General features: G+C 69.6%; 49 protein-coding genes and 5 tRNA genes (2 of these 54 running past the window's edge). 34 read left to right on the top strand and 20 right to left on the bottom strand.

The features are described from left to right. The 4 genes from ACI2LP_RS09190 to ACI2LP_RS09175 form a co-directional block, all read right to left on the bottom strand. Positions 1-8 carry the start of an SRPBCC family protein gene (locus ACI2LP_RS09190; RefSeq protein ID WP_404723889.1) on the bottom strand. Its footprint begins 448 nt before the window's first position, so the window shows 8 of its 456 coding nt (coding positions 1-8); it begins with the start codon at positions 6-8; its stop codon lies off the left edge, out of view. Positions 9-175: 167 nt separating this feature from the next. Next, the gene (locus ACI2LP_RS09185) at positions 176-364 is read right to left on the bottom strand and encodes a CstA-like transporter-associated (seleno)protein (RefSeq protein WP_404723888.1); all 189 of its coding nucleotides are present in this window, start codon (positions 362-364) and stop codon (positions 176-178) included. Next, the gene (locus ACI2LP_RS09180) at positions 361-2,481 is read right to left on the bottom strand and encodes a carbon starvation CstA family protein (RefSeq protein ID WP_404723887.1); all 2,121 of its coding nucleotides are present in this window, start codon (positions 2,479-2,481) and stop codon (positions 361-363) included. Before ACI2LP_RS09180 ends, ACI2LP_RS09185 begins: the two co-directional genes overlap by 4 nt. A 64-nt stretch (positions 2,482-2,545) precedes the next feature. Further along, positions 2,546-2,764: a DUF3311 domain-containing protein gene (locus ACI2LP_RS09175; RefSeq protein WP_404723886.1), complete on the bottom strand. Its 219-nt coding sequence runs from the start codon at positions 2,762-2,764 to the stop codon at positions 2,546-2,548. A 171-nt stretch (positions 2,765-2,935) separates the two neighbouring features. Between ACI2LP_RS09175 and ACI2LP_RS09170 the strand changes: the two genes are divergently transcribed. Genes ACI2LP_RS09170 through ACI2LP_RS09155 form a run of 4 tightly spaced genes read left to right on the top strand, consistent with a single transcriptional unit; the run spans position 2,936 to position 5,236 of the window. After that, on the top strand, positions 2,936-3,721 hold the full coding sequence (locus ACI2LP_RS09170; protein WP_404723885.1) for a hypothetical protein: 786 nt from the start codon (positions 2,936-2,938) through the stop codon (positions 3,719-3,721). Further along, positions 3,718-4,353: an RNA polymerase sigma factor gene (locus ACI2LP_RS09165; RefSeq protein WP_404723884.1), complete on the top strand. Its 636-nt coding sequence runs from the start codon at positions 3,718-3,720 to the stop codon at positions 4,351-4,353. Before ACI2LP_RS09170 ends, ACI2LP_RS09165 begins: the two co-directional genes overlap by 4 nt. After that, a complete protein-coding gene (locus ACI2LP_RS09160; protein ID WP_404723883.1) occupies positions 4,350-4,643 on the top strand; it encodes a hypothetical protein in 294 nt (97 codons plus the stop codon). The genes ACI2LP_RS09165 and ACI2LP_RS09160 overlap by 4 nt, the downstream gene beginning before the upstream one ends. Positions 4,644-4,693: 50 nt before the next feature. Beyond that, a complete protein-coding gene (locus tag ACI2LP_RS09155; protein WP_404723882.1) occupies positions 4,694-5,236 on the top strand; it encodes a GNAT family N-acetyltransferase in 543 nt (180 codons plus the stop codon). Between the two features lie 123 nt (positions 5,237-5,359). Here ACI2LP_RS09155 and ACI2LP_RS09150 read toward each other — a convergent pair whose 3' ends face one another. Continuing rightward, complete coding sequence (locus tag ACI2LP_RS09150; RefSeq protein WP_404723881.1) at positions 5,360-7,402, bottom strand: phosphocholine-specific phospholipase C; 2,043 nt, start codon at positions 7,400-7,402, stop codon at positions 5,360-5,362. A 266-nt stretch (positions 7,403-7,668) separates the two neighbouring features. Here ACI2LP_RS09150 and ACI2LP_RS09145 point away from each other — a divergent pair, with 266 nt between their 5' ends. From ACI2LP_RS09145 to ACI2LP_RS09130, 4 genes are all read left to right on the top strand, one after another. Beyond that, complete coding sequence (locus ACI2LP_RS09145; protein ID WP_404723880.1) at positions 7,669-8,766, top strand: calcium-binding protein; 1,098 nt, start codon at positions 7,669-7,671, stop codon at positions 8,764-8,766. A 315-nt stretch (positions 8,767-9,081) separates the two neighbouring features. Then, a complete protein-coding gene (locus ACI2LP_RS09140) occupies positions 9,082-9,210 on the top strand; it encodes a hypothetical protein (RefSeq protein ID WP_326652808.1) in 129 nt (42 codons plus the stop codon). Between the two features lie 164 nt (positions 9,211-9,374). Continuing rightward, on the top strand, positions 9,375-10,418 hold the full coding sequence (locus tag ACI2LP_RS09135) for a 3-isopropylmalate dehydrogenase (protein WP_404723879.1): 1,044 nt from the start codon (positions 9,375-9,377) through the stop codon (positions 10,416-10,418). Between the two features lie 231 nt (positions 10,419-10,649). Further along, complete coding sequence (locus tag ACI2LP_RS09130; RefSeq protein WP_404723878.1) at positions 10,650-11,738, top strand: branched-chain amino acid aminotransferase; 1,089 nt, start codon at positions 10,650-10,652, stop codon at positions 11,736-11,738. A gap of 66 nt (positions 11,739-11,804) precedes the next feature. Here the strand turns inward: ACI2LP_RS09130 and ACI2LP_RS09125 are convergent, their stop codons facing one another. Further along, entirely contained in the window at positions 11,805-13,226 is a 1,422-nt protein-coding gene (locus tag ACI2LP_RS09125; protein WP_404723877.1) for a cytosine permease, read from the bottom strand. Between the two features lie 126 nt (positions 13,227-13,352). On the opposite strand from ACI2LP_RS09125, the gene ureA reads away from it, so the two are divergent. The 8 genes from ureA to ACI2LP_RS09085 all read left to right on the top strand — a co-directional run bounded on the left by ureA (position 13,353) and on the right by ACI2LP_RS09085 (position 22,974). After that, on the top strand, positions 13,353-14,036 hold the full coding sequence (gene ureA / locus ACI2LP_RS09120) for an urease subunit gamma (RefSeq protein WP_404723876.1): 684 nt from the start codon (positions 13,353-13,355) through the stop codon (positions 14,034-14,036). Continuing rightward, positions 14,033-14,416: a hypothetical protein gene (locus ACI2LP_RS09115; protein WP_404723875.1), complete on the top strand. Its 384-nt coding sequence runs from the start codon at positions 14,033-14,035 to the stop codon at positions 14,414-14,416. Before ureA ends, ACI2LP_RS09115 begins: the two co-directional genes overlap by 4 nt. Next, positions 14,413-16,104 carry an urease subunit alpha gene (locus ACI2LP_RS09110; RefSeq protein ID WP_404723874.1) on the top strand — a complete coding sequence of 564 codons (1,692 nt, stop codon included), beginning with the start codon at positions 14,413-14,415 and terminating at the stop codon, positions 16,102-16,104. The genes ACI2LP_RS09115 and ACI2LP_RS09110 overlap by 4 nt, the downstream gene beginning before the upstream one ends. A gap of 10 nt (positions 16,105-16,114) precedes the next feature. Then, positions 16,115-17,134 carry an agmatine/peptidylarginine deiminase gene (locus ACI2LP_RS09105; protein ID WP_404723873.1) on the top strand — a complete coding sequence of 340 codons (1,020 nt, stop codon included), beginning with the start codon at positions 16,115-16,117 and terminating at the stop codon, positions 17,132-17,134. Between the two features lie 102 nt (positions 17,135-17,236). Continuing rightward, entirely contained in the window at positions 17,237-17,839 is a 603-nt protein-coding gene (locus ACI2LP_RS09100) for a TetR/AcrR family transcriptional regulator (RefSeq protein WP_404723872.1), read from the top strand. Positions 17,840-17,919: 80 nt separating this feature from the next. Continuing rightward, complete coding sequence (locus ACI2LP_RS09095; RefSeq protein WP_404723871.1) at positions 17,920-19,242, top strand: MFS transporter; 1,323 nt, start codon at positions 17,920-17,922, stop codon at positions 19,240-19,242. A 531-nt stretch (positions 19,243-19,773) separates the two neighbouring features. After that, complete coding sequence (gene cimA / locus ACI2LP_RS09090; protein WP_404723870.1) at positions 19,774-21,372, top strand: citramalate synthase; 1,599 nt, start codon at positions 19,774-19,776, stop codon at positions 21,370-21,372. A gap of 267 nt (positions 21,373-21,639) precedes the next feature. After that, positions 21,640-22,974 carry a hypothetical protein gene (locus ACI2LP_RS09085; RefSeq protein ID WP_404723869.1) on the top strand — a complete coding sequence of 445 codons (1,335 nt, stop codon included), beginning with the start codon at positions 21,640-21,642 and terminating at the stop codon, positions 22,972-22,974. Between the two features lie 511 nt (positions 22,975-23,485). Here the strand turns inward: ACI2LP_RS09085 and ACI2LP_RS09080 are convergent. Next, entirely contained in the window at positions 23,486-24,445 is a 960-nt protein-coding gene (locus ACI2LP_RS09080; protein WP_404723868.1) for an alpha/beta hydrolase family protein, read from the bottom strand. A 167-nt stretch (positions 24,446-24,612) separates the two neighbouring features. On the opposite strand from ACI2LP_RS09080, the gene ACI2LP_RS09075 reads away from it, so the two are divergent. Beyond that, positions 24,613-25,209 carry a TetR/AcrR family transcriptional regulator gene (locus tag ACI2LP_RS09075; RefSeq protein ID WP_404724431.1) on the top strand — a complete coding sequence of 199 codons (597 nt, stop codon included), beginning with the start codon at positions 24,613-24,615 and terminating at the stop codon, positions 25,207-25,209. A 292-nt stretch (positions 25,210-25,501) separates the two neighbouring features. Here the strand turns inward: ACI2LP_RS09075 and ACI2LP_RS09070 are convergent, their stop codons facing one another. From ACI2LP_RS09070 to ACI2LP_RS09060, 3 genes are all read right to left on the bottom strand, one after another. Next, positions 25,502-25,723, bottom strand: a complete 222-nt coding sequence (locus ACI2LP_RS09070) for a DUF397 domain-containing protein (protein ID WP_404723867.1) — start codon at positions 25,721-25,723, stop codon at positions 25,502-25,504. Beyond that, the gene (locus tag ACI2LP_RS09065) at positions 25,720-26,541 is read right to left on the bottom strand and encodes a Scr1 family TA system antitoxin-like transcriptional regulator (protein WP_404723866.1); all 822 of its coding nucleotides are present in this window, start codon (positions 26,539-26,541) and stop codon (positions 25,720-25,722) included. Before ACI2LP_RS09065 ends, ACI2LP_RS09070 begins: the two co-directional genes overlap by 4 nt. A gap of 144 nt (positions 26,542-26,685) precedes the next feature. Next, positions 26,686-27,309, bottom strand: coding sequence for a YceI family protein (locus tag ACI2LP_RS09060; protein ID WP_404723865.1), 624 nt, complete (start codon positions 27,307-27,309; stop codon positions 26,686-26,688). A 235-nt stretch (positions 27,310-27,544) separates the two neighbouring features. Here ACI2LP_RS09060 and ACI2LP_RS09055 point away from each other — a divergent pair, with 235 nt between their 5' ends. Beyond that, the gene (locus tag ACI2LP_RS09055) at positions 27,545-28,057 is read left to right on the top strand and encodes a hypothetical protein (RefSeq protein ID WP_404723864.1); all 513 of its coding nucleotides are present in this window, start codon (positions 27,545-27,547) and stop codon (positions 28,055-28,057) included. A gap of 172 nt (positions 28,058-28,229) precedes the next feature. Beyond that, positions 28,230-29,867 (top strand): FAD-dependent monooxygenase, encoded by a 1,638-nt coding sequence (locus tag ACI2LP_RS09050; protein ID WP_404723863.1) that lies wholly within the window; start codon positions 28,230-28,232, stop codon positions 29,865-29,867. Between the two features lie 101 nt (positions 29,868-29,968). Here the strand turns inward: ACI2LP_RS09050 and ACI2LP_RS09045 are convergent, their stop codons facing one another. Then, entirely contained in the window at positions 29,969-31,180 is a 1,212-nt protein-coding gene (locus tag ACI2LP_RS09045) for a glycoside hydrolase family 64 protein (protein ID WP_404724430.1), read from the bottom strand. A gap of 233 nt (positions 31,181-31,413) precedes the next feature. Here ACI2LP_RS09045 and ACI2LP_RS09040 point away from each other — a divergent pair, with 233 nt between their 5' ends. The 4 genes from ACI2LP_RS09040 to ACI2LP_RS09025 all read left to right on the top strand — a co-directional run bounded on the left by ACI2LP_RS09040 (position 31,414) and on the right by ACI2LP_RS09025 (position 39,816). Beyond that, positions 31,414-35,265, top strand: a complete 3,852-nt coding sequence (locus ACI2LP_RS09040) for an endo-alpha-N-acetylgalactosaminidase family protein (RefSeq protein WP_404723862.1) — start codon at positions 31,414-31,416, stop codon at positions 35,263-35,265. A 197-nt stretch (positions 35,266-35,462) separates the two neighbouring features. Further along, positions 35,463-37,793: a polysaccharide lyase 8 family protein gene (locus ACI2LP_RS09035; protein WP_404724429.1), complete on the top strand. Its 2,331-nt coding sequence runs from the start codon at positions 35,463-35,465 to the stop codon at positions 37,791-37,793. 154 nt (positions 37,794-37,947) lie between these two features. Beyond that, a complete protein-coding gene (locus ACI2LP_RS09030) occupies positions 37,948-39,579 on the top strand; it encodes an acyl-CoA carboxylase subunit beta (protein WP_404723861.1) in 1,632 nt (543 codons plus the stop codon). Positions 39,580-39,606: 27 nt separating this feature from the next. Then, positions 39,607-39,816, top strand: coding sequence for an acyl-CoA carboxylase subunit epsilon (locus ACI2LP_RS09025; protein WP_404723860.1), 210 nt, complete (start codon positions 39,607-39,609; stop codon positions 39,814-39,816). A gap of 276 nt (positions 39,817-40,092) precedes the next feature. On the opposite strand, the gene ACI2LP_RS09020 is transcribed toward ACI2LP_RS09025, so the two are convergent. The 8 genes from ACI2LP_RS09020 to ACI2LP_RS08985 form a co-directional block, all read right to left on the bottom strand. Then, the gene (locus ACI2LP_RS09020) at positions 40,093-40,674 is read right to left on the bottom strand and encodes an ATP/GTP-binding protein (protein WP_050791473.1); all 582 of its coding nucleotides are present in this window, start codon (positions 40,672-40,674) and stop codon (positions 40,093-40,095) included. Continuing rightward, complete coding sequence (locus ACI2LP_RS09015) at positions 40,655-41,212, bottom strand: DUF742 domain-containing protein (protein ID WP_404723859.1); 558 nt, start codon at positions 41,210-41,212, stop codon at positions 40,655-40,657. The genes ACI2LP_RS09020 and ACI2LP_RS09015 overlap by 20 nt, the downstream gene beginning before the upstream one ends. Positions 41,213-41,308: 96 nt before the next feature. Further along, positions 41,309-41,722 (bottom strand): roadblock/LC7 domain-containing protein, encoded by a 414-nt coding sequence (locus tag ACI2LP_RS09010; RefSeq protein ID WP_005311461.1) that lies wholly within the window; start codon positions 41,720-41,722, stop codon positions 41,309-41,311. Between the two features lie 10 nt (positions 41,723-41,732). Further along, entirely contained in the window at positions 41,733-44,972 is a 3,240-nt protein-coding gene (locus ACI2LP_RS09005; protein ID WP_404723858.1) for a nitrate- and nitrite sensing domain-containing protein, read from the bottom strand. A 336-nt stretch (positions 44,973-45,308) separates the two neighbouring features. Further along, a complete protein-coding gene (locus tag ACI2LP_RS09000) occupies positions 45,309-45,890 on the bottom strand; it encodes a GTP-binding protein (protein WP_404723857.1) in 582 nt (193 codons plus the stop codon). Continuing rightward, on the bottom strand, positions 45,871-46,278 hold the full coding sequence (locus ACI2LP_RS08995; protein ID WP_327326297.1) for a DUF742 domain-containing protein: 408 nt from the start codon (positions 46,276-46,278) through the stop codon (positions 45,871-45,873). The genes ACI2LP_RS09000 and ACI2LP_RS08995 overlap by 20 nt, the downstream gene beginning before the upstream one ends. 127 nt (positions 46,279-46,405) lie before the next feature. Beyond that, entirely contained in the window at positions 46,406-46,819 is a 414-nt protein-coding gene (locus tag ACI2LP_RS08990) for a roadblock/LC7 domain-containing protein (RefSeq protein ID WP_030496942.1), read from the bottom strand. 9 nt (positions 46,820-46,828) lie between these two features. Beyond that, on the bottom strand, positions 46,829-50,392 hold the full coding sequence (locus ACI2LP_RS08985) for a nitrate- and nitrite sensing domain-containing protein (RefSeq protein WP_404723856.1): 3,564 nt from the start codon (positions 50,390-50,392) through the stop codon (positions 46,829-46,831). A 580-nt stretch (positions 50,393-50,972) separates the two neighbouring features. Between ACI2LP_RS08985 and ACI2LP_RS08980 the strand changes: the two genes are divergently transcribed. From ACI2LP_RS08980 to ACI2LP_RS08930, 11 genes are all read left to right on the top strand, one after another. After that, a complete protein-coding gene (locus ACI2LP_RS08980; protein ID WP_404723855.1) occupies positions 50,973-51,143 on the top strand; it encodes a hypothetical protein in 171 nt (56 codons plus the stop codon). A gap of 86 nt (positions 51,144-51,229) precedes the next feature. After that, positions 51,230-52,006 carry a fumarylacetoacetate hydrolase family protein gene (locus ACI2LP_RS08975; RefSeq protein ID WP_404723854.1) on the top strand — a complete coding sequence of 259 codons (777 nt, stop codon included), beginning with the start codon at positions 51,230-51,232 and terminating at the stop codon, positions 52,004-52,006. Beyond that, positions 51,999-53,474 carry a glutamate--tRNA ligase gene (gene gltX / locus ACI2LP_RS08970; RefSeq protein WP_404723853.1) on the top strand — a complete coding sequence of 492 codons (1,476 nt, stop codon included), beginning with the start codon at positions 51,999-52,001 and terminating at the stop codon, positions 53,472-53,474. Before ACI2LP_RS08975 ends, gltX begins: the two co-directional genes overlap by 8 nt. A 72-nt stretch (positions 53,475-53,546) precedes the next feature. Next, a complete protein-coding gene (locus tag ACI2LP_RS08965) occupies positions 53,547-54,266 on the top strand; it encodes an HAD family hydrolase (protein ID WP_404723852.1) in 720 nt (239 codons plus the stop codon). Positions 54,267-54,353: 87 nt separating this feature from the next. Then, positions 54,354-54,425: transfer RNA gene (locus ACI2LP_RS08960), tRNA-Gln, on the top strand. 24 nt (positions 54,426-54,449) lie between these two features. Beyond that, positions 54,450-54,522 (top strand) — tRNA-Glu (locus ACI2LP_RS08955). Between the two features lie 61 nt (positions 54,523-54,583). Continuing rightward, positions 54,584-54,656 (top strand) — tRNA-Glu (locus ACI2LP_RS08950). Between the two features lie 16 nt (positions 54,657-54,672). Continuing rightward, a tRNA-Gln gene (locus ACI2LP_RS08945) sits at positions 54,673-54,744 on the top strand. 21 nt (positions 54,745-54,765) lie between these two features. Further along, positions 54,766-54,838 (top strand) — tRNA-Glu (locus tag ACI2LP_RS08940). An 89-nt stretch (positions 54,839-54,927) separates the two neighbouring features. Continuing rightward, positions 54,928-55,281 carry an STAS domain-containing protein gene (locus ACI2LP_RS08935; RefSeq protein WP_404723851.1) on the top strand — a complete coding sequence of 118 codons (354 nt, stop codon included), beginning with the start codon at positions 54,928-54,930 and terminating at the stop codon, positions 55,279-55,281. Then, positions 55,271-56,239, top strand: a complete 969-nt coding sequence (locus tag ACI2LP_RS08930; protein ID WP_404723850.1) for an anti-sigma factor RsbA family regulatory protein — start codon at positions 55,271-55,273, stop codon at positions 56,237-56,239. The genes ACI2LP_RS08935 and ACI2LP_RS08930 overlap by 11 nt, the downstream gene beginning before the upstream one ends. A gap of 227 nt (positions 56,240-56,466) precedes the next feature. Here ACI2LP_RS08930 and ndgR read toward each other — a convergent pair whose 3' ends face one another. Further along, positions 56,467-56,575, bottom strand: the 3' portion of a protein-coding gene (ndgR, locus tag ACI2LP_RS08925; RefSeq protein WP_026278050.1) for an IclR family transcriptional regulator NdgR. 608 nt of this gene lie beyond the right edge of the window; only the last 109 of its 717 coding nucleotides appear in the window; its start codon lies off the right edge, out of view — the gene reads right to left on this strand; the stop codon is at positions 56,467-56,469.

The following is a 56,575-nucleotide window of genomic DNA, read 5'->3' as shown; positions in this document are numbered from 1 at the left end:
TTGCTCATGAGGGTGAGCCTCCTGTTCGACGAGGACGTGCAACGTGCTACTCAATGGTTGCACGTCCCGGCCGAAATGCGCAACCGTTCGGTTGCGCCAGCGATCGCAGGCCGTCCGGCGGGGTGCCGTCCGGCGGGGTGCCGTGCCGCTTCGGCGGCACGGCACCCCGGTTCGGTCAGCAGCAGCGGCTGCCCGGGTTGACCTCGCGGTGCCGGGTGCGCATGTGCTCGTACTCCCGGCGGGTCGGGACAGGGGCGTGCGGATGGTGGCGGCGGTGCCGTTCGCAGTAGCGGTCGTACGCCGCCTCGCCGGTGAACTCCCGTACGTACAGGCGCAGTCCGTTCAGCAGGTGACGGAGCGTCATTCGCGCGCTCCGGCCAGCGCCTTACGGGGTTCTGGCACCAGCACGTCGATCCCCGAGGCGACGTACGGCGCTTCCGTCGTCGGCAGCGGGGCCGGCGAGCGCAGAGCGCGGGAGCACACCACGGCCGCGTTGGCGATCACGGTCACGACCAGCAGGAGGAAGACGACGATGAGAACGCCGTCGACGGTGGAGTTGGTGACCACGGTGTGCATGTCGTCCATGGTCTTGGCGGGCGGGAGGACGGTGCCGGCGTCGATGCCGTCCGCGTAGCGGGCCCGCTGGGCGAAGAAGCCGACACGAGGGTCGTCGGAGAAAACCTTCTGCCAGCCCGCGGTGAACGTGACCGCGACCACCCAGGCCAGCGGGACGGCGGTGACCCACGCCCATCGCAGCCGTCCGGACTTGACGAGGACGGTGGTGCAGACGGTGAGGGCGACGGCGGCGAGCAGCTGGTTGGCGATGCCGAAGAGCGGGAAGAGCTGGTTGATCCCGCCGAGCGGGTCGGTGGCGCCGGTGTAGAGGAAGTAGCCCCAGGCGGCCACGACCAGCGCGCTGGTGATCCAGATGCCCGGCTTCCAGTTGACCCGGCCGATCGGCTTCCAGACGTTGCCGAGCATGTCCTGGAGCATGAAGCGGCCCACCCGGGTGCCCGCGTCGACCGTGGTGAGGATGAACAACGCCTCGAACATGATCGCGAAGTGGTACCAGAAGGCCTTCATCGCATGGCCGCCGAAGACCCCGGAGAAGATCTCCGACATGCCGACCGCCAGTGTGGGCGCCCCGCCGGAGCGGGCGATCAGCGTCTGTTCCTCCACCGCCTCGGCGGCGGCGGTCAGCTGGTCGGGGGAGATCGTGAAGCCGAGGCCGGCCACCGCCTGCGAGGCGGAATCGACTGTGGTGCCGAGCAGCCCCGCGGGCGCGTTCATCGCGTAGTACAGCCCCGGGTCGAGGACGGCGGCGGCGATCAGGGCCATGACGGCGACGAAGGACTCCATGAGCATCGCGCCGTAGCCGATCATCCGGACCTGGGACTCCTTCTGGATCAGCTTCGGGGTGGTCCCGGAGGCGACCAGGGAGTGGAAGCCGGACAGTGCGCCGCAGGCGATGGTGATGAACAGGAACGGGAAGAGGGAGCCTGCGAAGACCGGCCCGGTGCCCGAGCCGGCGAAGTCGCTCACCGCATCGGCCCGCAGCTTCGGCGCGGCCACCAGCACTCCGGCCGCGAGCAGCGTGACGGTGCCGATCTTCATGAAGGTGGAGAGGTAGTCGCGCGGCGCCAGCAGCATCCACACCGGCAGGACGGAGGCCACGAATCCATAGCCGGCCAAGCAGAAGACGAGGGTCGTGGGGCTCCAGGTGAAGGCGTCCGCGAGCGAGGAGTTCTCGATCCAGCCGCCGCCGACGATGGCGAGGAGCAGCAGTGCGACGCCGATCAGGCTGGTCTCGGTCACCCGCCCCGGGCGCAGAATGTGCAGGTAGAAGCCCATGAGGAGGGCGATGGGGATGGTCATGGCGACCGAGAAGGTGCCCCACGGGGAGTGGGCGAGGGCGTTGACCACGACCAGCGCCAGTACGCCCAGCAGGATGATCATGATGACGAAGACGGCGATCAGGGCGGCCGCCCCGCCCACCTTGCCGATCTCCTCGCGGGCCATCTGACCCAGGCTCTTGCCGTCCCGGCGCATGGACAGGAACAGCACCACCATGTCCTGCACCGCCCCGGCGAAGATCACCCCGACGACGATCCAGATGGTCCCCGGCAGATACCCCATCTGGGCCGCCAGCACCGGCCCGACCAGTGGCCCGGCCCCGGCGATCGCCGCGAAGTGATGTCCCAGCAGGACCCGGCGGTCGGTCGGCTGGAAGTCGACGCCGTCCTCGAGCCGTTCGGCGGGGGTGGCCCGGCTGTCGTCGAGCTTCAGCACGCGCCGGGCGATGAAGCGTGAGTAGAAGCGGTACGCGATGGCATACGAACCCAGGGCCGCGACCACCAGCCAAACGGCGGAGATCTCCTCGCCCCGGGCCAGGGCCACCACGCCCCAGGCGGCGGCGCCGAGGAGGGCGACACAGGTCCACAAGACAATGGATTTCGGACGTGCATGGGTGGTTCTGGGCATGGCGGATCCTCGGCTCGGCGGATCTGGAGTAAGGGTGAGAGGCGCAGGGTGAAGGGCTGAGAGCTCAGGGTTTGGGCGGATGCCGGATCAGCAGATACGCCGCGAGCAGGGCGAGACTGCACCCCGGCACCCAGGCCGGCTGGTACCGGTGGAAGAACGGCGCCCCGGCCGGCTGCGGCCGGTCCTGCGCGTACCACGGCACCCAGAGCGCGACGGGAGCGACGAGGCAGGCAACGGCCGCGACCCGGCACCGGACGTGGTGGGGGAGCGCGATCCGTACCACAGTGCCCTCCTCGTTCCTGTCGGTCTGTGCAAGAGTTGCCCGCGTCCGCGATTGGGTTGACAGCAAATTTCGATGAGATTTCCCTGGATTTCCTGTCATCGCAGCCGGTCCTCTGCGCAACTCGTATGCGACAGGGCTCGCGCACTTCCAGGACACCAGGGACGGTGACCGATGACTGAAGGCCCCATGGCCGCGGCGTTCCTCGCCGTCATCGGCGGTGCGTCCCTGCTCGCCGTCACCGCCCGCCGTCTGCACGCCAACGACGACCTGCCCTCCCTGGGAGGCTGGGCGCTGGCCGACCGGAGCCTCGGCACCGTCTGGACCTGGTTGCGGCTGGGCGGCACCATCTTCACCGCGTACACCTTCGCCGCCGTACCCGGCCTGGTGTACGGCAACGGGGCACCGGCCTTCTTCGCCCTCCCCTACACCGTGATCGTCTGCCCGCTCGCCTTCGTACTGCTGCCCCGGATGTGGAGCGTGGCGCGGGACCACGGCTATGTGACCGCCGCCGACTTCGTGCGCGGACGCTACGGTTCGGCGCCGCTGGCCCTGGTGGTCGCGCTCACCGGCATCCTCGCCACCATGCCCTACCTCGCCCTGCAACTCCTGGGCATCCGCGCCGTGCTCACCGCCGGCGGCCTCCCCGCGGTGGCCATCGGGCTGTTCACCCGCCGGTTGCACCATCGGGCGCTGCTCGCCGGATGGGCCGCCGGGATGGTCTTCGGCACGGTCATGGTCGTACGAGGGGGCTTCTCGCCCGTCGTACCGCTCGGCCTGCCCGGTCATTCCCCGGAGATCTACGCGGGGCTGGCCGCCCTGATCCTCAACCTGGCGGTCGCGCTGGCCGGTACCGCGGTACTGGACCGGATCGGCACACCCCGAGGTACGGACTCCACCACACTGCCCCCTGGCCCGACAGTCAGGAACCGGCCCGGCACGGGAGCGAGCAGCGCATGAGACGCACCATCAGACCCACTGCTGTCCCGCCGCCCGCGGGACAGCCGGCCGGTCCGGCCGCAGCCCCGGTGCCCGCTCCTGTGTCGGTTTCGGCTCCCGCGTCGGTTTCGGCTCCTGCGCCCGCTTCGGCCGATCCGGTCGAACGGGAGCGGGAGGCGGCCGTCGCCCGCCTCTTCGACCAGCACTATGCCTCGATGCTCCGGCTCGCCGCGCTGCTGGGCGCCGACGACCCCGAGAACATCGTGGCCGAGGCCTACTACCAGATCTACCGGAAATGGCGGAAGCTCCGCGATGCCGAGTCCGCGGAGGCGTATCTGCGCTCCACCGTCTGCAATCTGACCCGGATGCGGATACGCCATCTCCAGGTCGCCCGCCGGCACGCCGAGGCCCCGCCGACCGACCTGGTCGCCTCGGCAGAGAACTCGGCCCTGCTCCGTGACGACCAGCGAGTGCTGGTGGGCGCCCTCCAGCAACTGCCCGCCCGGCAGCGCGAAGCACTTGTGTTGCGCCACTGGCTCGGTCTCAAGGAAAGCGAGATAGCCGCGGCGATGGGCATTTCGGCGGGATCGGTCAAGACCCACACCGCGCGCGGTCTCGCCGCTCTCACCCAGGCGATGGAGGCACGGCGATGAGCAGCACCCCAGGCACCCCCGGTGCCGAGAAGCAGCTTCGGGAAGCCCTCGAAGCCCTCGCCGGCCAGGTGCAGCCCGCCCCCGACGCCTATCGCACCGCTCGCGGCGGCTGGCTCCGCCGGGAACGCAGGCGCCGTCTGGTCCTCGCGGTCCTCATCACGGTCGTCTTCGCTCTCGCCGTACTGATCGGCCTCTGGGTCCTCAACCAGACGCCCTCCGGCACCGGGGCGATCTTCAGCGGCGCCCCCAGCCCGGTCGCCTCCGCCGGCGGATACGCCGGGCAGCCATGAGTGCGTGATACGGAGGGACGAGCAGCGACGGGCCTGGGAGGATGCCGAACATGACCGAGTCGGCCCGCACCGCCCACACCTTCGAGCTCAGCCCCGCCGAACTCCTGCAGATCCGCACACTGCTGACGGACGCGTTCGACGGCGACTTCAGCGACGAGGACTTCGACCACGGGCTCGGCGGCGTCCATGCGCTGGTGTACGAGGACGGGGAGCCCGTCGCGCACGGCAGCGTGATCCAGCGCCGGGTGATCCACCGGGGCCGCTCGCTGCGGATCGGATACGTCGAGGCCGTGGCCGTACGCGCCGACCGGCGACGGCGCGGACTGGGCAGCCGGGTGCTGGACTCGTTGGAGCAAGTGATCGACGGGGCGTACGAGTTCGGCGCGCTCTCCGCGTCCGACGACGGGGCCGAGTTGTACCGGGCTCGCGGCTGGCAGCTGTGGCGGGGCCGGATCGAGGGCCTCGGACCGAACGGGGTCGTGCATCTTCCGGACGAGGAGGACTCCACCTATCTGCGGTCCGCCGCCGCCCGCCCGCTCCCCAAGCCGCCCGCCGCGCTGCTCTTCGACTGGCGTGACGGCGACGTCCTCTAGTCCGGTGGTCCGGGCGTCCGGCTGCGGCTCAGAGCGCTCCCGCGTCCCGCGCCGTCCACGCCCACGAGCGGCTGGAGCTGCTCCGCGTCGTGGGCCTCCAGGACCTGACCTCCGGCGCGGGCCTCAGCCGCTGACGCTGGGGGAGCCGGTCTCGATGTGCCCGGTGTACCGCCGTGACCAGGTCGGGTCCACGTCCGCCGTGACGGTGAAGTCGTACCAGCCGTTCTGGTACGCCACCGCGTTGAAGTAGTCCTCGGTGGATCCGCCCGCCGGGACGGTGTACGTCCAGGGGCCGTCCGTGCGGTAGTTGTCCGCCTTGATGGTGAACCTCACCGCCGACGCGGAGGTGTTGGTCAGCTTGAACCAGATCGCCTGCTTGCCACTGCCGCTCTCGACGGCGTAGCGCGCCGCCACCTCGATGGACTTGCCCGCCTTCGTCGCGTCACCCGTGAAGCGCCGCAGGAAGCGGTTCGGTCCGGCCATACTGATGTCGTACTTGCCGGCGCCGAACCCCGTGCCGATGTTGAAGTAGTCGGACGCCGTGCCGCCCGCGTCGACGGTGTACTGCCACGGCTCGGTGCTGCGGTACGCGTTGGGGTGGATGGAGAAGTGCGCGGCACTCCTGGCCGGCGAGCCCTGGTTGGCCATGGAGAACCAGGCCAGGATCTTGCCGGCCTTACCGAACTCCAGCCGGTCGAGATTGCCGTTCGGCTGATAGGGCAGGGCGCGCGCGGGGCGGGTGCCTGCCTCCTGCCCCGGCAGGGCGTTGTTCGTCGGGACCGGGTTGGGCAGCGGTCCGCACGTGCTCTGGCCGATGACCTTCGCCGTGCCGGGCAGCGACGGCACTCCGTACACGGGGTTGGCGAAGTCGAAGACTCCGGTGAGATCGCCGGTCACCTTGCGGCGCCAGGCGCTGATGTTCGGGCAGCTCGCCGGCTTGCCGATGGCGGAGGTCCAGGTCTCCAGGAAGCGCAGCACCGAGGTGTGGTCGAAGACCTCGGAGCTGACCCAGCCGCCGCGGGTCCACGGGGACATCACCAGCATGGGGACACGGAAGCCCAGTCCGTACGGGACGCCGTTCAGGAACTCGCCCGGCGTGCCCGCGGGCGGCGCCGGCGGCGGGACATGGTCGAAAAAGCCGTCGTTCTCGTCGTAGTTGAGGAAGAGAACGGTCGAGTCGAAGACCTCGGGGCTGGCGGCGAGTGCCCGGTAGACGAGGTCGACGAAGTGCGCTCCGTCGCCGGGCGGTGCGTACGGGTGCTCGGAGAAGGCCTCGTTCGCCACCACCCAGGAGACCTGAGGCAGCATCCCGGCCAGCGCGTCGGCCTTGATCGCGGCGGCGATGTCGTCGGGGGTGGACCCGGTGACCTTCGGGACGGAAGCCATGCCGCGGTCGTACAGGGCGCTGCCGGGCGTGGCCGTCTCGAACTGCTTGAAGTAGGCGAGCCCGTTGTCGCCGTAGTTGTCCTGGGCGTTCTGGTAGACCTTCCAGGTCACTCCGGCGCGTTGCAGCGCTTCCGCGTACGTCTCCCAGGTGAGCCCCGACTCGTCGCCGCCGTCCGAGCTGGAGGCGTCGACCTTGCCGCTCCAGAGGTACGTGCGGTTGGGCCCGGTGGCGCTCAGCGTGGAGCAGAAGTAGGCGTCGCAGATGGTGTAGTTGTCGGCCAGCGCGTAGTGGAACGGAATGTCCGCGCGCTCCAGATAGCCCATCGTGCGTACGTTGCCGACGCCCCACACCCAGCTGTCGAGGCGGCCCTTGTTCCAGGCGGTGTGCTGAGAGGTCCAGCTGTGCGGCAGATCGCCGTTGCACTGGGCGAGCGTCTCGCCGTCCACGCCCCCGGCGTCGGGCGTGGCGCTCAGCTTCCACGGGTACTGGCGGCCCAGGCCGTTGGGCTGGTTGAAGACGCTGTGACCGCCGGCGAGGGTGATGCCGCCCCGGTCGGCAAAGCCGCGTACACCCTTGAGCCTGCCGAAGTAGTGGTCGAAGCTGCGGTTCTCCTGCATCAGGACGACCACGTGCTTCACATCGCCGATGGTCCCGGTCGCCGCCTCGGCGGTGGCCGCGCTCGTGGCCGCCTCGGCGGACCCGGCGGCCGGCGGTATGGCGGCCGCTGCCACCACGCCCGCGCCGAGAGCCACGAAACCCCTACGACTGATCGGTGTCATGCGTCCGCCCCTGCTCTTTGTGTGCCCCTGCGGCACATCGAGCGCAAGAGTGCAGTCGGCGGTCGCAATGGTCCACAGCCGTACCGGGAGAGATCCGTGAATTGCTGTTGAACTGCGAAGGATGCGGAAGCGGAGACTGCCGGGTGGCCGTGGCTGATCCGAAAGCCGTGACTGAACGGATGAAAACACGAGCAGCGGCGCTGTTCGGGGGCCCGGGGCTGGAAGTGATGACGCGCCAGTGCTCACGACCAGACCATGGAGCAGCCATGCAGCCCAAGCACCTCCGACCGAGACCTGGCCACCGGGTCCTCCTGATCTGTTGCGCCAACGTCCTTGCGGCGTCCGCCCTCGTCGGCCTGGGAGCGGGCGAAGCCGACGCGCGGACGCCGCTCTGCTTCGGCGCCCCGGCCACGACCACGACCGGGACGCCGGGGCCTGACGTGATCATCGGCACTCCGGGCGACGACGTCATCGACGGCCTGGGCGGCATCGACCTGATCTGCGGTCTCGGCGGCAACGACCGTCTGATCGGCGGCCCGGGCGAGGACGCGATCGACGGCGGCGACGGCGACGACGAGGTGATCGGCGACGGTTACAGCCGCACCTCGGACGCGACCGGAGCCGCGGGAGAGGACCATCTCATCGGCGGCGCCGGCAACGACAGTCTGGTGGGCGACAACTACGCCGTACAGGGCACGGCCGACGGGGCGGCCGCCGACGCGCTGTACGGCGGGCCCGGAGACGACGGCCTGGTCGGCGACAGCAGAGGCGACTACGCCTCCGGTGGTGCGAGGGACCGTCTCGAGGGCGGCGACGGAAACGACGGTCTCTACGGAGACGCGCTCGGCTTCTACGAAGCCTCGGGAGCCGGCGACGACGTACTGCTGGAAGGCCGTGGGGAACTCGGCGATGCGACGGGCGACAGCACCGCCATCATCGGCAACGCGAGCGGGAGCGGCGGTGACGATGTCATCGACCTCGGCCCGGACGGCGGAACGATCGCGGTCGGCGACCACAGCGCCTCCGGGGGCACGGCGATCGGCTCCGGCAACGACCGGATCGTGGGTGGCAGCGGGGGCGAGTTCCTCATCGTCGGCGACAGTGCCCTGGGGGATGCCACCGGAGCGACCGCCGGGAACGACCTGATCTCCGGGCGCGGCGGGAACGACGTCCTGTTCGGTGACAACGTCGACCAGAACTCCCAGACCGTCGGGGCCGCGGGCGGGAGGGACGCGATCGACGGCGGGGCCGGCGACGACGTCCTCAGCGGCGGCCCCATGGGGGACTTCCTCGACGGCAATGTCGATACGGACGACTGTGACGGCGAAGCGGGCACCGACCTGGAGATCAACTGCGAGGTCTGACCGCCCGAGCACGGTCGCCTCCGACGTTGTCCACCCCTGAGCCGGCCCGCACCGTAGCCGTCCGGGCCCTGATCCGCGAGCTCAGAGGCTTCTCCCGGTGACGTTGGGGTGATCGCTGTCTCAGATAGTAGGAAGTCCGAGTAACTGTGGAGACAGGAGCGCGTACCTGACCTAGCTTTGTATAAGCCGAACGTCTCGCTCGATCCAGCGAATGGCGGCCGTGAGCCAGTGCACCTTCGCAGGCAACCCCTGCGGCACCGCTCCCCGCCCCTCCGGCGCCTTCGAAATCTCTGTGATCTCAAGGAGTCGATCACCATGCCCGCTGAGACCGCCCGCCGCGTCCGCCACTCCTCCCGTACGAGTGAGTCCGACCGCAAGAACGCCGCCGCCGCACTGCAGCGAGCCCTCGACCGCAGGGACAACGGCGGCTCGACCGGCCACTAGAACATTTCAGGACCTTCAGGACCGCTTGACCTCGAAGTAGTCGATGCGCTGCCCACGCCCGAAGGGCGTCCAGGGGGCCGGGGCCTGCCCCGGTTCAGGGGAGCGCCCCGTCCAGATGCTGGACAGTGCGTGTCATGGGGTGGGACGCGGCGTAGAGTGCCGACATGTCTCGCAGCATCAATCTCGCAGTGATCCCCGGTGACGGCATCGGCCAGGAGGTCGTGGCCCAGGGCCTCAAGGTCCTCTCCGCCGTCCTCCCTCAGGACGTGAAGCTGGAGACCAAGGAGTACGACCTCGGCGCCCAGCGCTGGCACCGCACCGGAGAGACCCTTCCCGACGCGGAGCTCGGCTCACTCAAGAACCACGACGCCATCCTGCTCGGCGCCATCGGTGACCCGTCCGTGCCGTCCGGTGTGCTCGAGCGCGGGCTGCTGCTCAAGCTCCGCTTCGCCTTCGACCACTACGTCAACCTGCGTCCGTCGAAGCTCTTCGCCAACACCGCGACCCCGCTGGCCGGCCGCCCCGACATCGACTTCGTCGTCGTCCGCGAGGGCACCGAGGGCCCGTACACCGGCAATGGCGGCTCGCTCCGTACAGGTACGGAGCACGAGATCGCCACCGAGGTCAGCGTCAACACCGCGTACGGCGTCGAACGGGTTGTCCGCGACGCGTACGAGCGCGCCAACGCCCGCCCGCGCAAGAAGCTGACGCTGGTCCACAAGAACAACGTCCTCGTCTACGCCGGTCACATGTGGAAGAACATCTTCGACCGGGTCGGCCAGGAGTACCCCGAGGTCACCACCGACTATCTGCACGTCGACGCGGCGACGATCTTCTTCGTCACCCAGCCCGAGCGCTTCGACGTCATCGTCACCGACAACCTCTTCGGTGACATCCTCACCGACCTCGCCGCTGCCGTGACCGGCGGCATCGGCCTGGCCGCGTCCGGAAACATCAACCCGACGGGCGCGTTTCCGTCGATGTTCGAGCCCGTCCACGGCTCGGCGCCCGACATTGCGGGCACCGGCAAGGCGGACCCGACGGCCACGATCCTCTCCGTCGCCCTCCTGTTGCGGCACCTCGGCTACGAGGCCGAGGCCGCGCGCATCGAGGAGGCCGTCTCCGCCGACCTCGCGGAACGCGACGGTTCCACGGTCCGTACGACGGACGAGATCGGCGACGCGCTCGCGGTACGAGTAGCGAGCTGACCCGTCGGATGTGACAGAGCCGCCGGGTCGCAACCGCACCCGGCGGCTTCTCTTGTGCGGCCTCCGGGTGCCACCATCATCCCTGGACCGCATTCACCCCGTTTCTAGCACGGTGCCACGCGAGCGATAATCGGACGTGGGCCGCGGCATGCGGTAAAGCTCGGACGTCCTAGCACCAGTAGCGGCGTGAGCGCGGTCCGTCACAAACAACCGGTGAAGGACATTGCACTCATGACGACGCCCACGATCGAGCTCAAGCCCTCCTCACACCCGCTGTCCGACGCGGAGCGCGAGGCGATCCTGGCCAACCCCGGATTCGGCCGCCACTTCACCGATCACATGGTGACGATCAAGTGGACGGAGGGGCGTGGCTGGCACGACGCTCAGCTCGTCCCGTACGCGCCGTTGTCGATCGACCCGGCCAATATGACCCTGCACTACGCGCAGGAGATCTTCGAGGGCCTGAAGGCCTACCGTCGCCCCGACGGCTCGATCACCTCCTTCCGCCCCGAGGCCAACGCCGAGCGCTTCCAGCGGTCCGCCCGCCGGCTCGCCATGCCGGAGCTGCCGGTCGAGACGTTCATCGCGGCGTGTGACGCGCTGGTCCAGCAGGACAGGGCCTGGGTGCCCCCGCACGGCGGCGAGGAGTCGCTCTACCTGCGCCCGTTCATGATCGCGACCGAGGTCGGCCTGGGCGTGCGGCCTTCCAACGAGTACCTCTTCATCGTCATCGCCTCGCCAGCGGGCGCCTACTTCCCCGGTGGCGTCAAGCCGGTCTCGATCTGGCTGTCCGAGGACCGGGTGCGCGCCGTCCCCGGCGGCATGGGCGACGCCAAGACCGGCGGCAACTACGCCGCGTCCCTGCTCGCTCAGGCCGAGGCCGCCGCGAAGGGCTGCGACCAGGTCGCCTACCTCGACGCGGTGGAGCACAAGTGGGTCGAGGAACTGGGCGGGATGAACCTGTACTTCGTGTACGAGGACAAGATCGTCACGCCCGAGCTCACCGGCTCGCTGCTCGCCGGCATCACCCGTGACTCGCTCCTCAAGCTCGCCAAGGACCTCGGCCACGAGGCCCAAGAGGCCCGGATCTCCATCGACCAGTGGCGGGGCGACACCGAGAACGGCACGCTCAAGGAGGTCTTCGCCTGCGGTACGGCCGCGGTGATCACCCCGGTCGGCCTGGTCAAGTCCGCGGGCGGCGACTGGAAGCAGTCCGGTGGTGAGCCGGGCGAGGTCACGATGAAGCTGCGCAAGGCGCTGCTGGACATCCAGACGGGCAAGGCGGAGGACGTCCACGGCTGGACCCACCAGCTGGGCTGAGCCGCCGACAGGAAACGGGCCCGCCCCCTGCACACCAGGGGGCGGGCCCGGCTGTTGGCGGAGCGGTCAGGAAACGGCCACTTCGGCCTCGGGCTCGCGCTCCGGCACCCGGGCGGGCCCCGGCCCCAGCAGCAGCCGACTCGCGCCGCCCACCAGGCCCGACAGTACGAAACTGCAGTCCACCCCGCCCGTAAGGCCCAGCAGCGGGCCCTCGTACAGCGGGGTCGAGACGGCGGTCAGGCCGACTGCCGCTCCCAGCGCCCAGGAGAGTGCCGCGCGCGGGTTCCAGCCCGAGCGGAACCAGTAGATGCCGCCCTGCGCACGGCGGTTGTACACCTGCAGGGCCTCCGCGTCGTACGTGCCGCCGCAGCGGGCGTGGCCGATCATCGTGATCACCGCCCAGGGCGTGCCGATCGCCGTGAGCAGCAGTACGAACGACGTCATCGCGGACTGCGCGTCCCAGGCGAAGTGGCCGAGGAAGACGAAGAACGTCGCCACGGCCGCCACGACCAGCGTCGCCCGCGTCCGCGTCGCGCGCGGCAGGATCGCGTCCAGGTCGAGGCCCATGGAGTAGAGCATCAGGCCGGCGTTGCCGACCGAGCCCGCGGTGGCCGCCAGGAGCAGCGGGACCAGGTACCAGACGGGGGCCGTGGCGACCAGCGGGCCCGCGTAGTCGAGCGCCGCACGGGCCGCGAGCGCCGTGTACGTGCCGAAGAGCTGCGGGATCAGCAGACCCGCGACCAGACCCAGACAGGTGGCCCGCAGCACCCGGCGCGGGGTGTGCCGCAGCGGCGAGATGTAGCGCGTGTAGTCGCCGAGCAGGGTGATGAAGGCGACCGGGCCGCTGAGGCCCGCGGCCACCGCGGACAGCAGCCAGGTCGGCCAGAGGGAGCCCAGCAGGTACGGGGTGGCCGGCGGCGCGGCCGTGGTGAGGTCCGGGGCGTAGGCGATCAGTCCGAGCAGCAGCAGCGCGGTCATGCCGATGGCGAGGACCTTGCTGAGGCGGAGCAGCAGCCGGTAGCCGTACACGGCGCCGACGACGGTGCACGCGGCGAGCAGTGCGTACACCAGGGTGTGCGCGACGCCGCCCGTCGGCAGCCCGGCGATCCGCGCCAGGGTGCCGATCATCACGTCCCCGCCGATCCACAGGGTCAGCGCGGTGTACCCGAGGGAGAGCAGCAGGCCGACGACGGAGCCGACGAGCCGGCCGCGTACGCCGAACGCCGCGCCGCTGGACGTGGACAGATTGGTGGCGGTGCGAAGAGACACCAGGGCGAGCGGCGCGGTGACCGCGACTCCGACGATCGTGCCCGCGACGATCGAGGTGACCGATGCCCACAGACCGAGTCCGAAGGAGACCGGCAGCCAGCCGAAGACGATCACGCCGAGGCACAGGTTCGAGCCCAGCAGGATCGAGATGAGGTCCCGGGGAGTGCTGGTGCGCTCCGACTCCGGGATGGTGTCCACCCCGCGCTGTTCTATCGGCATTGGTCGTCCCTGACGCTCGACTGTTTGAGTGCCGCTCAATGTGGCTCAAGCAATGCTCACCCGTCAATGCTTCCGTGAAAAGAAACTCGCAGTTAGAGTGTCGTTCGAAATAGGAGGTGTGGTGACGTGCGACTGACCCCGACCGAGCGCGACCGGCTGCTGCTCTTCGGCGCCGCCGAACTGGCGCGGGCGCGCCGGGCCCGCGGTCTGCGGCTCAATGTGCCGGAGGCGACCGCGCTCATCGCCGACACCGTCTGCGAGGCGGCCCGCGACGGGCGCCGGCTCGCCGAGGCGATCGAGGCGGCGCGCAGTGTGCTCGGCCCCGACGACGTCCTGCCCGGCGTGGCGGACGTGGTCAGCGAGGTGCATGTGGAGGCCGTCTTCGACGACGGGTCACGGCTCGCGGTCGTCTCCGACCCGATCGGGGGCGGCGGCCTGGGGGATGGGGCACCCGGCGCGGTGGTGCCCGGGCCCGCGCACCCCGAGCCGGAGCCCGCGGTGCGGCTGACCGTACGCAACACCGCGACCGTGCCGGTCAGCGTCACCTCGCACTTCCACTTCTTCGAGGCAAACCCGCGCCTCGACTTCGACAGGTCCGCGGCCTACGGCATGCGTCTGTGCGTCCCGGCGGGCTCCTCGGTCCGCTTCGACCCCGGTGGCGAGGCGGAGGTCGGCCTGCTGCCCATCGGCGGCGACCGGATCGCGATCGGCTTCGCGGGCCTGGTCGACGGCCCGCTGGACGCGCCGGGCGCAAAGGAGGAGGCCCTGCGGCGCGCGACGGCCTGCGGCTACCTGGGAGCGGCCCGGTGAGCGCCGCCCCTCTCGGCCCGGTCGGCGCGGAGGCCGCGGCGTCCCGCCCGGTGACCGCTGCCCCGCGTGGCCCGATGGCCGGCGCTCCGGGCGTGACCCCGGTGACCGCGGCCCCTGACGTGACTCCGATGACCGCCGCCCGTGACGTGACCCCGATGGCCGGCGCTCGCGGTCGGACGGCTGCCGCGCCCGCAGGCGGCTCCGCCCTCGGGCCGGTGAGCACGGCTCCCGGCGTGACGGCCGCCGTGCCCGCAGGCGGCTCCGCCCTCGGGCCGGTGAGCACCGCTCCCGGAGTGGTGGCCGCCACCGACGACCGCACCGCCGCCCCAGCGGGGCGACCCGCGCCCGACTCGCACTACCGACTGGAGGTCCGCCGATGACCGGCATCGATCCGTACGAGTACGCATCCGTGCACGGCCCCCGTGCGGGCGACCGTGTCGTCCTCGGCGACTCCGGGCTTGTCGTCCGCGTCGAGTCCGACTCCCAGAAGCCCGGCGACGAATTCCTCGCCGGCTTCGGCAAGACCGCCCGCGACGGACTCCACCTCAAGGCCGCAGCCGTCCGCGAGACTTGCGACGTCGTCATCAGCAACGTCCTCGTCATCGACGCCGTTCAGGGCATTCGCAAGGTGTCCATCGGTATTCGCGAGGGCCGGATCGCCGGCATCGGACGAGCGGGGAACCCGGACACCCTCGACGGCGTGGACGTCGTCGTCGGCACCGGCACGTCCATCGTCTCCGGTGAGGGCCTCATCGCCACCGCCGGTGCCGTCGACACCCACGTACATCTGCTGTCGCCGCGGATCATGGAAGCCTCCCTCGCGTCCGGCGTCACCACAATCATCGGTCAGGAGTTCGGTCCTGTCTGGGGCGTTGGCGTCAACTCGCCATGGGCCCTCAAGCACGCCTTCAACGCCTTCGACGCCTGGCCCGTCAACATCGGCTTCCTCGCCCGCGGTTCGTCCTCCGACGACGCGCCGCTGGTCGAGGCGCTCGCCGAGGGCGGCGCCTCAGGCTTCAAGGTGCATGAGGACATGGGCGCGCACACCCGCGCCCTCGACACCGCGCTGCGGGTCGCCGAGGAGCACGACGTGCAGGTCGCCCTGCACAGTGACGGCCTCAACGAATGTCTGTCGGTCGAGGACACCCTCAGGGTCCTGGACGGCAGGACCATCCACGCCTTCCACATCGAGGGCTGCGGCGGCGGACACGTACCCAACGTGCTGAAGATGGCGGGAGTGCCGAATGTCATCGGCTCCTCCACCAACCCGACCCTGCCCTTCGGCCGGGACGCGGTCGCCGAGCACTACGGAATGATCGTCTCGGTACACGACCTCAAGACCGACCTGCCCGGCGACGCCGCGATGGCGCGCGACCGGATCAGGGCCGGGACGATGGGCGCCGAGGACGTACTGCACGACCTCGGCGCGATCGGCATCACCTCCTCCGACGCGCAGGGCATGGGGCGCGCGGGCGAGACCGTACGCCGCACCTTCGCCATGGCCGGGAAGATGAAGGCCGAGCTGGGCCCGATGGAGGGTGACGGCGCGCACGACGACAATGCGCGCGTGCTGCGCTACATGGCGAAGCTGACCATCAACCCGGCGATCGCGCACGGTCTCGCGCACGAGATCGGCTCGATCGAAGTGGGCAGGCTCGCGGACATCGTGCTGTGGCAGCCGCAGTACTTCGGGGCGAAGCCGCAGCTCGTCCTCAAGTCGGGCTTCCCCGCCTACGGTGTCGTGGGCGACCCGAACGCCGCGACCGACACCTGTGAACCGCTCGTCCTCGGGCCGCAGTTCGGTGCGTACGGAGCCACGCCGGCGGACATCTCGGTCGCCTTCGTGGCCAGGGCGGCCACCGAACTCGGCTCCGACCTGATGCCGACGCGCCGCAGAAGGGTCGCCGTGCGCGGCACCCGTGGCATCGGACCGGCCGATCTGCGCCTCAACTCCCGGATCGGCGACGTCGGTGTCGACGGCCCTACGGGCCTGGTCACCCTCGACGGCGATCCGCTGCGCTCGGAGCCCGCCGACTCGATCTCCCTCAACCGCCTCTACTTCCTGTAAGGGATCTCCGATGACCTTCCGTATGCCGCCCGAGTGGGCCCCGCACGAGCGCACCTGGATGGCCTGGCCGGGCCCCAACGTCACCTTCACCGGCGACGACCTCGCCGAGTCCCGGCGGGCATGGGCGTCGGTCGCCCAGGCCGTACGCCGCTTCGAGCCGGTCACCATGGTCGTCGGCCCGGGGCAGGCGGAGGACGCCCGTGCCCTGCTCGGCCCCGACATCGACGTCGTCGAGCACGAGCTGGACGACGCCTGGATGCGCGACATCGGCCCGACGTTCGTCACGAACGGAGAGCAACTGGCGGCGGTGGACTGGGTGTTCAACGGCTGGGGCGCGCAGGAGTGGGCCCGCTGGGAGCACGACTCGAAGATCGCCCGCCATGTGTCCGACCTGGCCGGAGTGAAGGTCCACTCCTCACCGCTGGTGAACGAGGGCGGCGGCATCCATGTCGACGGCGAGGGCACGGTGCTGCTCACCGAGACGGTGCAGCTCGGCCCGGAGCGCAACCCGGGCTGGTCGAAGGAGGAGGTCGAGGCCGAGATCCACGCCCGGCTCGGCACCACCAAGGCGATCTGGCTGAAGCGCGGCCTGACCGCGGACTACCCGCCGCACGGCTACGGCACCCTGGGCCATGTCGACATCGTGGCCGCCTTCGCGGGCCCGGGCGTCATAGTCGCCCACACCCAGCCCGACCCGGCCCACCCGGACCACGAGCTCTGCAAGGAGAACGTGGAGTTCCTCAAGGCCCAGAAGGACGCGAAGGGCCGCCGCATCGAGGTCGTCGAGATCGAGGCGCCGACGGTGGTGCGGGAGGAGGACGGCGGCTGGGTCGACTACTCGTACATCAACCACTACGTCTGCAACGGCGGTGTGGTCCTGTGCGCCTTCGACGACCCGCGCGACGAGATCGCGGCCGGCATCTTCCGCCGCCTGTACCCGGGCCGGACGGTGACGCTGGTCGACGCGAGGACGATCTTCGCGGGCGGCGGCGGCATTCACTGCATCACGCAGCAGCAGCCGAAGGTCTGAGGCTCTGCGCACGGGCGGCGCAGTGCCGGGGCCGATCAGGTAGAACAGACAGATGCACGAAGTGTCCCTCGATCAGGCGGTCGTCGCCGAGGAGATCGCTGTATGACCCCCGCCCAGCGCCGTCGCAATATCGCGCCGCCCCGTGAGTCCGTCCTCGCCGCCGCCATGGCCACCATCGCCGAGCGCGGCCTCGACGGGCTCACCATGGCGGGGCTCGGGCGCGAGGTGGGGATGAGCAGTGGGCATCTCCTCTATTACTTCCGCACCAAGGACGAGCTCCTGCTCCAGACCCTGGAGTGGAGCGAGGGACGCCTCGGGGCGGAGCGCAGTGCGCTGCTCTCCCGGCAGGCGCCGGCCCGCGAACGGCTCGACGCCTACGTCGATCTGTACATCCCCGACGGGCCCCGCGACCCCCACTGGACTCTCTGGCTCGAGGTCTGGAACCGCTCGCAGAACGCCGACGACGATGCCCGCGCCCGCCAGGCCGCCATCGAGGGATCCTGGCACCGGGACCTCGTGGCCCTGATCGCGGAGGGCATCTCCCGCGTGGAGTTCCGCCCCGTCGACGCGGACCGCTTCGCCGCCCGGCTGCGCGCCCTGCTCGACGGGTTCAGCGTGCACGTCGCGGTCGGCCTGCCCGGTACCGGACGGCCCCAAGTCCTCGCCCACGTGCGGGAATTCATTGCGGAAGCCCTGCTTCCCTGAACGCAACGCACGCAAGTACTCACGATCGTTGTCTCCCACGCTCTTGCCCGTCCAAGATCATTCCGACACGGTCTCGGATCATGGGACGAGAGCACTGGAAGAAGATCTGGGTCGGCTCGGCCGGCAACATGGTGGAGTGGTTCGACTGGTTCGTGTACGCCAGTTTCGCCACGTACTTCGCAGGCGCGTTCTTCCCCGAGGGGGACGACACCGCCAAGCTCATGAACACCGCGGGCATCTTCGCCGTCGGCTTCTTCATGCGCCCGGTCGGCGGCTGGCTGCTCGGCCGGGTCGGTGACCGCAAGGGCCGCAAGGCCGCGCTGACCCTCACCGTCAGCCTGATGTCCGCCTCGGCCGTCCTCATCGCGATCGCGCCGACGTACGGGGTCGCCGGCTACGGCGGAGCCGCCGTCCTGCTGATCGCCCGGCTGCTCCAGGGTCTGTCCGTCGGCGGCGAGTACGCGGCCAGCGCGACCTACCTCACCGAGGCCTCCGCGCCCGAGCGCCGGGGCTTCGCCTCCAGCTTCCAATACGTCTCGATGACCGCGGGCCAGATCGTCGGCCTCGGCCTCCAGATCATCCTGCAGCGCACGATGTCCGCGGACGCGCTGCACAGCTGGGGCTGGCGCATCCCGTTCATCATCGGCGCGTTCGGCGCTGCGGTCGTCTTCTATCTGCGCCGCAACATGCTCGAGACGGAGGTCTACGAGGAGTCCGGCGATGACACCCCCGCGGGGGAGAAGGGCACGATCAAGGCGCTGTGGGCGCACAAGCGAGAGGCGTTCCTGGTCATTGCGCTGACCATGGGCGGGACCGTCGCGTACTACACGTACACGACCTACCTGACGAAGTACCTGTCCAACTCCGCGGGCCTGCCGAAGCAGACCGCGACCCTGGTGTCCTTCTGCGCGCTGATCGTCTTCGCCTGCCTGCAGCCGCTCGTGGGCACGCTCTCCGACCGGATCGGCCGCCGCCCGCTGCTGATCACCTTCGCGATCGGCTCGACCTTCCTGACCGTGCCGATCATGACGATGCTCAAGCACGCGGGCTCCTTCTGGCCGGCGCTGGGTCTCTCACTGCTGGCACTCGTTGTGATCACCGGCTACACGTCGATCAACGCGTGTGTGAAGGCGGAACTGTTTCCGACGGGGGTGCGGGCGCTGGGCGTGGCACTGCCGTACGCCATCGCCAACGCGCTGTTCGGGGGGACGGCGGAGTATGTGGCGCTGTGGTTCAAGGACGCAGGGGTGGAGTCGGGGTTCTACTGGTACGTGGCGGGGTGCGCGGCGGTGTCGTTGGTGGTGTACCTGTCGATGCGGGAGACGCGGGACATCGACCTGAACCGGGTGGCGGAGACGGCGCCAGGGGTGACCCCGTCCCCGGCGGCGTCCCGGGTCCCCTGACGGGTGCTTTTCCCCCACCCCGCCCTCCTCCTACGGCCTGGCGGTCGTGGGAGGTACCCCCATCCCGTAACCGGGGCTCCGCCCCGGACCCCGCGCCTCAATCGCCGGCGGGGCTGAATTCTCAGCCCGTCCGGCGATTGAGGACACGCGCGAAGCACGTACGGGGTTCGGGGCGGAGCCCCGAGTACACACCGCAGCCGCCGCACCGCACCTGGCCGCCCGGCACCGCACCGCGCAGGCGCCCGCATTGTGAGACCCCTGTCCCGGCCGCCAGGCCATTGTGGCAAACTGCCACCGTGCTTACGTTCGCCATGATTATGGGCAGCAAGCGCGCCGGTCCTCAGTGACCGCCCCGTACCACCACATACGACGGCGGACACCGTGCCCCAGACCCGCGCGCAGACCTCTCGCACCCGCGAGAGGTTTTTTCGTTTTGCGGCCTCACCCTGGCCGGGAACGAGCCGCGCGAAGATGGGGGCAAGTGGAGCCAGTACTTCAGGAGCCACGAATCCGACAGGAGTCAATTCAGCCATGACCACGGATACCGACGACAGCTTTCATGTCTTCGACACCACGCTGCGCGACGGCGCGCAGCGCGAGGGCATCAACCTCACCGTCGCGGACAAGCTGACCATCGCCCGGCACCTGGACGACTTCGGCGTGGGGTTCATCGAGGGCGGCTGGCCCGGCGCCAACCCGCGCGACACGGAGTTCTTCTCGCGCGCCCAGCAGGAGATCACCTTCAAGCACGCCCAGCTCGTCGCCTTCGGCGCCACCCGCCGCCCAGGCGCAAAGGCCGCCGAGGACCCGCAGGTCAGGGCGCTCCTGGAGTCCGGCGCGCCGGTGATCACGCTGGTCGCCAAGTCGCACGACCGGCATGTGGAGCTGGCCCTGCGGACCACCCTCGAAGAGAACCTGGAGATGGTCCGCGACACCGTCTCCTACCTGCGCGAACAGGGCCGCCGCGTGTTCGTGGACTGTGAGCACTTCTTCGACGGCTACCGCGCCAACCCGGAGTACGCCAAGTCCGTCGTCCGCACCGCCTCCGACGCGGGCGCCGACGTCGTCGTGCTCTGCGACACCAACGGCGGCATGCTCCCGGCCCAGATCCAGGCCGTCGTCTCCACCGTCAGCGCCGACACCGGCGCACGCCTCGGCATCCACGCCCAGGACGACACCGGCTGCGCCGTCGCCAACACCCTGGCCGCGGTGGACGCGGGCGCGACCCATGTCCAGTGCACCGCCAACGGCTACGGCGAGCGGGTAGGCAACGCCAACCTCTTCCCGGTCGTCGCCGCCCTGGAGCTCAAGTACGCCAAGAAGGTCCTCCCCGAAGGCGCCCTGGCCGACATGACCCGGGTCTCGCACGCCATCGCCGAGGTCGTCAACCTCACGCCCTCCACCCACCAGCCCTACGTCGGTGTCTCGGCCTTCGCCCACAAGGCCGGACTGCACGCCTCGGCCATCAAGGTCGACCCGGACCTGTACCAGCACATCGACCCCGAGCTGGTCGGCAACACCATGCGGATGCTCGTCTCCGACATGGCCGGCCGTGCCTCCATCGAGCTCAAGGGCAAAGAGCTCGGCATCGACCTCGGCGGCGACCGTGAGCTCGTCGGCCGGGTTGTCGAGCGGGTGAAGGAGCGCGAGCTCAAGGGCTACACCTACGAGGCCGCGGACGCTTCCTTCGAGCTGCTGCTGCGCGAGGAGGCGGAGGGCCGAGCCCGCCGTTACTTCCGGATCGAGTCCTGGCGGGCCATCGTCGAGGACCGCCCCGACGGCACCCACGCCAACGAGGCCACCGTGAAGCTGTGGGCCAAGGGCGAGCGCATCGTCGCCACCGCCGAGGGCAACGGCCCGGTCAACGCACTCGACCGCGCGCTGCGCGTCGGCCTGGAGAAGATCTATCCGCAGCTCGCCAAGCTGGAGCTGATCGACTACAAGGTCCGCATCCTCGAAGGCCGCCACGGCACCGAGTCCACCACCCGCGTACTGATCACGACGGGCGACGGAAGCGGCGAATGGGCCACGGTCGGCGTCGCCGAGAACGTCATCGCCGCCTCCTGGCAGGCCCTGGAGGATGCGTACACCTACGGTCTGCTGCGCGCCGGCGTCGAACCGGCCGAGTAGCCCGCGAAGGTCAGGCAGGTCAGGACTGGAGCCGCCACTTCTGGCTGGCGGCTCCGGTGCATGTCGCGGATGTTTTGCCGGGCAGGGAGTACGTCGCGCGCCGGGCGCCTGAGTTGACGTGATGCTCTGTGCCGACGAGGAATCGTGTCCTGCCGACCGAGCTGATCGTCCGCCGCTCGGCACCGTGAGCCGCTCGGCAACGTGACCGGCTCGGACCGTGATCGGTGCAATCTCCGCTTTTGCCCGGCTTCAGGTAGCGTCAGAGATATGAGGACGAGGCCGTTTTCCCTGCTGTCGGCCCTCGCGGCGCTGACACTGTTCCTACTGGTGCTCCTGGCTCCCGGAGCGAGCGCCGCGGGGGTGCCGGACGCGGCCCAGGCGCTGAAGCAGAGTCCCGTCTATGTGGACCCCGGCGCGGCCGGCCAGCTCTCCAAGGCCGACGCCGACGCCCTCGCGAAGAAGATCAAGGACGCGGACAAGCCCCTCTTCGTGGCCGTGCTGCCCACGGGGTCCCAGTTCCCCGCGGACACGGTCCTGCGGAACCTCCGTACCGAGACCGGCATCACCGGCCTGTACGCCATCCGCCTCGGCAACGGCTTCAACGCGGGCGCGGACCGCAGCGTCATGTCGCACCAGGCCGTACAGAATCTGGTCACCGCGGTCAAGACGCCCCCCGGCGCCGACGCCGCGACCCAGCTGAACAACTTCGTCGACCAGGCACTGCCCCAGCTGCGCGGCAGCGCCCCCTCCTCCTGGGGCACGGGCTCCGACAACGGTGCGAACGCCGGATCCCTGATCACGCTCGGCGTGGTCCTGGCCGCCGGCGGCGCGGGCGCCTACATCGTCATCAACCGCAAGCGCCAGAAGAAGGCCGCGGAAGAACGGGCCGCACTCGACAAGCTCCGGGTCGTCGTCGACGAGGACATCACGGCCTTCGGCGAGGAGCTCGACCGGCTCGACTTCCACCCCTCGGAGAAGGGCGCGGACGATGCCATGCGCGCCGACTACGAACGCGCACTCGACTCGTACGACAGGGCGAAGTCCCTGATGGGATCGGCCCAACACCCCAGTGACGTACGTGGGGTCACCCAGGCCCTGGAGGACGGCCGGTTCTCGCTGGCGGTCCTGGATGCGCGCCGCACGGGCCAGCCGGTGCCGGACCGCCGGGCGCCCTGCTTCTTCGACCCGCGCCACGGTCCTTCGGTCGCCGACGTCCCCTGGTCCCCGTCGGCCGGCTCCACCCGCGAGGTCCCGGTCTGCGCCGCGGACGCGGCCCGTATCGAGGACGGCCAGGACCCGATGGCCCGCACGGTCGAGACGGAATCCGGCCGCCGCCCGTACTGGGAGGCGGGACCGGCGTACGGCCCCTGGGCGGGCGGCTACTTCGGCGGCGGCCTGCTCCCGGGCCTGCTGGTGGGCACGCTGCTGGGCACCATGCTCTCGACCCCGGCGTACGCGGCGGACTACGGCGGCGGTGACTTCAGCGGCGGCGACTACTCCGGCGCGGACTTCAACTCGTCCGACTTCAGCGGCGGCGACTGGGGCGGCGGCGGAGGCTTCGACGGCGGCGGTGGCGGTTTCGACGGGGGCGGCGGATTCTAGTTCGAGCGCGAGCCCACGGCGATCATTCGTACTCATCGTCCGGGTCCGGGTCCGGCTCGCTGCCTGAGAGTTGTTCGGCCAGAGCCTTCAGATCGGTGGCACCATCGCTGTCGTCGGGATGTTCGGGCGTCGTTGTCCTCACGGTGCATCCTGTTCTCCTGCGGACCTGCCAGTCCAATGCACTGTGCCAGGCTGCGGCCCAGAGGCAGAAGGTTCGACCAGCCGGTCACCGAGCAGACCGCCCAGGGCAACCGGGCCGGGCCCACCGGCCATTGATGGCACTGCTCAGCTTGGCCGGACCGCTGGGCCGCCCGAGGGGCGGGATGCGTGGCGGCGGGCCGGCTGTGCCGTTTACGGAGGAGCTGCCGATCCAGCTCGACGATGAGATGGTCGTCCGCGCCGGCGTAGCGCTCTTCGTTCCAGAACGGCGCGGGCCGGTGTGGCGACTATCCATCGTCGAGGGCGACCATCTCGTGCCGTTGGTCCGCTACAGATGTGGTGCCTCTTTGGCCTACTTGGATTCGACCCGTCCGAGCGGGTTGGGGCCGGTCGTCAGCGTGTCACGCGCCGCCTGCCAAGCGGAATCCCCGGGGTAGAGCTCGGTGCGGAGGTAGGCCCAGGTGAGCAGTTGGACCGCAGACACTCGCTCGGGGTTCTCGTCCGTGGTCTCGGCGACGTCGTATCCAGAGACCCCGCCGAGCCCGTGCTCTGCGCCAAACAGGGTGAACAGGGACTTGGGGCCCTTGGAGAGGAAGTACGGATCGGTGTGCCAGTCCGCGCCACGAACCGTCAGGTGGGCAGAGTCGTCCTTGTCGCCGGCGACCACGAGCGCGGGCGTCGTCATCTCGGAGAAATCTGTGGTCAAGAAGAAAGAATAATTCTCGGCCACGAACTCGGTGAGGGCATCGCCGCCTCTGCCGGGCGCGGCAAGCAGTACACCCGCCTTGATCCGGGGCTCGGCCAGGTTCACTTCCGTTCCGTCGTGCGGATCGGTGAGCCGGGCGCCCAGCAGCAGGCTCGCGGTGTGCCCTCCCATCGAGTGCCCGGCTACGGCGACCTTGTTTCGGTCCAGGCGCCCGAGGAGCTGCGGGACGGCGGCCTCGATCACGTCGAGCTGGTCGAGGATGCGCTTCATGTCCTCGGCCCGCGATCGCCAGTACATAGGCGCCCCGGGGGTATCGGGATCCAGGCTCAGCGTCCTCGAGCTCAGATGGGTGGGCTGGATCACGACGAAGCCGTGCGCCGCCCAGAAGTTGGCGAGGGGGGCGTAGCCGTTCAGTGAGGAGAGGTTGTTCGAGTAGCCCTGACCGTGCGAGAGGAGGATGACCGGCAGGTCGCTCCCGGTCACGGGCGCGGAGACCCGCACCTTCAGGTCCACGGCTCGGCCGGGAGCTGACAGCACAACCGGACTGACCGAGAGGACGGGAGTGGGCAGGCTGACGGCGTCGGCTGTGTAAGTCGATTCACTCATGATGCGTATTTACCTTCCATGGCCTCTGCTGCCGGTCTCAGTCGGCTGGCGGCAGGTGAGGCGGTCAGGAGCGTCCGGCTTCAGCTAGACTGAAAAGCGGAGCGTTGTTCCGTTTAATATACGGAGCAGTGTTCCGCTTTGTCAACGACCATCGGAAGGAGAGCGTGGTGCCCACTACAAGCCACTCCGGGGAGGTGCCAGCCCGAAGCAAGCGGGCCGACGCGCTGCGCAACCAGCAGACGCTGCTTGACGCCGCCGCTGCGGTGTTCGTCACCTCCGGCGTCGATGCGCCCATCCGTGAGATCGCGGCCAGAGCGGGCGTCGGGATGGGAACGATCTACCGCCACTTCCCCACTCGGGCGGATCTCGTCGTCGCCGTCTATCGCCACCAGGTCGAGGCATGCGCCGAGGCCGGCCCGAGCCTGCTGGCCAGCGCCAACTCTCCGCTCGCAGCACTCCGTCAGTGGGTCGACCTCTTCGTTGACTTCCTGGTCACGAAGCACGGACTCGCCAACGCACTGCAATCGGACAGCAGCGGCTTCGACGCGCTGCACACCTACTTCCTCGACCGCTTGGTGCCCGTCTGCGAGCAATTGCTCGACGCCGCAGTCAACGCCGGCGAAATCAGGCCCGGTACGCACGCCTACGAACTGATGCGCGGCATCGGCAACCTCTGCATCGGACGTGACAGCGACCCCCGCTATGACCCCCGCCGATTGGTCGAACTGCTCCTTCAGGGACTGCGGCGACCGCAGTCAGCCTGATGTCGACGTGGTGAGCCCGAATGCGGCGAGGGACTGTTCGGGTACACGCCCGCGAGATCGATGACGACGAGGGGCGGCGCCTTGTGCGAATCGTCCGCGGGGGCGGCGGGTCGGTGGTGACCTGGCGGCGGGCCCAGCGGTGGTGCGGCAGTGCCACCGCTACGACAACCGCCGAGTCCGGTACGCCCGCACTTCTGCCGCCGAAGCCGTCCTTGCTCCGTCCTTCCATAGGGGACGCAGGTGCCGGACGGAGGCCGGAAGTTGCTGCGCCGACAGAAGTTCTAGGCCCCGGTCAGCGCTCGGCGAGGAAGGCGGCCCACGCGTCCGGGGTGACGGTGAGGACGGGGCCGGTGGGGTTCTTGGAGTCGCGGATGTGGACGGCGAGGGGGTGGGCGGCGATCTCTACGCAGTCGCCGCCCTGGCTGCCGCTGTAGCTCGACTTCCGCCAGTCGTAGGCGACTTCGAGGCAGGCGCCGCCCTGGTCGCTGCTGTAACTGGACTTGAACCAGTTCATGAGTCTCCTAGCAGATCGTCCAGCAGACCCATGCTTTCCGCGGGGGAGAGGGCCTGAGAACGCAGCATCCCATATTTCTGTTGGAGGACACTGACCTCGTCCGGATCATCATGAAGGTAGCTGGTCAGCTGACCTTCCACGTAGGCGAGATGATCGTGGTCGGGGGTCTCCATCAGGATCAGCGGGCCATCAAGTCCCGCATGCTTCTCGCGGCTGGTAGGCATGATCTGCAGCCCAATGAAGGGGAGTTCGGCGCAGTTCCGTAGGTGCTGGATCTGGTTGCGCAGCGTCTGGCGGCCGCCGATGGGCCGGTGCAGGATGATCTCTTCGAGTAGGAAGTTGGCCATTTGCCGAGGCTTGCGCTCAAGGACTTTCTGCCGCTCCAGGCGGGCTGATGCCCACTCCTCCAGCACCTCCGCTTCGAGGGGCGGATACATGCAGCCGAATACGGCGCGGGCGTACTCCTCGGTCTGGAGCAGACCCGGCACGACGTGGTTCTGGTACGAGAGCAGGGTCAGCGCCTCCTGCTCGTGTTCGACCAGGTCCTGCGCGAACAACGGGAACCTCTCCCGCTGCGGCACCTTCTCCACCGCGGTCTGCAACGCCTTCTTCGTGTCGAGCAGTTCGTCGACTCTCAGCGCGAGGTCCAGCTTCAGCGCTCTGCGCCCCTGCTCGATCGAGGCGATCGTCTCCTCGACGACACCCAGCTGCCTCGCGAGCTCCACCTGTGTCATACAGACCGCTCTGCGGAAGACGCCGAGCTGCGCGCCGATCAGATGCCATGAGGTGACCCGCTTGGGCCGCTTTGCCGAGTGCATGAGGTCCCCCCTTCCCGCCACGCACCGCACTTGACCCGTCACGACCCGTACAAACCCCTTGTACGGGTGCGTACGACAGAGCGCCCGCCCCGGCCGTGGGGTACGGCAGGGCGGGCGCGCTCGTGGGATCTACAGCAAGCAGCCTCAGGCGGCCTGCTTGATCGCGGAGATGTCGAAGCTCAGCTTGACCTTGTCGCTGACCATCACGCCGCCGGTCTCCAGCGCCGCGTTCCAGGTCAGGCCCCAGTCGGAGCGCAGGATCTCGGCGCTGCCCTCGAAGCCGACGCGCTCGTTGCCGTACACGTCGGTGGCGGAGCCGTTGAACTCCAGGTCGATGGCGAGCGGGCGCGTCACGTCCTTGATCGTCAGGTCGCCGGTGATGCGGTACGAGTCGCCGCCGAGCTGCTCGGCGTGGGTCGAGCGGAACGTCATCAGCGGGAACTGCTCGGTCTCGAAGAAGTCGCCGCTGCGCAGGTGGCCGTCGCGGTCGGCGATGCCGGTGTCGATGCTGGAGATCTTGACGTCGATCTCGGCGGTGGAGTGGTGGGGGTCGGTGCCGTTCAGATGCAGGCTGCCGGAGAAGTCGCCGAAGGAGCCGCGGACGTTGGTGACCATGGCGTGGCGGACGGTGAAGCCGATGCTGCTGTGGGCCGGGTCGATGTTGTAGTCGCCGGTCAGGGCGGCCAGCGCCGGGTCAACGGCGACTGCGGTGGCGGTGGTGGCAGTCGTGGCAGTGGTGGTGTCGGCCTTGCGGTTGAAGAGACCCATGACGCGCTCCTTGGGGGACGGGGTTCGTGTGTTGTTTAAGCTTCAACAACATCGACAGTAAACCCATTCCCTTCAAAGTTCAACAACTTCTCGAAGGGTTCACCCGGAGGACGCAGCCGCACTCTTTCGGACGCGCGTAGAACTCGGGCACCATCTCCCTGCTCCACCTGCACGGCCGTCCCACAGGAATCCACATGTCCTCAAGGGTCACCAGTCATCAGCAGGAGGGATCCCCATGAAAATCCGCTCCGTATCAACCGCGCTCGCGCTCGTCACCGGCGCACTCTTCGCGCCCGGATTCGGTGTCATCAGCGGCGCGACCGACGCGCACGCGGCCACCAAGATCAGCCATGCCACCGCGACCTCGATGTTCCGCTCGTCCGGGATCACCTGGTCCTCGTCGGGCGGCTGCTCCGACCGGAACAACCCGTCGTGTACGTCCTTCGAGCAGCTGAATCTCGCCACCGCGAAGGGAGCACAGACCCTCAAGAGCGCGAGCGGCTGCGCGCTCAACATCACCGGCGGCACCGAGGCGGGGCACGCGGGCGGCACGTACTCGCACTGGAACGGCTACAAGCTCGACTACAGCAAGTACACGTGCGTCGGGAACTACATCAAGAACACGTTCACCTATATAGGGGCGCGCCCCGGCGACGGCGCCCCGCAGTGGAAGTCCGGCTCCGGGAACATCTACGCTGACGAGGGCAGTCACTGGGACGTGACGTACTACAACTGCGGCGGCTGCTGAGCCCGAGGCCTGGGCGGCGGCCGTCTTGCACCCGCCGCCCGGGCGCGGCCTCGCGCACCTGGCCGAAGCGGCGCGGAGCTCGCGGCCCGACGGGATGCCGACCGCCGGACGACCGGCGACCATGGGAGTGCACCGCCTCGTACGGGGGGGCCGTCACGCCAGGGAGGCGCCAGTGGCGCACACCTACGCAACGGACGTACTGGTCGCGGGCGCCGGCCCGGTCGGCCTGACCGCGGCCGCGGAGCTGCGCAGGCACGGAGTTTCCTGCCGGATCGTCGACCGGCTGCCCGCCCGGCTGCCGTTCGCGAAGGCCGTCGGCATCCAGCCGCGCACCCTTGAGATCTGGGACCGGATGGGCCTGGTCCGCACCGCCCTGGACGCGGCCGTCCCGATGCGCGGGCAGCTGACGTACGTCAACGGTGCCGAGCAGCCCCGCATCGACCTCGCCCTGCCGCCCGAGGTGCCGTACGGCTTCGCCGCGCTGCCGCAGTACGAGACCGAGCGCATTCTCGAGGAGTTCCTGACGCGGTACGGGACCCGGATCGAGCGCGGCACGGAACTGGTGTCGTTCACCCAGGACGCCGATGCAGTGACCAGTCGACTGCGTACCCCCTCCGGCACGGAGGAAGAGCTCCGGACCCGGTACCTGGTGGGCTGCGACGGCGCGCACAGCATCGTCCGCAAGGGGCTCGGGCTCGCCTTCGAAGGCGGCGCCTTCCCCGAGGAGTACATGCTCGCCGACGTGGAGGTCGACTGGGACCTCCCGCACGGGTACGGCGTACGCGCCATGCACCGGGACGGCGACGGCGCGATCGACGACGTGCTGGTCTGCATCCCGCTGCCCGGCTCGGGCCGATACCGGATGTCGATGCTGGTACCGCCAGAGCTCTCGACCGCACGGCAGGCCGCGGCCGCCGGGGCGTCCGACGGGGTGGCGCACGGCCTGGAGGGCGGCCGGGCTCCCGCGCTCCCCGACATCCAGGCCGTCCTGGACCGGCTGTCGCCGCGGCGGACGACCGCCTCCGCCATCCGCTGGGCCTCGGTGTTCCGTATCAGCCACCGGCTCGTGGACCGGTACGCCGACGGCCGGGTCTTCGTCGCCGGGGACGCGGCGCACATCCACCCGCCGACGGGCGCCCAGGGCATGAACACCGGTATCCAGGACGCCTGGAACCTGGCCTGGAAGCTCGCCCTGGCGGTCGAGGGGGCGGCCCACCCCGATCTGCTCGCGAGCTACGACGCCGAACGCCGGCCGGTCGGCGAGGAGGTCGTCGGCCGCACCGTGCGGCATGCTTCCGAGGGAGTCCAGGCCGACCCCGCCGATCCGGCGACCTTGATGCTGCGCGAGGCGCAACTGCTCGTCTCCTACCGGGGCAGCCCGATCGCGGACCCTCCCGGCGACGGCCCGGGACCCCGGCCGGGCGACCGGGCCCCGGACTGCGGCGGCCTCACCGGCGAGATCGCCGCCTACCCGATGCGCCTGTACGACCTCCTGCGGGACCGCGGACACGTACTGCTGCTGTACGGGCACGGGAACGGGCTCGACGAACTCGCCGAGGCGGCGCGGGAGTCCTCCGGGGGCCGGGTGGAGGCCTGCGTGATCCTGGAGGCCGACGCCCCGGACGACGCGACCCTCCTGCCGGCCCACCGCGACAGCCGCGGCGAGTTCGCCCGCCTCTATGCGGCGGAGCAGCCGACGGCCTTCGTGATCCGCCCGGACGGCTACCTCGGCGCCCGTCTCTGCCCGCCGACCCCGAAGCCGCTGGCCGCCCATCTCGCGGCCACCTTCGCCGAGACCGCCCAGCGCTGATCCCGCTCAGGCGGACCGGCTGTTGCCGTCCGCGCGCGCGGTCTCCTGTGCGCGTGCGGGTGACCGGCCGCCCCCTGGTACGGCAGGGCACCCGCACGCCGTCAGCTCCCGACGGTCAGCGTGAAGCGCCGCGGGTTGCCGTCGTACGCCGCGCCCGAGACGTCCGGCTGGCCGTCCGGGCGGACGTCGTCGTACGGGAAGGCGTAGCCGATCGGGGTGTTGGCGTGGACGACACGCGACCAGTGGTTGGTGGCCGGGTCGCGGTAGTAGTCGGCCGCGGTCGCGCTGTTCGGCTGGTCGGGGTGGGTCAGCAGGGTCGTCCGGTTGAACGCGGCGGCGAGCCTGGCCAGCATGCCCTTCTTGTCGTCGGAGTCGCCAGGGTTGTTGGTGAACGGCCCGTGGTTGCAGGTGAAGATGTCCTTCGAGGTCGGCTTGGCGAAGGTGTGGCCGCCGGTGAAGCTCAGCACGTCACCGTTGACTCGTCCGGTGCGTATGCCGCGGCCGCCCTGCAGGTCGATCCGCAGATCCGTGCTGCGGTACTTCTGCCAGACCTGGTTGATGTAGCCGTCGAAGACGTTGCGGAAGGGCATCTCGGCGGGCCGGTCGAAATAGGGAGCCATCAGGTTCTGGGGCGAGATGACCCGCAGGACCTGGCCGCCGGAGCCGCGGACGACGAGCTTGTCCCAGGGCTGTCCGTCCCGCCCGGCCTGGGCGACGAGGCCGTCGGCGATCTTCTGGAGCGCGCCGCCGGGCAGCGGCGCGACCCGGTGCGTGGCGTCGCCGGTCAGCGTGAGGCCGATGGGCAGGGCGGTGACCAGGTCGACGTAGCTGATGTTGGCGTACAGCTGCGACGGGTTGAAGGTGAACTCGGCGAAGGACCAGGTGCGGCCGTAGTTGGCGTCGGCGGGGGTCGCGAAGGCCGGCTCGACCAGGGCGGGGCCGGGGTTGACGAAGAAGTCGAGCTTGTTGTCGCGTACGAAGTAGACGCGAGCGCCGAACATCTGAGGCAGCGTCAGTACGACCGGTCCCGCGCCGGCCGCGCGGAGCGGGATGGCGCAGTCGATGGGGAGCGGGGTGTGGGGGGCGGACGGGGACTGGGGGTAGTAGACGCCGCCGCCGGGGCGGAGCAGCACCCAGCGGCCGGTGCCCTGCTCGTGGCCGGTGACGTACGCGTTGACCTGGCCGGGCAACGACTTGTTCTCCAGGGCCAGTTCACAGGTGGGGGGCGCGGCCTTGGCGCGCGGGCTGAGAGCGCTTCCCCAGAGGGGATAGCTGAGTGCGGTGGCGGCCGCGGCGGTGCCGGAAAGGAACATTCTGCGGGATATCACGGGTGAACTCCTGTGCTCGTGGGGGTGTCCACCACTCTCACGACGACGGCAGCGGGCGTCAATAGTTGTGACTGAGAGCGCTCTCAGAATTTTTTCCGCTTCATAAGTTGACGCCCCGACAGGCGACTTGGACTATCGCGCGGCGGTTGTTGGACTGCTGCTCGCCCCGGCGTACGACTTCGTTGACGGTGGCGAGAGGGGCGGGCTACTCAGTCCCCATGCCACCAAGACTCCGTGCGGCGCGCGCGCTTGCAGCCGCCTCATCCGCCGTGTTCGCCCTGGCCGGACCCGGTGCCGCCGCTGCCGCGTCCCCCTCCGGACCCGGTGCCGCCGCTGCCGCGCCCCCCTCCGGGGCGACCGCCGTCATCCGCTCCGGCCAGCTCTCCGTCGCCGTCGCCAAGGACTTCCCCAGGGTTGTTTCGTACACCGACCGGGCCGGTGGAGCATCGCTCCTCGGCAGTACGGCCCCGGTGACCGCGGTGACCCTCAACGGCACGGCGTACGCGGTGCGGTTGAAGGGCGGGCCTGTCGTCATGGCGTCGAGCGCCGCATACACCCTCGCTTTCGCCGAGCTGCCCGGTGTCGAGATCGACGCGACGATCTCGGTCTCCGGCCGGACCACCGCCTTCAAGGTCACCGCGGTCCGCGACACCGAGGCCTTCCGCGTCGGCACCCTCGACATCCCCGGCCACGACCTCGTCTCGGTCGGCAGTACGGACGCGGGGGCGGCGACCGCCTTCACCCGACTCGACCCGGACTCGACGAAGACCGCGGATGTCTTCGGGCAGGTCACGGCGGCGACGCCCGCGGACGCGGCCCCGGTCGGCGCCTCGTACGCCATCGTCAACACGGGCCGGCTGGCGGCCGCCGTCGAGTCCAACTCCTCGTACGACAAGCCGAGCGGCCCGACGGGCGGCGACGACGCGCGCCTGTGGCACCAGGCGCGCAGGGCGGCCGACGGCAGCACCCGCGTCGGCGTCTGGTCGGGCCAGTGGACCTACCGGGGGAGCGGCGCGCCCAGGCCCGAGACCGGCAAGGACCTCCCCTGGGCGAAGGTCGTCGTCACGCCCGACGCCAACGGCGACACGTCGGTCGACTGGCAGGACGGCGCGGTCGCCTTCCGCACCATCGGCGTCAGGGCTCCGGGCAGCGAGCAGACGCCCGACCGCGTGATCACCCATATTCCGTTCAACTTCGCCAGCCAGGCCACCCACCCCTTCCTGCGCACCCTCGACGACGTCAAGCGGATCTCGCTCGCCACGGACGGTCTCGGGCAGCTGGCGGTGCTCAAGGGGTACGGCTCCGAGGGCCACGACTCCGCACACCCCGACTACGGCGGCAACTACAACAAGCGGGCAGGGGGCCTCGGGGATCTCAACACGCTGCTGAAAGACGGCAGGAAGTGGGGAGCGACGTTCGGCGTGCACGTCAACGCCACCGAGTCGTACCCGGAGGCGCACCACTTCGACGAGACTCTCGTCGACAAGACCAAGCCCGGCTGGAACTGGCTCAACCAGAGCTACTACATCGACCAGCGACGCGACATCAACAGCGGCGATCTGGCCCGCAGATTCCAGCAGCTGAGGGACGAGACCGACCGCAACCTCTCCTTCCTCTATATCGATGTGTACTACACGCACGGCTGGATCGCCGACAAGACGATGCAGGCCGTGCAGGCGCAGGGCTGGAACGTCGGCACCGAGTGGGCCGACAAGTTCGAGCGGGCCTCGCTCTGGTCGCACTGGGCCAATGACCTGGACTACGGAGGGCCCACCAACAAGGGCCTCAACTCCCGGATCATCCGGTTCATCCGCAACAGCGAGAAGGACGTCTGGAACAGCCACCCCGTCCTCGGCCAGAGTGCCCTGCAGGACTTCGAGGGCTGGACCGGCGAGAACGACTGGAACGCCTTCTACGCAAACGTCTGGCAGCGCGATCTGCCCGCCAAGTACCTCCAGCAGGAGCAGATCACCCGCTGGAACGGCAATGACGTGACCTTCACCGGCGGCGTGCGCGGCACGGTCGAGGACGGCCGCCGCACCTTCTACGACCACGGGCGCAAGGTGCTGGACGGGGACGCGTATCTGCTCCCGTGGGACGGCGGCAAGAAGCTCTACCACTACAACAAGGCCGGTGGAACGAGCAGTTGGGCGGTGACCGGGGCCTCCTCGTACACCGTGTACAAGCTGACCGACAACGGGCGCCTGAAGACCGGCACGGTACGGCCCGCGGACGGCCGGATCACGCTGACCGCCACCGCCGGGCAGCCGTACGTTCTGTATCCGGACCGGGCGCCGTCGGCGCAGGACCCCGAGTGGGGCGAAGGCGGCCCGGTCGCCGACCCCGGCTTCAACGATGCGCGGCTCGGTGGCTGGTCCAAGCAGGGCGCGGTCGCGCGCGACACCGACGACCACGGCCGCAACAGCGCCGCGCTCAGCGGGACGGCCGCCGCCTCTCTCTCCCAGCGGCTCGGCGGGCTTCAGGCGGGCAGGCGCTACACCGCGTCCGCCTGGATCGAGGTCCAGCCGGGCAAGGAGCGCCGTACGACCCTGTCCGCCGGGGGCTCGTCCGTGACGGTCGAGCGCTCGAATGCCGAGGACCAGGTCGCAGCCTCGGACCGGCACGGCACCTCCTTCCAGCGCGCCAAGGTCAACTTCACCGCGCCGGCCGACGGCACCACGCTCAGGATCGAGGCGGCGGGCGGCAGCGGGGCGAGGGTGCGGGTCGATGACGTACGCGTCGTCGAGAACGCCCCCGCGACCAAGCCGGGCACGCTCGCGTACGAGGACTTCGAGGCCGTCGACCAGGGCTGGGGGCCGTTCCTCAAGGGCGACGCCGGCGGTGTCACCGACCCCCGCACCCACATCGCGCAGAAGCACGCCCCCTACACCCAGGCGGGCTGGAACGGGAAGCTGATCGACGATGTGCTGGGCGGCGGCGAGTCCCTCAAGTCGCACGAGGAGAACGCCGGACTCGTCTACCGCACCGCGCCCTGGACCGTGCCGATGAAGAGCGGGCACAGCTACCGGGTCGAGTACGACTACCAGTCGAGCCACCCGGGCGCGTACGAGTGGGTCACGGGCTACGACCGGGCCACCGGCGGATCCGTCGAGACCCGCCGTACGCCCATCGGGCAGCAGCGCGGCACCGCTCACTTCGACGAAAGTGTCACGGCGGGCTGCGGGGACACCTGGACCGGGCTGCGCAAGCGCGAGGACGCCCCGGACGGCGCGGACTTCGTGCTCGACGGATTCACGGTCACCGACCTGGGCCCGGCCGCCGAGCAGAAGGCGTGCGCGACGCTGGCCGTCACGGCGGGACAGACCCTGGAGCCGGGCCGGAAGAACGAGGTCAAGGCCGCTTTCACCAACGATGAGGCGAGCGCGGTGAGCGACGTCTCGGTCGGGCTCACGCTCCCGGACGGCTGGACGGCGGAACCTGCGGGCCCGCTGACCTTCGCTTCGGTCGCGCCGGGTGCCACGGCGAGAGGGACATGGCAGGTGACGCCGCCCGCGGACGCCAAGTACGAGACGTACACGCTCGGTTCGCAGGCCTTGTACACGGTGGGTGGGGCCGCGCGGAAGCTCGCCGCCTCGACCTCCGTACGCACCCTTCCGCCGCCGCCCACCACCGATGCCTGGGCCAGTGGCATCGACTGGACGTCGGCCGAGAACGGCTGGGGGCCCGTCGAGCGCGATCTCTCCAACGGCGAGACGGGGACGGGCGACGGCAGCCCGATGAAGATCGGGGGAGTGGCGTACGCCAAGGGGCTCGGCACCCACGCCCCGGCGAGGGTCCGCTACTACCTGGGCGGGAAGTGCACGTCCTTCACCGCCGAGGTGGGCGTGGACGACGTCCAGACGTCGCGCGGCAGCGTGCAGTTCAGCGTGGTGGCCGACGGTGCGGAGAAGGTGAAGTCGCCTGTTCTGAAGGCTGCCGATGCCGCCTGGCAGCTCAGCGCGGACGTCACCGGTGCTTCGTATGCCGACCTGGTCGTCGGCGACGGCGGCGACGGGAACGGCAATGACCACGCCGACTGGGGGAGCGCCCGCTTCCACTGCGGAGGCTGACCGGCACTGCCTGAACAGCACTGTCTGAACAGCACTGCCCCAATGTACGGCGCTTGTCCCTCGTGCAGAATGCGGAAACCGGGGGACAAGCGCTTTCCACTCCTCACCTGTCATGCCCATTGAAGGCCTCCTGAAGGGCGTGCTAGACCAACAGTCAAGCGGTCTGAACCACTTCCGTTCCGGAGGCTCTCGTGCCGATGTCGTCCGCGTGGTCCCGCCGCACCTTTCTCGCCACCCTCGGAGTCACGGTCGCAGCGAGCGCTTTCACCCTCCCCTCTCCCGGTCCGGCGAGGGCCGACGACGCGTACGAGAGTCTGCGGCTGCGCTGGTTGGAGATCAGCCTCGGCACCGGCTACGACCCGGCCACCGAGCCGTATGCGTCACGCCTCGCCGAGACCGGCAGGCTGGCCGGCCGGTTCCGCGCCTCCATGGCCCCCACCGACACCTCTCTGTGGCCCGGTTACGCCTTCAACCCGCCCTCCGGGATCACCCAGAGCTACAGCCGCCTGTGGACCATGACGCAGGCGTACGCACAGGAAGGCACCGGCCTCACGGGCGACGCCGGGCTGCTCGCCGACATCGTCCGCGGCCTCGACCATCTCGCAGCCACGATCTACAACCCCTCCACCACCCGCTACGGGAACTGGTGGGAGTGGCAAGTAGGCAGCCCCCGTCTCCTCATGGACACCGTCGCCGTCCTCCACGACACGCTCACCCCGGACCGGTGCGAGGCCGCCTTAGCCGCCGTCGACCACTTCATCCCCGACGCGATGCTCGGCGACTACAGCGGCACCTCCACCGGCGCCAACCGGGTCGACCTCTGCCGCTCCGTCGCCCTGCGCGGCGTCCTCGGCCGGGACCCCGCCAAGATCGCACTCGCCCGGGACGCCCTCTCGCCCGTCTTCCCGTACGTCACCGAGGGAGACGGCCTCTACGCCGACGGCTCGTTCATCCAGCACACCTGGGTCGCCTACTCCGGTACGTACGGACAGGTCATGCTCGACGGGCTCGGCCGCCTCTTCGCGCTGCTCGCGGGATCGGACTGGGCCGTGACCGACCCCAACCGGCAGATCATCCTGGACAGTGTCGAGCACGCCTACGCGCCGCTGATCTACAACGGGCTGATGATGGACAGCGTCAACGGCCGTGCCATCAGCCGGGGTTACCTGAGGAACGACGAGCGCAAGGTCATGCGCAGCGACCACTTCCACGGGCAGGGTCTCATCGCCGCGATCACACTGCTCGCGGGCGGAGTGTCCGCCACGGAACGCGAGCGCTGGCAGGCCCGGATCAAGGGCTGGATCGAGCGGGACACCGTCACCCCGATCCTCACCGGCAAGCAGTTCGGCGTCGCCGATCTGTCCCGGCTGCACGCGGTCGCCGCGGCACCCGTCCCCGCCGCGCCGGAGCCGGTCGGCCATCAGCTCTTCTCCTCGATGGACCGGGCCGTGCACCGCCGGCCCGGCTGGGCGGCCAACATCTCCATGGCGTCGGAGCGGATCGCGTACTACGAGTGCGGCAACGGCGAGAATCCGCGCGGCTGGCACACCGGCGCCGGGATGCTCTACTGGTGGACCCCGGACAATGGCGGCCAGTACACCGACTGGTTCTGGCCCACCGTCGACCTCTACCGGCTGCCCGGAACGACCGTGTCGACCAAGCGACTTGCCGACCGGGCGGGCGGCGAATGGGGCGAGCCCAAGCCCGCCGCGAAGTGGGTGGGCGGCGCGAGCGACGGCGAGTACGCGGCCGTGGGCCAGCAGTTGCTCGGCCTCGGCTCGACCCTCACGGCCCGCAAGTCGTGGTTCTGCGTCGCGGACACCGTCATCTGCCTCGGCGCCGGCATTGCGAGCACCGACGCAGTGCCCGTCGAGACGGTCGTCGACAACCGCAACCTCGGCGAGGGCGGTACGAACGCGCTCACCGTCGGCCACGGCTGGGCGCACCTCGAAGGCCACGGCGGCTGGGTCTTCCCGGGCGGCACGCACCAGCTGCGCACCCTGCGCGAGGACCGCACCGGCGCATGGAGCGACATCAACACCACCAGCTCCACGGAGCGGGTCACCCGTCGCTATCAGACCCTCTGGCTGGACCACGGCACCGATCCGGCAGGCGCGTCGTACGTGTATCTGCTGATGCCGGGGGCCTCGCGCCGCACCCTCGCGGCGCGAGCGCGCGACCACCGCTGGCTGGACATCCTCGACAACAGCGCCGCCTGTCAGGCTGTCGCCGTCCGCTCCCTGGGACTGACCGCGGCGAACTTCTGGCAGCCCGGTACGGTGGGCCCGTTCACTGCAACGGCCCCCCTGAGTGCCCTCGTACGGAGCAATCGCCGCACGGCCCGTCTCCACATCAGCGAGCCGCCGCGCACCGGAGCACCGCTGGAGCTCACCTGGAACCACCCGGTGCGCAGGGTGACCAGCAAGGATGCATCGATCGACGTGCTCGCCACCGGACGGTCGCTGCGGCTGCGGATCACCGGCGGCACCGCTGGAGGCACCCACCACTGTGAGGTGGCTCTCGGGTGAACGCCTTGTTGAACCTCCACAAAGCTTCGGGGTCCTGAGCTGGCGGTTGGGCTGCAGTGGGAAATGGTTCTGTTCGATGGCGACAGGAGAACGGTCCCGAGACTGTACAGAGTCGACGGCAGGGTTTTCTTGGTCGGATCCGTAGCCTCGATGCATGACCGTTTTGGACGAGACCACCAGCGAGGCCGACAGCGAGGCCGACAGCGAGGCCACCGGCGAGGCCACCAGTGAGCCGACGGATGCGCGCGGACGTGTGGCCGAGCTGCACGCGCTGCGTGAGGAGGCTCGCCGCGGCCCGAGCGAGCGGGCGACCGACGCGCAGCACGCCAAGGGCAAGCTGACCGCTCGGGAGCGCATCGCGCTGCTGCTGGACGAGGGTTCGTTCAAGGAGGTCGAGCAGCTGCGCAGGCACCGGGCCAGCGGCTTCGGCCTGGAGACCAAGAAGCCGTACACCGACGGTGTCATCACCGGCTGGGGCACGGTCGAGGGCCGCACGGTCTTTGTGTACGCGCACGACTTCCGGATCTTCGGCGGCGCGCTGGGCGAGGCCCACGCCACCAAGATCCACAAGATCATGGACATGGCCATCTCGGCCGGTGCGCCGCTGGTATCGCTGAACGACGGCGCGGGTGCGCGTATCCAGGAGGGCGTCTCGGCGCTCGCCGGGTACGGGGGGATCTTCCAGCGCAACACCCGCGCGTCCGGTGTCATCCCGCAGATCTCCGTGATGCTCGGCCCGTGCGCGGGCGGTGCGGCGTACTCGCCGGCGCTGACCGACTTCGTCTTCATGGTCCGCGAGACCTCGCAGATGTTCATCACCGGACCGGACGTCGTCAAGGCGGTCACCGGCGAGGAGATCACGCAGAACGGGCTCGGCGGCGCGGACGTCCACGCGGAGACCTCGGGTGTCGCGCACTTCGCGTACGACGACGAGGAGACGTGCATCGCGGAGGTGCGCTACCTGCTGTCGATGCTGCCGTCCAACAACCGCGAGAACCCTCCGACCGTCGCGGCCGAGGACCCCGCGGACCGGCGCTCCGACATGCTCCTCGACCTGGTTCCCGCGGACGGGAACCGCCCGTACGACATGCACAAGGTCATCGAGGAGCTCGTCGACGAGGGCGACTACCTCGAGATCCACGAGCGCTGGGCCCGCAACATCATCTGTGCGCTCGCCCGTCTCGACGGCCAGGTGGTGGGCATCGTCGCCAACCAGCCGCAGTCCCTGGCCGGTGTTCTGGACATCGAAGCCTCCGAGAAGGCGGCGCGCTTCGTGCAGATGTGCGACGCTTTCAATATCCCCATCATCACTCTTCTGGACGTACCCGGCTTCCTGCCCGGCGTCGACCAGGAGCATGGTGGGATCATCCGGCACGGCGCGAAGCTGCTGTACGCGTACTGCAACGCGACAGTGCCGAGGATCTCGCTGATCCTGCGCAAGGCGTACGGCGGTGCGTACATCGTCATGGACTCCCAGTCCATCGGTGCGGACCTGACGTACGCCTGGCCGACCAACGAGATCGCGGTGATGGGCGCCGAAGGTGCCGCCAATGTCATCTTCCGCAGGCAGATCGCGGAGGCCGAGGACCCCGAGGCGATGCGCGTGCGCATGGTCAAGGAGTACAAGGCCGAGCTGATGCACCCCTACTACGCCGCGGAGCGCGGCCTGGTCGACGACGTCATCGACCCTGCCGAAACACGCGAGGTGCTGATCGCATCTCTCGCCATGCTCCGTACCAAGCACGCCGACCTGCCGTCGCGCAAGCACGGCAACCCCCCGCAGTAACCCTGCGAAGACTGGAGCCTTTGAGCCATGAGCACTCCTGCCGAGTTCTCCTCCGTGCTGCGCGTCGAGAAGGGTCACGCCGACCCTGAGGAGCTGGCCGCGATCACCGCGGTGCTGCTCGCCCGCGCCGCGTCCCAGCCCGACGCGTCCGCTGCGCACCGCGGCCGCTCCACGGCCGGCTGGCGCCGCCTCGAGCGCCAGCGCGGCTTCCGTACGGCCCACAGCTGGCAGGGCTGACCAGCCCCGCGCCCGACGAAGGGCCCCCGTACTCATCGCGAGTACGGGGGCCTTCGGGTTCAGGCGGGTCCGGTCCTGCCGCGCCTGCTGTGCAGCAGCAGACCGACGAGCATCGCGGCGCTGCCGATGGCGGCCGTGATGATCCATGCGTGCTGGAAGGCGTCCTTGGCCACGGCGGGCGAACCCTGCCCCCAGTTACACCGCACACGCGGGAAGCCCCCGCAACTCCCATAGGAGTTGCGGGGGCTTCCGCAGGGACGTGGACCGCGGTACCGGCTACCGCAGGCGAGCCATCAGGGCGTGTTCGACCAGCGTGATCAGCGCGCTCTTCGCGTCCGCACGGTGACGCGCGTCCGTCGTGATGATCGGGGTGTCGGGGCCGATCTGCAGTGCCTCGCGCACTTCCTCGGGGTTGTAGGGCTGGTGCCCGTCGAAGCCGTTGAGGGCGATGACGAACGGCAGGCCGCTGTTCTCGAAGTAGTCGACCGCCGGGAAGCAGTCGGCGAGGCGCCGGGTGTCGACGAGGACGACCGCGCCGATGGCGCCGCGGACCAGGTCGTCCCACATGAACCAGAACCGGTCCTGTCCGGGCGTACCGAACAGGTACAGGATCAGGTCCTGGTCCAGGGTGATACGGCCGAAGTCCATGGCCACCGTCGTGGTGGTCTTGTCGCCGGTGTGCGTCAGGTCGTCGATGCCCGCGGACGCAGACGTCATCACGGCCTCGGTACGCAGCGGGTTGATCTCCGAGACGGCGCCGACGAACGTGGTCTTGCCCACGCCGAAGCCGCCCGCCACCACGATCTTCGCGCTGGTGGTTGAGCGGGCTGCACCGCCGCTAGAGCTTGCGAAGTCCACTGAGCACCCTTTCGAGCAGTGTCACGGCTGGCTGGCCGCCGGCGGACTCGTCGCCGCCTGGCTGGTGAATGGCGACAAGTCCGGCCTCCGCCAGGTCGGCGACGAGGATCCGGGCAACGCCGAGGGGAATGGTGAGAAGTGCCGAGATCTCCGCGACCGACTTGATCTCGATGCACAGCCGGCAGATCCGCTGGTGCTCGGGCAACTGCCCTTGCAGCCTGGACGGATCGGCCGTGGTGGAAACCAGCGCCTCGATGGCGAGCTGGTAGCGCGGCCGGGTCCGGCCGCCGGTCATGGCGTACGGGCGCACCAAGGGGTTGTGCGCCGCGGGAGCGGCCTCCGGCGCCCGACGCGGCTGCACCGGCTGAATGCGCGGCGGCTGGTCGTATCCGGGGCCGTACGGCGATTGCGGCTGCTGGTAGGGCTGCTGGGCGCCCTGTCTGCTCGGCGTGGAGGGAAAGTTGAAACGGTTCTGAGAGTGATCACCCGGCGTTTGGTGACCACTGTCATAAGGGCGTCCGCCCGGGGGTGTTGCCACGTTTCCTCCTCCGACTGCCGGTCGCCGGTCCATGTCCCTGTGGAGCCGCGCCACCGCACCCTATGGTGCGGTGGCGTGAAACGCACTGTCTGCCTGTTAGTTGAGAAGACTGCCCTGGAGCTCTGCACGGAGGTCCGGGGTCAGGACGCTGCCTGCCCGGTCCACCAGCAGAGCCATCTCGTAACCCACGAGGCCGATGTCGGCCTCCGGGTGCGCGAGAACGGCCAGCGAGGAGCCGTCAGAGATGGACATGATGAAGAGGAAGCCGCGCTCCATCTCCACAACAGTCTGGTTGACCGCGCCGCCTTCGAAAATCCTGGACGCGCCCGCGGTCAGCGAGGTCAGCCCGGAGGCAACCGCCGCCAGCTGATCGGCTCGGTCCCTCGGGAAACCCTCGGACATCGCCAGCAGGAGTCCGTCGGCGGAGACCACCACGGTGTGGGACACCCCAGGGGTGTTGTCCACGAAGTTGGTGATCAACCAGTTCAGATTCTGCGCCGCCTGGCTCATCGGGCTCACACTAACGCTCCTGGTTGTAGGTACTGCCCGGGCCGAAGCCCGATCCGTTCGTGTCCGTTCCCGCGCTGCGTCCCTGCTGGACGCCGCGACGCAGGTTGCTCAACCTGCCACGTACGTCCTCAGGGGCGCGGGAGACCTGGGGGCCGCCCTGCGGCGTCGACTCCGCCGTGCCTTCGACGAGATTGGCCTTGGGCACCCGCCGCGGAAGGCCCGACGAGGTGACCCCGCCCGCCTTCGGCTCGCGGAGCTTCTCGGCACGCTGCCAGCGCTCGTCGTTGGTCGAGCGCCAGTCCTCGGAGCCGGCGCCATTGCCGACTGCCTCGGCCTGAGTGCTCTGCGGAGCTTTCTGGGCCTGCTCAGCAGGCTGCTGCCACTGCTGCTGGGCCTGCTGCGGCTGCTGGTTGCTGCCGCGCCGCGGCAGACCGGAGTTGGTCAGCTCGTGGCTGCTGCTCGGAGCGGGCCCCGGACGTTCGAAGCCTACGCGCTCGGGGGCGTTCGTGGGAGCGCCGGGGGAAGATTCCGATTCCGCTCGGTAGTCCGGCTCGAAGCCACCCTGGTACGTACCTTGATCCGGCCACTCTGCCTGGTGGGACTGCGTGTCGTACTGGCCGTCGTACTGCGGCTCGGACCCCTGCGAAGCCTGGTAATTGGCTTCCGCATATGCACCGGCTTGGTGCTCCTGGGCCTCCTGCTGCTCCGGATAACCAGTGGGCTGCCCGTAGCCGTCCAAGCCGTCGTACGCCTGCTGCTGGTCCTGACCCGCGTACCCCTGGTCCTGCCCGGCGTACGGCTGGTCCTGCCCGGCGTACCCCTGCTCCTGGAACTCCTGGCCGTACTCAGGCGCGTACTGCTGCTCCTGGGCCGCGTACTCCGTCTCGTCCCGGTAGAGCGGGCGCTCTGTGCCGTGTGCCTGCGCCTCCAGCGCCGCACGGCGCTCCTCGCGCATCAGCGAACGGCCCACCGGGTCGAGCTGCGGAGAGCCCTCCGAGGCGTCCTCGTAGCGCGAGTCGTCGAAGCCGAGCTCCGCGGCGGTGCGCATCGGCGGCGCATCGGGGACCGGGGCGGGCTCGAACGACTGCTGCTCCGGAATGATCTGGGAGACCGTGAAGTCGTCCTCGGGCAGCGCCTCGCCACCGCCGCCGTGCGTGATGGCGTCGGGCAGCATGACCAGCGAGGTGGTGCCGGCCTGCTCGCCCGAGGGGCGCAGCTGGACACGGACGCCGTGCCGGTCGGCGAGGCGGCCGACCACGAACAGGCCCATGCGCTGCGAGACGGCGGCGTCCACCGTCGGCGGGTTGGCCAGCTTGTGGTTGATGTCGGCGAAGTCCTCGGCGGTGAGGCCGATGCCCTTGTCGTGGATCTCGATCATGACCCGGCCGTCGGGCAGCCTGGTGGCCGTCACCCGGACCTTCGTCTGCGGCGAGGAGAACGTCGTGGCGTTCTCCAGCAGCTCGGCGAGCAGATGCACAAGGTCGGTCACGGCCTGGCCGTGGATGTCCGTCTCCGGGACACCGGTCAGCTCGATGCGCTCGTACGACTCCACCTCGGAGGAGGCGGCACGGAGCACGTCGACCAGCGGCACCGGCTGGTTCCAGCGGCGGCCCGGCTCCTCGCCGGCGAGGACCAGAAGGTTCTCGCCGTTGCGGCGCATACGGGTCGCGAGGTGGTCCAGCTTGAAGAGGTTCTCCAGCTGGTCCGGGTCGGCCTCGTTGTTCTCCAGGTCGGTGATCAGGGTCAGCTGGCCCTCGATCAGCGACTGGTTACGGCGCGAGAGGTTGGTGAAGATCGCGTTGACGTTGCCACGGAGCATGGCCTGCTCGGCGGCGAGCCGCACGGCCTCGCGGTGGACCTGGTCGAAGGCCCGGGCGACCTCGCCGATCTCGTCCTGGCTGTCGATCGGGATCGGCTGCACGCGGGTGTCGACGCGGCCCGGCTCCGTACGCGAGAGCTGGTCGACCAGCATCGGCAGGCGCTGCTCGGCGATGCCGAAGGCGGCGGTGCGCAGCTGGCGCATCGAGCGGCTCATCTGGCGGGCCATGAGGCCGGCCAGGATGAACGCGACGAGCAGGGCGACCACGACGATGGCGCCGTTGACGATGGCGTCGCGCTTGGCGTCGTCGGAGATCTGGGCGGCCTCGGTCACGGCCTTGTCGACGAGGTCGGTCTCGGCCTCGGTGTAGCCGTCGAACTTGGCGGTGGAGGCGCCCATCCAGGTCTGGGGCGTGACGTCGAGCCGCTTCAGCTGCTTGGGGTTGAGCCCCTCACCGATCTTGGCGGCCATGCCGGTGAGGACCGAGTTGTCGGTGCCGCGCGGCGGGTCGAGGTTGGCGGCCTTCAGCCGCTTCTCGCCCTCGGCGGCCTTGGTCGCCATGATCTGCTTGAGGTTGTCCGTGTCCGCCTGGGTACCGCCGGAGACGTACTCGCCGATCGCGATCTGCTCGAGATAGTTGTACGAGTTGAAGGCCACGCGCTGCCGGGCGAGGATCGCGTCGTTCTCGCTCGGGCGGATCAGCAGGTGCATACCAATGGAGCGCTGGAGCGACTGGGCGGCCTTGGCGAGCTGGATGGCGTACACCGTACGGCCGTAGCTCGTGATGTTGCCGGTGCCGAGGCCGAGCTCGTTGGAGAACTCCATCAGCGAGTGCTGGACCTTGACGTAGCTCTCTTCGGTGCCGACCGCGCCGTTGGGCTTGGACTCGATGGCTTTGGTGTACGCGATCTTGCGGAGCTCGGCGAGGGTGGGTTCCTCGGCGCGGAAGAGGCTCAGACGGCGCTCCAGGCCCTGCTTCTGGGGCATGTCCTGGACGGCCTGGTCGAACTTCTTCTTCGCGTCGTCCGTGGTGGCGTACGCCTTGGTGACGACGGGGTTCTCGCGGTCAGTCGGGCTGGTGGCGGTGAGCAGCGTCGCCGCGGTGAGGTCGCGCTCGTTGAGCAGCGCCTGACCGTACTCGGAGGCGGCACGCACGATCAGCGCGGTCTTCTCCGCGTCCTGTGCCTCGTTCCAGGTGTCGATGGAGGACTTCACCTGGAAGCCGCCCATGACCAGGCCGACGAGCACGGGTATGAGGAGGATCGCGTTCAGACGGGTGGGCACCCGCCAGTTGCGCGGGGACAGCCGGCTGGTGCTGCCGGCCGCCGGGGACGGACCGGGCGCATCCGCAGGCGACGCCGCTGTGCGCGGCGGCGGGGTGAAGTTGCCCCGCGCCTGCTGCCCTGCGGAGCTCGTGATGCTTCGCCTCACTCGACCAACAACCTCTCGGCGTCGGCACCTACGTTGTGCCGTGTTTCGTTCAGAGCTCTACTACTCGGGAGTTCGTCGAATTCCAGCATGTCGAGCGGCCCCCTTCCAAACAGTTGGAATCAGCCATTCCGAGTGCGAAGGCCATGGATAAAACGGGCAAAAAGAGCAAGCCCCGTCAAATGGCGGGGCAAATATCAGCACAGCGGCACCGGCCGTATGCACCGGGTGTTCGGACCACGTTAATTCTCTGTCGAAACGTTATGAACACGCGGGCGGGCCGTGTCAAAGGACACGGCCCGCCCGCGCATAAGTACGACAACTGCGGTATCTCCGCGTCTACTTGAGCCGTGCCATCAGGGCGTGCTCGACCAGCGTGATCAGGGCACTCTTCGCGTCCGCACGGTGACGCGCGTCCGTCGTGATGATCGGAGCGTCCGGTCCGATCTGCAGCGCCTCGCGCACTTCCTCGGGGTTGTAGGGCTGGTGCCCGTCGAAGCCGTTGAGGGCGATGACGAACGGCAGGCCGCTGTTCTCGAAGTAGTCGACCGCCGGGAAGCAGTCGGCGAGGCGCCGGGTGTCGACGAGGACGACCGCGCCGATGGCGCCGCGGACCAGGTCGTCCCACATGAACCAGAACCGGTCCTGTCCGGGCGTACCGAACAGGTACAGGATCAGGTCCTGGTCCAGGGTGATACGGCCGAAGTCCATGGCCACCGTCGTGGTGGTCTTGTCTCCGGTGTGGGTCAGGTCGTCGATGCCCGCGGACGCAGACGTCATCACGGCCTCGGTACGCAGCGGGTTGATCTCCGAGACGGCGCCGACGAACGTGGTCTTGCCCACGCCGAAGCCGCCCGCCACCACGATCTTCGCGCTGGTGGTCGACCGGGCCCCGCTCCCGCTAGAGCTTGCGAAGTCCACTGAGCACCCTTTCGAGCAGTGTCACATCCGGCGTGCCGCCGGCCTCTCCGTTGCCCGGCTGATGGATCGCCACCATGCCCGCCTCCGCCAGGTCGGCCACCAGAATCCGGGCGACCCCGAGCGGCATCGACAGCAGCGCCGACACCTCGGCCACGGACTTGACCTCACGGCACAGGTGGCAGATCCGCTGGTGCTCGGGGAGCAGTGTCCCGAGGTGCGCCGGGTCGGCCGTGGTGCTGACCAGCGCTTCGATGGCGAGCTGGTAGCGCGGCCGGGTCCGGCCGCCGGTCATGGCGTACGGACGGACCAGCGGCTGGTCGCCCTCGAATCCGTACGACGCGTCGACTGAGGCGCCGTACGGATCGTGAGAGGCGGGTGGCGGGGTCATGAATCCTCCGGGCGTGACAGCAAGTGGTCTGCGTGCCGTCTGAGTGGGCCGGTGGGGGGCCGTTCGGCGACCTGACGGTTACTGTGCGGTGGCGGGTAACTGGTGCGCCCCCGTGGGGAAGGCGCTATCAGTGCAACAGGCTTCCCTGGAGCTCGGCGCGCAGGTCCGGCGTGAGGACACTGCCCGCGCGGTCCACCAGGAGTGCCATCTCGTAGCCCACCAGGCCGATGTCGCACTCGGGGTGTGCGAGCACTGCCAGCGATGAGCCGTCGGAGACGGACATCAAGAACAGAAAACCGCGCTCCATCTCGACCACGGTCTGGGCGACCGGACCGCCTTCGAAGATCCGGGAGGCCCCCGCTGTCAGCGAGGTCAGCCCGGACGCCACGGCGGCCAGCTGGTCGGCGCGGTCGCGGGGGAATCCTTCGGACATTGCCAGCAGAAGACCGTCGGCGGAGACCACCACTGTGTGGGACACCCCAGGGGTGTTGTCCACAAAGTTGGTGATCAACCAGTTCAGATTCTGCGCCGCCTGGCTCATCGGGCTCAACTAACGCTCCTGCTGGTGAGTGGGGCCGAGGTTGAAGCTGCCCGTCGTCGAGCCGTTTTGCTGACGGCCCTGCTGAATGCCCCGACGGAGATTGGTCAGCCGGCCGCGCACGTCATCCGGCGCACGCGAGACCTGCGGACCTGACTGGTGGTTCTGCTCCTGCGCAGTGCCCGGCACAAGGTTGGCGCGCGGGACCCGGCGGGGCAGACCGGAGGTGGTGACGCCGCCGGCCGCGGGCTTTCTGACCCGCTCGGCCTGACGTACCAACTCGTCGTTGGGCGAAGTGCGCCAAGCGGCACCGTTCGCGTTGGACGCATTGCCCGGGGTCGCCGGGGTCTGCGCGGGGGAGCGCTGCGGCATCGGCGGAACCGGACGGTCCGACGACTGCTGCGGGACGGCGGGCGGCTGGGAAGGCGGCTGCTGTGCCGGCTGCCCGTTCTGCCCACCGTGGAACCAGTTCGTCTCCAGCGTGTCATACAAAGGTGTACGGCCGTCGCCGGGTCCGGCCGGAGGCAGTGCCTCCGGCTGCGGCTGCGGCGGCAGCGCGTTCGCGGGACGGCGCGGGGCCGGCGGCTGGGGGGTGTTGTAGTCCGGCCGTGCGAACTGCGCCGTGGACGCCGGGTCCTGGGAGGGCGCTGCCGGGCGGGCGAACTGGCTGCCCGACGAGGAGCCCGGGGAGCCGTACACATCGGGGCGCACGAACTGGCCGGTGGCACCCGGACGCGAGCCGGAGCCCGCGCGGGGCTGCGGTCCGTTGAAGTCCGGCCGTGCGAACTCCTCCGTCGAACCGGGACTGCGCATGCTGTCGCTGTCCTCGTGGCCGCGCGGCGCGTCCGCGGCCGGCCGCTGCGGGGCGGCCGCCTGCTCATTGCCCCAGCTGGTGCTCTGCGGACGCTGGGGGCGCTGCGGCTCCTCGCGGCGCGGGTTGCCACCGGGCAGCTCGGCGCGCGGGCCACCGGAGGGCGGCAGCTGGCGGCCGCGGTCGCCCGGGGCGCCCGGGAAGCCGCTCTGCTGTGCCTCGTTGCGGGCAGGAGCGTTCTGCGCGCCGCGGCCGCCGGCCGAGCCGAAGGCACCGGCCAGACCGCCGCCCTGACCCTGGCCGGCGTGGCGCGGAGCCCCGTCCCGGCCCGGAAGGGCGGCACGCGCACCGGAGCCCGCGCCGACCTGGCCGCGTGGCGCACCTGCGCCGAGCCGCCCGCCGGGGGTACCTCCCATGCCGGAGGCCATGGGGGAGGGAGCACCGCCGAGACCGGCACCGGACCCGCCGCCGAGACCGGGACGGCTGCCGCCGCCGGACCCGCCGGGGCCGCCGTTCGGACGACCGCCGCCGAGTCCCGCGGGACCGCCCTGCCCCGGGGGCACGGCGCCCTGGCCGCCCGCACCGGGCATGCCGGCCGACGGCTTCTTGCCGCCGTGGGCGACATCGACGGGGAGCATGACCAGCGCGGTCGTACCGCCGGAGTCGGAGGGGCGCAGCTGGATGCGGATGCCGTGTCGCAGGGACAGACGGCCGACCACGAACAGACCCATGCGGCGCGAGACCGAGACGTCCACGGTGGGCGGCGACGCCAGCCGCTCGTTGATCGCGGCGAGGTCCTCGGGGGAGAGGCCGATGCCGGTGTCGTGGATCTCGACCAGGACGCGGCCGTCGGGCAGCGCGTGACCGGTGACACGGACCTTGGTCTGTGGCGAGGAGAACGACGTGGCGTTCTCCAGCAGCTCTGCGAGGAGGTGCACAAGGTCGTTGACGACGCGGCCGGCGACCTCGGTCGTGGGGACCGCGGCCAGTTCGATGCGCTCGTACTGCTCCACCTCGGAGGCGGCGGCACGGAGCACGTCGACCAGCGGAACAGGGCGGGTCCACCGGCGGCCCGGCTCCTCGCCCGCGAGGACGAGAAGGTTCTCGCCGTTCCGGCGCATACGGGTCGCGAGGTGGTCCAGCTTGAAGAGGGAGGACAGCTGGTCCGGGTCGGCCTCGCGGGACTCCAGCTCGGAGATGAGCGAGAGCTGACGCTGGATGAGGCCCTGGCTGCGGCGCGAGAGGTTGGTGAACATCGCGTTGACGTTGCCTCGCAGCAGAGCCTGCTCGGCGGCGAGACGGACCGCCTCGCGGTGCACGTCGTCGAAGGCCGCGGCCACCTGGCCGATCTCGTCCTTGGAGTGCACACCGACCGACTCGACGGAGGTGTCGACGTCCTGCGGGTCGGACTCGGAGAGCTGCTTGACCAGCTCGGGCAGACGGTCCTGGGCGACCCTGGTCGCGGTGTCCTGCAGCCGGCGCAGCGAGCGGATCATGGAGCGGGCCACGACGAAGGCGCCGACGAGCGAGACGCCGAGGACGACCAGGATCAGCGCACCGTTGATGATCGCGTCACGCTGCGACTGGTCGCGCAGTTCACGGGCCTTGCCCTCCATCTGGCCGAGCAGGGTGGCCTCGATGGTCTTCATGGCGTTGATGCGGACCGAGTAGTCGTCGGTCCAGTCGAGGTGCGAGCGCTTGTCCTGAGAGGCAAGCCCGTTCTTGTTGTCCAGCGAGCGCTTGGCGTATTCCTCGGCCGCCGTGATGGTCGGGTTTCCGCTGTCGAGCGGGGCGGTCAGCTCGTCGGCCGAGCCACCCGTGGACTCGTAGATCGACTTGAAGGCCGTGAGCTCGGTCTCGCCGTTGTCGCGGGCGGCCTTGCCGTACAGCCGGTCGTTCTCGCTCAGGCCGGGGCCTGTCTCATCGCCGCCGCCCGGCAGCGCGGCGGCGATGATCGCGCGCTGTACGGAGGCGTACTCCTTCGCGGAGGAGAACGCGGCCAGCGCACGCGTCCGCTTGATCATCTCCGGGTTGCTGGTCGCCTGCGCCATGTCCTGCGAGAGGCTCAGCAGGGACTCGATCAGCCGGTGGTAGCCCTCCACCGTCAGGGAGTTTCCGACGTCCTGGGCGTACGCAGACTTGCGGATGGTGCTGAGCCTGTTGACCTGGACGGCGATCTGGTTCGCGTTGGCGCGGATGGACTCCAGCGCCTCGTCGTTGTCCGAGTTGGGGATGTCACGGGTGGCCTCGAGGAAGGCCTTCCTGGCCCGGTCGGTGGCCGCCCGGGGACCGGTGACCTTGAAGTCCGTCTCGGGCTTGGAACCGTTGGACAGCGGACCGGCAGACAGGTCGCGCTCCGCCTGGAGCGCCTGCGCCAGCTCGGTCGCCTGCTTGGTCATCTTGGTGAGCAGCTGCATGTGATCCAGCTGCCGCATGTCGTCCATGGAGTCGTTGATGCGGAGTCCGCCCAACGTGGTCGCCGCGACGACGGGCAGGGTCAGCAGGGAGACCAGACGCGTGCTGATGCGCCAGTTGCGCAACGCTATTCGCGACCCGGGGTCCGTGGATCCCTTCGACTTCGGCGGGGCGCCGGGCCCGTCGCCACCGGGTGCCGCCGCGCCGGGGCGCGCGGCACGCTCGCCGCTGTCGCCGGGCGTCGTCGGCCCCTGGTTGTGGGTGTGCTGGGGCGAGGAGCCGCGGTCGGTCCCGCCGCGCGGCTCCTGTTCCGCCGCAGCGCTGCCATCCCTCTTGAAACGTCCCTGCACTAGCGTCGCAACCTCTGGACCAGGCGTCCCTCCGCTTGCACAGCGGGACGGTGTCGGCGTCGTGGGGCGAAGAACGCGCCCCAGTGGTGGTCGTGAGTGACCGGCGCTGCTCCCCCCTTCCCCGCCGCCACCCGGCGCTGCGTTGCGCCCATTGCGCGCCGGACTGAAACCGCGGCGGTGCGTGGAATTCCAGCACAGTGCAGGATCTCCAACAAGAGCCGTGTACCGGGCTGTGACCTGGATGACACGGTGTGAGCATTGCGTCACAAGACGTAGAAACCGTTCGCGGAGGAAACGGACTTTTCCTTACGAGTTACTTAGGTGTCGCGGGTGTCCCAGTCGCCATGATCAGGAGCGGAATATTGCCTTCCGTAGTGCAATGTCCGTTTCCGGAGGGATGGTTGACTGTCGGAAATGACCGTATTGACCATCAAGTCGTGAGCAAACTCACACGTAGATCGGCGTCTCACTCAGGCTTCCCCGGGGAATTTGATGTTTAGCCTGTCGCTTTACAGTGATGGGAAATCCGTCAACCGCGCTGGCCGCAGCGCCCGTAGCCCGACAAGGTCTGAAACCACAGATGACGACGATGATGTTCCGCAACATAGCCAACCCCCGGCGCACCACGCTCGCGCACCTCGCGGACGCCGACGAACTGCAGACGCCGGAGCAGCAGGAGCACACGCTCGATCTTCCCACCCAGACGGCCAACCCCCGCCGCACGATCCTCGTGGACGCTCCCGCGCAGTAATGCGCGAGGCGGGTGCGCCCACCGCGTTAGCCTGGAGCGTCAGACTCCAGCCAGCGCAATCAGTAGCAGAGGGGCACCCGCATCCCGTGCGCATCGCCAGGTTCTCCATCGACGGCAATGTCGCCTTCGGCGCGGTCGAGGGCGGCAGCCCCGACGAGCTCGTCCTCGACATCATCAAGGGCATCCCGTTCGCGGACTTCGAGCTCTCCGGTACGAAGGTCCCGCTGAGCAAGGTCCGGCTGCTGCCGCCCGTGCTTCCCAACAAGGTCGTGGCCTTCGGCCGCAACTACGCGGAACACGCGGCGGAACTCGGCAACGAGGTCCCCGACGCGCCGTTCGCCTTCTTCAAGCCGTCCACCTCGGTGATCGGTCCCGGTGACCCCATCGCGTACCCCTCCTTCTCGAACGAACTGCACCACGAGGCCGAACTGGCCGTGGTCATCGGCCGGATGTGCCGCGAGGTCCCGCGCGAGCGGGTCAAGGACGTCATCCTCGGCTACACCTGCGCAAACGACGTCACCGCGCGGGATGTCCAGAGGCGCGAGAAGCAGTGGGCCAGGGCCAAGGGCTTCGACAGCTCCTGCCCGCTCGGCCCCTGGGTGGAGACCGACCTCGACCCGAGCGACCTGACCATCCAGTGCACGGTCAACGGTGAACAACGCCAGCTCGGCCGCACGAGCCAGATGATCCACTCCATCGAGGATCTGATCGTCAACATCACCGAGGCCATGACGCTGCTCCCGGGCGACGTCGTCCTGACCGGCACCCCGGCCGGGGTCGGCCCCCTCAACGTCGGCGACGAGGTCGCCGTCACCATTCAAGGCATCGGCACTCTCACCAACAAGGTGATCAAGCGTGACTAACGGATCCGTCCGCGTACGTTTCTGTCCCTCGCCGACCGGCAACCCGCACGTGGGTCTGGTCCGCACCGCCCTGTTCAACTGGGCCTTCGCCCGGCACAACGGCGGCACCATGGTCTTCCGTATCGAGGACACCGACGCGGCGCGCGACTCCGAGGAGTCGTACAACCAGCTGCTCGACTCGATGCGCTGGCTCGGCCTGGACTGGGACGAGGGCCCCGAAGTCGGCGGACCGCACGCCCCCTACCGCCAGTCGCAGCGGATGGACATCTACAAGGACGTCGCCGAGAAGCTGATGGCCGGCGGGTATGCGTACGAGTGCTTCTGCACCGCCGTCGAGCTGGAGGCCCGCCGCGACGCCGCCCGCCTGGCCGGCAAGCCCTCGGGCTACGACGGCACGTGCCGCAACCTCTCCGCCGGGCGCATCGCGCGCTACAAGGAGGAGGGCCGCCCGGCCATCGTCCGCTTCAAGATGCCCGACGAGCCGATCACCTTCAACGACCTGGTCCGCGGCGAGCTGACCTTCACCCCGGACAACGTCCCGGACTACGGCATCGTGCGCGCCAACGGCGCACCGCTGTACACGCTCGTCAACCCGGTCGACGACGCGCTGATGGAGATCACGCACGTGCTGCGCGGAGAGGACCTGCTGTCCTCCACGCCGCGCCAGATCGCGCTCTACAAGGCGCTGATCGAGCTGGGCGTCGCCAAGGAGATCCCTCAGTTCGGTCATCTGCCGTACGTCATGGGCGAGGGCAACAAGAAGCTCTCCAAGCGTGACCCGCAGGCGTCCCTGAACCTGTACCGCGAGCGGGGCTTCCTTCCCGAGGGGCTGCTGAACTACCTGTCGCTGCTCGGCTGGTCCTTCTCCGCCGACCAGGACATCTTCTCGGTCGCCGAGCTGGTCGAGAAGTTCGACATCGCGGACGTCAACGCCAACCCGGCCCGCTTCGACCTCAAGAAGGCCGAGGCGATCAATGCCGACCACATCCGCCGACTGGATGTGAAGGCCTTCACCGAGGCGTGCCGCCCCTGGCTGCAGGCCCCGCACGCCAACTGGGCCCCGGAGCAGTTCGACGAGGCCGCCTGGCAGGCGATCGCCCCGTACGCCCAGACCCGGCTGACCGTCCTCTCGGACATCACAGCCAACGTCGACTTCCTCTTCCTGGACGCCCCGGTCGAGGACGAGGCGTCCTGGGCGAAGGCAATGAAGGAGGGCTCGGACGCGCTGCTGCGCACGGCCCGCGAGAAGCTGGAGTCGGCTGACTGGTCCAGCGCGGAGTCGCTCAAGAACGCGGTCCTGGCGGCGGGCGAGGAGCACGGCCTGAAGCTGGGCAAGGCGCAGGCCCCGGTCCGCGTGGCGGTCACCGGCCGCACGGTGGGTCTGCCGCTCTTCGAGTCACTGGAGATCCTGGGCAAGGAGAGGACGCTGTCGCGGATCGACGCGGCACTGGCGAAGCTGGCGGCGTAGGACCCTTCCGACCGGGGGCGCCGTCGGGGGCAACCCCCGGCCGGGCGGCGGCGCTCCGGGTACCGTCGGATCATGGGCATCCGCGCGGTCCTGTGGGACATCGACGACACGATCTTCGACTACGCCCGCGCCGACCGCGCCGGTATGCAGCAGCACCTTGAGGTCGAGGGCCTGGTCGACGGATATGCCTCCGTCGACCAGGCCCTCGGGCATTGGCGCAAGATCACCGATCAGCACTGGGCGCGCTTCTCCGCCGGCGAGACCGACTGGCCGGGGCAGCGCCGCGACCGAGTGCGGTCCTTCGTCGAGCGTCAGCTGAGCGACGACGACGCCGATGCCTGGTTCGACCGGTACATCGTCCACTACGAGGCCGCCTGGTCGCTCTTCCCCGACGCCGTCCCCGCCCTGGACCTGCTCGCCGCCGACTACCGCCACGCGGTTCTCTCCAACTCCTCCCTCCACAACCAGGAGCGGAAGCTGCGCATCCTCGGCGTGCGCGACCGGTTCGAGGCCGTCCTGTGCGCAGCCGAGCTGGGTGTTTCCAAGCCCGAGGCGGCGGCCTTCCACGCCGCCTGCGAGGCACTCGGACTGCCGCCCGAGGAGGTGGCGTACGTGGGTGATCAGCCGGACATCGACGCCCGCGGAGCCGTGGATGCGGGCCTGGCCGGAATCTGGCTGGACCGCACCGGTCTCGGCGGGCGTCCCGAGCTCATTCGGATCACCGGTCTCGACCAGCTCCCTGGCCTGCTGCGCGGCGAATCCCGTTTTGGAGCGCCGGACACCTTCAGGTAATGTTCTTCCTGCGCCGCTCGAGAGGGCCGAGAGGTCCGGCCGGGAAGCGCAAACCAAACAAACCCCCTCCGGGGGGTTGAGTTTTGGTGGGCTATGGTGTAATTGGCAGCACGACTGATTCTGGTTCAGTTAGTCTAGGTTCGAGTCCTGGTAGCCCAGCTCGCAGAATTGATCTTCTGCAAAGCCCCCGTTGTGTAGCGGCCTAGCACGCTGCCCTCTCAAGGCAGTAGCGCCGGTTCGAATCCGGTCGGGGGTACTGATCCTTCCCGCGAGATCATCAGGGTCGCACCCGATGACATCGATGCAGGATCGCTAGGGCCCCCGTTGTGTAGCGGCCTAGCACGCCGCCCTCTCAAGGCGGTAGCGCCGGTTCGAATCCGGTCGGGGGTACTGGTCTAAACCACCATGGCCTATGGTGTAATTGGCAACACTACGGTTTCTGGTACCGTCATTCTAGGTTCGAGTCCTGGTAGGCCAGCTCGCGGAGCTCATCCGCAAGGCCCCCGTTGTGTAGCGGCCTAGCACGCCGCCCTCTCAAGGCGGTAGCGCCGGTTCGAATCCGGTCGGGGGTACGCATCGAAGAAGCCCTCCGCGACATCGCGGAGGGCTTCTTCGCGTCTGCGCGCTTCCTCCCGTGCCCGCGGCGGCGGATACTCCGCGCATGGATGCTGTCGGCGCGGAACCTCTCGTACGGACCGCGGAGTTACGCATCACACGCATCCGCCGACCGCCGGGGCTGAGGATCGAGGGCGTGGTGGACGTCCACGCGCACCGCCATCTGAGCGGCGCGCTCGAAGTGATCCGGTCGGTCGACGGCGATCTCCAACTGGAGCTCTCGGGGCTGGAGTTCCTCGACCTCGGCGGACTGCGGATGCTGATCGGCTTCGCCGGTACGCGAAACCCGGGCCACCACGTGGAGTTGACGGGGCTCGCCCCGCATCTGCGCAACGTGATCGCCCTCGTCGGCTGGGACGAGACACCCGGTCTGCTGCTGGGGGACCGTAGTGTCAACTGACCCGGTCTGCCAGGGATTTGCGCACTATGCCTGTCTGTACGGAGACGAAGAGGAATTCCTGGCGACGGCCGTGCCCTTCGCCGAGGAGGGACTTGCTGCGGGAGAGTCGGTGCTGGCCGCGACGACGCCCGCCAACATCCAGCTGCTGCGGGACGCGCTCGGGGCACGGGCACACGCCCTCGACACCGCGGACACCGCGCACTTCGGCCGGCGTCCGGTGGACCGCGTCGCCGCGTTTCTGCGGTACTGGGAGGACTGCAGCGCTCCCGGGCGCCCGGTACGGATGATCGCCGAGCCGGTCTGGGCGGGGAAGTGCGCCCGCCAGATCTCCGAGTTGAAGCGGATGGAGTCCGGGTTCAATGTGCTGCTCGCGCACATGGACGCGCGGCTGATCTGCCTGTACGACACCAGGGCCGTGCCCGACCATGTCGTGGACGCGGCCTGGGCCACGCATCCCCGGCACGTGGTGGGGGACCTGGTGCTGCCGTGCGGGACGTACACGGACCCGGAGTCCTATGCGGCGGCCGGGGAGACTCCGCTGCCACCGCCGCCGTCGGGTGCGGCGCTCCTGGAACCCCCGGCGTCGCCGGCGGCGGTACGGCGCTTCGCGCGGCTGCGGGCCGAGGCGGCGGGCCTGGCGGACGAGCGGGTCGCACAGGCCGAGACGCTGGCCAACGAGGCGCTGACCTGGCTGCTGGCGCAGGGCGCGGCGGATGTGAAGGTGCGGAGCTGGGAGGAGCCGGGGGCGCTTGTGTGGGACGTGCTGGGCCGGGGGCTCCAGGCGGCCCTGCCGGGACGCTTCGCGGGTTTCGCACCACCGGGGCGGCTGGCGGACCCGCATGACGGGCTGTGGCTGGTGCGGAGCCTGTGCGAATCGGTGGAGATCAGGGGGGAGGGCGAGGGGGGTTTGCGGTTACGGCTGCGGTGCGCGGGGGCGCGGGTGCGCGACTGGCCGTGAGCACGGTGGGACGCCTGCGGCGGGCTTTGCCCCCTCCCCGCCCTCCCCCTACGGCCTGGCGGCCGTGGGAGGTACCCCCACCCCGTAACTGGGGCTTCGCCGCAGACCCCGGACGCCCTTCGGGCGTGTCCTCAATCGCCGGACGGGCTGGATTTTCCCGCCGGCCGGCGGAAATCGAGCCCCGCCGGCGATTGAGGCGCGGGGTCCGGGGCGGAGCCCCGGTTCGGTCAGCCGGAGCGGCGCAGCGCCTCGCTCAGGCGGGCCGCCGCGTCGATGACCGCCTGGGCGTGCATACGTCCCGGGTGGCGGGTCAGGCGCTCGATCGGGCCCGAGACC

The sequence above is a fragment of the Streptomyces sp. NPDC019890 genome (genome assembly GCF_044903445.1).
Lineage (GTDB): Bacteria > Actinomycetota > Actinomycetes > Streptomycetales > Streptomycetaceae > Streptomyces.
The sequence above is the reverse complement of the archived record's forward strand: the minus strand, read 5'-3'. Positions and strand labels throughout refer to the sequence as shown.

Excerpts from the sequence above, each read along its gene's own strand:
- ACI2LP_RS09170 (WP_404723885.1), top strand. The coding sequence starts at position 2,936 with ATGACTGAAGGCCCCATGGCCGCGGCGTTCCTCGCCGTCATCGGCGGT.
- ACI2LP_RS09070 (WP_404723867.1), bottom strand. The coding sequence starts at position 25,723 with ATGAACTGGTTCAAGTCCAGTTACAGCAGCGACCAGGGCGGCGCCTGC.
- ACI2LP_RS09100 (WP_404723872.1), top strand. The coding sequence starts at position 17,237 with ATGACCCCCGCCCAGCGCCGTCGCAATATCGCGCCGCCCCGTGAGTCC.
- ACI2LP_RS09010 (WP_005311461.1), bottom strand. The coding sequence starts at position 41,722 with ATGAGCCAGGCGGCGCAGAATCTGAACTGGTTGATCACCAACTTCGTG.
- ACI2LP_RS09165 (WP_404723884.1), top strand. The coding sequence starts at position 3,718 with ATGAGACGCACCATCAGACCCACTGCTGTCCCGCCGCCCGCGGGACAG.
- ACI2LP_RS09180 (WP_404723887.1), bottom strand. The coding sequence starts at position 2,481 with ATGCCCAGAACCACCCATGCACGTCCGAAATCCATTGTCTTGTGGACC.
- ACI2LP_RS09125 (WP_404723877.1), bottom strand. The coding sequence starts at position 13,226 with ATGCCGATAGAACAGCGCGGGGTGGACACCATCCCGGAGTCGGAGCGC.
- ACI2LP_RS09080 (WP_404723868.1), bottom strand. The coding sequence starts at position 24,445 with ATGAGTGAATCGACTTACACAGCCGACGCCGTCAGCCTGCCCACTCCC.
- ACI2LP_RS09135 (WP_404723879.1), top strand. The coding sequence starts at position 9,375 with ATGTCTCGCAGCATCAATCTCGCAGTGATCCCCGGTGACGGCATCGGC.
- ACI2LP_RS09025 (WP_404723860.1), top strand. The coding sequence starts at position 39,607 with ATGAGCACTCCTGCCGAGTTCTCCTCCGTGCTGCGCGTCGAGAAGGGT.
- ACI2LP_RS08995 (WP_327326297.1), bottom strand. The coding sequence starts at position 46,278 with ATGACCCCGCCACCCGCCTCTCACGATCCGTACGGCGCCTCAGTCGAC.
- ACI2LP_RS09140 (WP_326652808.1), top strand. The coding sequence starts at position 9,082 with ATGCCCGCTGAGACCGCCCGCCGCGTCCGCCACTCCTCCCGTACGAGT.
- ACI2LP_RS08990 (WP_030496942.1), bottom strand. The coding sequence starts at position 46,819 with ATGAGCCAGGCGGCGCAGAATCTGAACTGGTTGATCACCAACTTTGTG.
- ACI2LP_RS09105 (WP_404723873.1), top strand. The coding sequence starts at position 16,115 with ATGACCTTCCGTATGCCGCCCGAGTGGGCCCCGCACGAGCGCACCTGG.
- ACI2LP_RS09155 (WP_404723882.1), top strand. The coding sequence starts at position 4,694 with ATGACCGAGTCGGCCCGCACCGCCCACACCTTCGAGCTCAGCCCCGCC.
- ACI2LP_RS09055 (WP_404723864.1), top strand. The coding sequence starts at position 27,545 with ATGAAAATCCGCTCCGTATCAACCGCGCTCGCGCTCGTCACCGGCGCA.
- ACI2LP_RS09045 (WP_404724430.1), bottom strand. The coding sequence starts at position 31,180 with ATGTTCCTTTCCGGCACCGCCGCGGCCGCCACCGCACTCAGCTATCCC.
- ACI2LP_RS09060 (WP_404723865.1), bottom strand. The coding sequence starts at position 27,309 with ATGGGTCTCTTCAACCGCAAGGCCGACACCACCACTGCCACGACTGCC.
- ACI2LP_RS09040 (WP_404723862.1), top strand. The coding sequence starts at position 31,414 with ATGCCACCAAGACTCCGTGCGGCGCGCGCGCTTGCAGCCGCCTCATCC.
- ACI2LP_RS09030 (WP_404723861.1), top strand. The coding sequence starts at position 37,948 with ATGACCGTTTTGGACGAGACCACCAGCGAGGCCGACAGCGAGGCCGAC.
- ACI2LP_RS09185 (WP_404723888.1), bottom strand. The coding sequence starts at position 364 with ATGACGCTCCGTCACCTGCTGAACGGACTGCGCCTGTACGTACGGGAG.
- ACI2LP_RS08965 (WP_404723852.1), top strand. The coding sequence starts at position 53,547 with ATGGGCATCCGCGCGGTCCTGTGGGACATCGACGACACGATCTTCGAC.
- ACI2LP_RS09065 (WP_404723866.1), bottom strand. The coding sequence starts at position 26,541 with ATGCACTCGGCAAAGCGGCCCAAGCGGGTCACCTCATGGCATCTGATC.
- ACI2LP_RS09095 (WP_404723871.1), top strand. The coding sequence starts at position 17,920 with ATGGGACGAGAGCACTGGAAGAAGATCTGGGTCGGCTCGGCCGGCAAC.
- ACI2LP_RS09145 (WP_404723880.1), top strand. The coding sequence starts at position 7,669 with ATGCAGCCCAAGCACCTCCGACCGAGACCTGGCCACCGGGTCCTCCTG.
- ACI2LP_RS08980 (WP_404723855.1), top strand. The coding sequence starts at position 50,973 with ATGACGACGATGATGTTCCGCAACATAGCCAACCCCCGGCGCACCACG.
- ACI2LP_RS09150 (WP_404723881.1), bottom strand. The coding sequence starts at position 7,402 with ATGACACCGATCAGTCGTAGGGGTTTCGTGGCTCTCGGCGCGGGCGTG.
- ACI2LP_RS09160 (WP_404723883.1), top strand. The coding sequence starts at position 4,350 with ATGAGCAGCACCCCAGGCACCCCCGGTGCCGAGAAGCAGCTTCGGGAA.
- ACI2LP_RS08935 (WP_404723851.1), top strand. The coding sequence starts at position 54,928 with ATGGATGCTGTCGGCGCGGAACCTCTCGTACGGACCGCGGAGTTACGC.
- ACI2LP_RS09110 (WP_404723874.1), top strand. The coding sequence starts at position 14,413 with ATGACCGGCATCGATCCGTACGAGTACGCATCCGTGCACGGCCCCCGT.
- ACI2LP_RS09035 (WP_404724429.1), top strand. The coding sequence starts at position 35,463 with ATGTCGTCCGCGTGGTCCCGCCGCACCTTTCTCGCCACCCTCGGAGTC.
- ACI2LP_RS09085 (WP_404723869.1), top strand. The coding sequence starts at position 21,640 with ATGAGGACGAGGCCGTTTTCCCTGCTGTCGGCCCTCGCGGCGCTGACA.
- cimA (WP_404723870.1), top strand. The coding sequence starts at position 19,774 with ATGACCACGGATACCGACGACAGCTTTCATGTCTTCGACACCACGCTG.
- ACI2LP_RS09130 (WP_404723878.1), top strand. The coding sequence starts at position 10,650 with ATGACGACGCCCACGATCGAGCTCAAGCCCTCCTCACACCCGCTGTCC.